The organism is Shewanella sp. SM74 (genome assembly GCF_025653725.1).
Taxonomy (GTDB): domain Bacteria; phylum Pseudomonadota; class Gammaproteobacteria; order Enterobacterales; family Shewanellaceae; genus Shewanella; species Shewanella oncorhynchi.
This window is the reverse complement of the sequence record NZ_JAKKRZ010000012.1, coordinates 1-57671: the sequence shown is the minus strand read 5'-3', so window position 1 is coordinate 57671 and position 57671 is coordinate 1. Positions and strand designations below refer to the sequence as shown.

Here is a 57671-nt window from a genome sequence, read left to right as displayed (position 1 = left end):
CCCAAAGCGCGTTAACCGCCGCCGAGGAAGGCTTTGCCGATCTTTATTATATTGCCAACACTGCCCGAGATTACTTAAAGCCTAACGGCTATATCCTGCTCGAACATGGTTTTGAGCAAGCTGTAAAACTCAGAGCTAAGCTTATCGAACTCGGCTACGAGAATGTCGCCACAGTGCGAGACTTTGGCAGTAATGACAGATGCACTATGGGTAAATGGGCAGAGTAAGTTACTAAAAATAAATTCGATGACCCAGAGAATAATGATGAGACTTTAGACTTATTAACTTGTCATCTTAAATATAACGCTATTGCCAATCTGCAATAGCGTTTTTTATGTGTAGGTATTTTCTTAAAATAGTGTCTTCAGTGAATATAAGATGACTATTCTTAGGAAATATAGTTATGGGATATAGTTTAATCAGCTGTGGAATGGGAAATTTTTCTTCAGCATTTGCTATAAATTTTATATAGCGTTAATAGAAATAACGTAATTAATTATGATAAAAATGGATTTTTTTCTAGAATTCTAAATTAAATTTTTATTGGGAACATAATGCCAGTATTTACTGGCATTAAGGTTTTAAATTTATAGCTTTAGAAACTGTAGCCTATTCCTACAGTGAAGCTCGTCATTTCAAATACTCCAGAATCCTGGTATGCTAATGTTGTCATAATTTCGAAGCCATTATAAAAACGACAACGCCAACCTAATGCGGCATATAAGCCATAGCCATCGTCTGAATACTCCTCTATAGTTATAACATCATCACTACTATTTCCGTAGTCATTCAATTGATAATTAGCTTTAGATTGAGATAATCCGGCCTTAAATATCGCATTATGTCTTGCTGATATTTGGTATGTATATGTGCCAGCAAGCCGAGAGGAATAAGAGTTCTCCAACACGTAATCGTCAAAAACACCATGTATTGCTGCGGTAAAAGGCTCACTTTGAAATGGTGTGTAACCTACTTCTACTCCCCAATCTGGGGTGAATTGATAGCGATAGGCAAAATCATAATGGGTAATGCCCCCATAGTCTTCTGTTGCGCCTAAACCCAAGCCTGCAGAGAAACCATGGGTTTCGTCTGCGCTAGATGCTGTAGTGGAAATGAGTAAAGCTAAAAGTATAAATAAGCGTTTCATTGTACTTCCTGTAATCACATTAATCCTTTGAATGTACAATGTAACAGGTTTGAGTTGATGTTGTAAATGTCTCGCTCTTACTTTAATTGGTATGCAAGCCTGATAATTTGCTGCTATATAGAACTGTATAGTCAAGTTAAATTATTTTATTACGATATTTCACCGTGATAATTTATTGTGATGTTGAATGAATAGATCGTAGATATTGTTCTTAATACTTTTTATGCGTAGTGTTTTAAGTTGACTGAATTAGATTTTGTTTATTATATAATCAGGTGCAAAGTGGCAACGTTAGAGATTGAAACTAATTTTTATCAAGAAGAGATAGGATTGTTTTATCTTAAGTGTAATTGTTAAATTAAACGCATTTCAAAATATAAGTTTACAATTAGTATTGCTATTATGCCATAGACAGGATCTTTAGCGCAGGCATAAGAAATAGATAGAAAAGCTTTGGGTGTGAGCTGATTAAGTCGCCAAACACAAACTAACCACTATCCACAAGTTATAACGATTGTTACCGCAAGTTAACAAATTAGGCAATTTTTCAATGAGATCTGGTTGGATAAAACTGCCAAGCAACAAGGGTTCTGCCAGCGACTTTGCGATAGATATTAGTACTCTGGCACTCACTCCTGTCTGGTCTCTGCCATAGGGGATGGCAAAGTAGATGCCATTGCTGATCTACATAGAAACTTCAATGGTATTCATATGAATACTGAGGCTGGCGTGGCTTATAAACCATTTTATAATCAGTTGCGTAAAAGATGGGGGGGCGATTTCATGCTGGGCCTTATTCAGGTAAGAGCTCTCCTCGGAATTACCCGTAAAACTGTAGCGTTTTGAGCAAGCTGTAAAACTCAGAGCTAAGCTTATCGAACTGGGCTATGAAAATGTTGCCATAGTGCGAGACTTTGGCAGTAATGACAGATGCACTATGGGTAAATGGGCTGAGTAATAACTCTGCTTTAAGTGAAGATATTTATCCAGTTATACCGATTTATCGAACGCCATTGGTTATTGCCAATGGCGTTTTTGTTTTCTAAAGAGTCACCTTAAGCAGCTGTTAAGGTGACGATCCCAAACCTTAAACATCACAACACTTTTACCATAAAGAATTTACTGCCGGTTTCTGGATAGGCTTGTTGTATCCATTGCACGCGATAGTCGTGGCGCTCATAAAAAGGCTTAGCTTGAAAATCTAAGGTATCGAGTAGGGCAAATTGGCAGCCGCGTTCTTTTGCTTGGCTTTCTGCGGCTAACAATAAGTGCGTGCCGATACTTTGGTGTCTTAAAGAATCATCGACCCACAGATAATCGATTAACAACCAATTGCCGAAGGTTTTACCGCTGATCCCTGCTAACAGTTTACCTTCGGAGTCCTGTAGTTTGAGTCCGAGATTTTTACGGCTAAGCCCCTGCCATTTGACTTGGTTGAACTCGACAATTTTTTGTTTTACAGCGTCGGCGAACTCGGTTGATTCATCGTTAATTAAGCTTAAATTCATCGTCACTTCTCGTTTGATTTTTTATGATGTTAGCTCTGAATATCTAGGCTGATAGGCATTGGTATGCCGTCAAGGATTAGGGTAAACTAGCGCCTTTGTCACTGGCCATAAGTATCGTAATGGAAACTTTTTACAGTCTATATCCTGCGGTTAAACATCTGCATTTTACCTTTATCGCGTTGAGCGTGTTACTGCTTACCGTTCGCTTTGTCCTGCATCTGCGCCAATCGGCTCTGATGGAGAAGAAGCTGCTCAAGATAGCGCCCCATGTTATCGACACTTTCCTACTGCTGTCGGGCTTAACTTTGTGTTTTATGATCCAGCAATTTCCTTTTGTTGATCCTTGGATGACCGAAAAAATCGGTGCTGTAGTTGCTTACATTGTCCTAGGCGCCATTGCCATAAAAGCGAACAGAAACAAATTGTTCAAAGTGTTTGCTTACTTAGGCGCGATAGGTTGGTTGGTTTATGCTGCTAAATTGGCTCATTTTAAACAAGCGGTATTATTGGGTTAATGGGTAACTACACTCTGCAAGATGGCATTTCATTGCCCGAGTCGGCATTGGATGTAGGTGCGCACCTTGGATTTTCTAAACTTGAAGCCGCTAAATGGGCTTGGTTTGAAATGGCGGGAGCTGTATTAAGTCATTACTTGGTTGATCAACAACAGCGTTTTAATGCGCTGTTGCATTGGTTTTACGAGGATTTAGGTTTTTGTGTTCGTGAGAACTACTTCAGTACAGAGGCGGCAGATTTAGGTACTTGCTTAATTAGTCGCCAAGGTAATAGTACAACGCTGGCGACGGTATTGATGTTGCTGGCGAAGCAGTTAGATCTTGAACTCGAACCCATATTGCTACCTGGCAATACGGTTCTGCGTTGTAAGATTGGCGGTGAAGTGAGTTATTTGGATCCTTTAACGGGCAAGGAACTCACCCGTCACCAGTTGCACGTGTTAGTGCGCGGCGAGTTAGGTAATGCTGCTGAACTTAAGGCAAGTTACTTAAAGCCTGCAACGGTGAAAAAACTGCTGACGCGTATGCTGCATGAGCTTAAGGCGGGTTGCATAGTGTCGCATCAATTTGAGGCCGCGATGGAGTGTTGCAGCCTGCTGTTGCAATGGCATGTTGACGATGTGCATTTGAATCGTGAGCGGGCGTTTATTGCACAGCAGTTGGGTTGTATTAATGTGGCCGCCGCCGATCTGCAGCATTTTGTTGATAATAGTCCTCACGATCCCGTGATCGAGATAGTGAAGATGCAGCTCAAAGAATTAAACGAACACGCCGAGGTTTATCACTAAAGCAGAGCCTTTCGGGGCTCTTCTTATTTATTCAACTTTTATTAACGAATTCAATCCGCAAAAATAATAACACTGGGCAGATGGAAGTTTGACCCAGGGACTTAAAAGTTAAGTCTCTAATAAAAATAATAACTGTATCAACAGGGAGAAATTAGCATGACAAGCACGGCTTTAGTGACGAACGATGCCACGGCGTTAGGAATACTCGCGACAATTCTAGGTTTTGTATTTTATACCAGTAGCAGTAGTCATCCTTTTTGGCAGAAGTTTTATCGTTTTATTCCCGCCCTTTTATTGTGCTATTTCTTGCCATCGTTATTGAATACCTTTGGGGTAATCGATGGTAATACCTCACAACTGTATTTTGTGGCATCCCGTTATTTGCTGCCAGCTTGTTTAGTCTTATTGATTTTAAGCGTTGATTTAAAAGCTATTTTAAGTTTAGGGCCGAAAGCTTTGATCATGTTTTTAACCGGCACTGTCGGTATCGTTATCGGCGGCCCTATCGCCTTGTTGCTGGTGTCGGTTATTGAACCTTCTTTAATTGGGGTCGATGGCCCCGATGCGGTATGGCGTGGTATGACGACCTTAGCGGGGAGCTGGATTGGTGGGGGCGCAAACCAAGCTGCAATGAAAGAGATTTATGACGTGGGCGGTAATATTTTCTCTGTGATGGTGACAGTCGATGTGATAGTCGCCAATATTTGGATGGCAGTGCTGCTGTTTCTGGCCTCAAAAGCGAAAGAGATCGATGCTAAAACCGGTGCGGATACTTCTGCTATTGAAGCGTTAAAAGATAAAGTTGAAAAGTATCACGCTGAAAATGCACGCATTCCTAATCTGCGTGATCTTATGCTGATTGTCGCTGTAGGTTTTGGTATCACAGGTATTGCTCATATCGCCGCTGATTTTCTGGGGCCATTTTTTGAAGTGAACTATCCTTGGACCGCAGATTACAGTTTAACCTCTAAATTCTTCTGGTTAGTGGTGATAGTCACAACGATTGGTTTGGCGATGTCATTCAGCCCAGTGCGTCATTTAGAGGCGGCGGGGGCATCAAAAGTGGCTTCAGCCTTCCTTTACATCTTAGTTGCGACCATTGGTCTACATATGGATGTGAGTAAGGTGCTCGATACGCCATTGTACTTTTTAATTGGTATTGTGTGGATGATAGTTCACGCAAGCTTTATGTTATTGGTGGCTAAGCTGATTAAAGCCCCGTTATTTTATATGGCCGTAGGCAGCCAAGCGAATGTGGGCGGTGCTGCGTCGGCCCCTGTAGTTGCGGCGGCATTTCACCCCGCTTTAGCACCCGTGGGCGTACTGTTAGCCGTATTAGGTTATGCGTTAGGAACCTATATGGCATGGATTTGTGGTCAAATTTTACAGTTAGTTGCGGTATAACCGCCTTAGCTCCTATTCACCGCTGGTAAAGGTTCCAGCATTTTAGAGAGAAGTTGCGATGAGTAATAAAATCATAAACCTAGGTTCAATCGAGATTGCCAACGATAAACCTTTCGTGTTGTTTGGTGGCATGAACGTGCTTGAGTCTCGCGATCTCGCTATGTCGATTGCTGAAACCTACGCCGAAGTGACTCAAAAGCTGGGGATCCCTTATATATTTAAGGCGTCTTTTGATAAGGCGAATCGTTCTTCGATCAACTCTTACCGCGGTCCAGGTATGGAGGAAGGCTTAAAGATTTTTGAAGAGATTAAAAAGACCTTTAATTTACCTTTGATCACCGACGTGCATGAAGTGCATCAGTGTGCGCCAGTGGCAGAAGTAGTTGATATTATTCAGTTACCTGCATTTCTAGCACGCCAGACAGATTTGGTTGTCGCGATGGCAAAAACTGGCGCTATCATCAATGTGAAAAAGCCACAGTTTTTAGCACCACATGAAATGCGCCATATCATCACTAAGTTCAACGAAGCGGGTAATGACGAGATCATCCTGTGTGAACGTGGTTCAAGCTTTGGATATAACAACTTAGTCGTTGATATGTTGGGTATGGACGAGATGAAGCAATCTGGCTATCCGGTGATTTTCGATGCGACCCATGCGCTGCAACGCCCTGGTGGTCGTGCCGATTCAGCTGGCGGACGTCGTGCACAGGCGACCGAGTTAGCGCGCAGTGGTATGGCGCTGGGTTTAGCGGGTCTATTCATTGAGGCGCACCCTGATCCTGATAACGCTAAGTGTGATGGCCCATGTGCGCTGCCTTTGCATCAGTTAGAAAATTATCTGAAGCAAATGAAAGCGATCGACGATTTGGTTAAATCCTTCGAGCCAATCGATACCAGTAAGTAATCGCAAGCTAAGACTTAATGAATTAGTGACTTAATCCCAAAGCCTCGACTCGTTCGGGGCTTTTGTTTTTTAGTCGAGGAATTTGATTGGTATAGCCCCGTAGCTATCTGAAACATTAATGTTTTATGATGGGCTTTGCCTAACGGTCTTGTTTTTATAGCCGACCAGATTCTTTACGGAATACCTTTATGTGGATCTTACTCACTTTGCTGGCGGCATTTATGCAGGCTTGGCGTAATGCGTTTCAAAGCCAGCTGAGTAAAGAAGTGAGTGTTGCGGGCGTGACCTTAGCGCGTTTTATTTGGGCTGGGCCGATTGCCGCCGTGTATCTGGCGAGCTTATATCTTTGGCAGGATGTCGGAATCCCCGATTTTAGCGACCGTTTTATCGGTTTTATTCTCGGAGCATCGGCGATGCAAATCCTCGCGACGGGCTTGATGGTGAAACTATTTAAGCAACAGAACTTTGCCGTTGGTGCTGGGCTAGCCAAGAGTGAAGCTGTGGTCGCGGCGATCTTAGGCACAGTGTTTTTTGGGACGCATTTATCCCTTTTAGGTTGGTCGGGAGTGTTGTTGGGTGGTGTGGCAATTTTTCTCATGAGTGCCAAACAAGGCCTGCGAAGCTTGTCGCTCAATACGGTATTGATTGGTTTGGCTTGCGGTACTTCTGGGTACGAGAAGCGAGTTTATGTTTGAATGTGGGTTTCCCCCATAGCGCTGCTTGGGTGCTGTTATTCGTGATTAGTCTACAGACCTTAGTGTTAGTCAGTTATCTGTTACTTAAGGATAAATCCACACTGGCCGCGTTATGGCAGCGACCTAAGCTAACCTTACTCACCAGTACCGCCAGTTGTTTAGGTTCTATCGGTTGGTTTAGTGCTATGTCGTTGCAGGCTGTGCCCTATGTTAAAACCTTAGGTCAAGTTGAAGTTTTCTTTATGATCTTGATTGCCACCTTTTGGCTGAAGGAAAAAGTAAAGATAAAAGATATGCTAGGGTTAGTCTTGATCGCTATCGCCGCTATTTTGGTGATGTGGGAATAGACTAAATTAATAGAAGGTATGCTGGTTTTTTAGACTAAAATAGAACTCGATTCAGTGTGTTTATATCAAGCAAACATTCGCTGAGATACAAATATACACACGTCTTGCTCCATAGATTTTGATACCATTTTTAACCGAGCGCTGTGTGAGTTAAGGATATATGCGAAAAAAGTTAGCAAAATTAAATCTGCCATTATGGCAATGGTTGGCAGTCATATTGTTTCCAATTGGAATTGCTGCTGTCGCAAGTTATCTCTCTGCACTGTATTTTGTTGAAGATAAAGTCAAAGGTGTGGGGGGGATGTATGTAGATCACATAGATACTTTGATCTCACATGCCGATGAAATCAGCCATTATGCATTGGCATTGAAGGATTCTGAGTGTCAAGAGTTATACAACTATATGTAGTTCCAACCTTACTTTCGTTCGGCTTTAATATTTGATTCACAACGCGTTTATTGCTCATCTAAAACCGGTGATATTGATATTCCCCTGAGCATTGTTAGTGTTACCGAAAATCTTGAAATATCTAATCAGTTTATTATTGCGGGCACGCCTTTTATGCCTGAGGTGCCCGCGATAGTGTCATCTAAATGGGACCCTAAATCTAAACACGGCGCCGCTGTGATCATTGAAGGGAAATATTTAGTAGATTCCTTTGTACAGCCCGATGTGTTTCCCAGCGCAGTTATCAATGTCGCTTTATCCATAAATGGTAAAACGATCCCTGAATCACTCGGATTTATAAAAAATGAGGTAATGACTTTAGATTCTGATGAGCACAATTTTTCAGTGTTACTAGAAATGTCACCTGCTTTTTTTAGGCATTTTTTTTGGATATTTTTTGCTATCTCATTACCCTTTAGCATTATTTTGATTACGGGTTCTATCTTGTTTGTGCTCTATTCACGGTTATCTCGTCACTCCCTTGCTGATGATATTCGTAGCGGGATAGAGAACGAAGAGTTCTTTTTGGTTTATCAACCTGTGATCTGTGCTGAGGACGGTAAGGCCAAAGGAGTCGAGGCATTAGTGCGTTGGCAGCACTCACAAATGGGCTTAGTACGGCCTGATTTGTTTATTCCTATCGCCGAAGAGAGCAAGTTGATTGTTCCATTGACCAATTATATCTTCGAAAAGGCATTAAAAGATTTTGCTAATATGAAGGTTGAATCGGGCTTTAGAGTCGCGTTCAACGTGGCGCCAGAGCATTTTACCCAAGATGATATCGAGTCGAAATTTATTCATCTGCGGGATTCTTTGGCTCGTATTGGTGTTAAGCCTTTAATCGAAATCACCGAACGGCAATTATTAACGCCGGATATTTGCCAGCGCATTGAAAGCTTACGCCAGTTGGGGATTTTAGTGGCTATCGATGACTTTGGTACTGGGCAAACAACCTTATCTTTGTTACAAACCATGCCATTGGATTACTTGAAAATCGATAAATGCTTCATCGATACCATAGGGCAGGATTCCGTGACTTCCCACGTACTCGATACCATTATTGAGCTTTCCCATAAGATGAATTATGTGGTGGTGGCTGAAGGGGTTGAAACGCAGGAGCAGGCAGACTATTTGACCAGTCGCCAAGTCCATTTTTTACAAGGTTACCTCTTTGCTAAGCCGATGAAGCTGGCGGATTTAAAGTTATGGTTAGTCGAACATTTCAAAAAGTAGCATCATGATGTAAGTCAGCCATAAGGGCGCCTTGGTACCCTTATGGCTATTCAACTGTCTTAACTAAAGGTTCAGGCTCGAGGTTCTGATTAAAGGCTATAACCCGTTTCTTCGTGTTCCGATAAATCTAAGCCGTTAACTTCTTGTTCTGTGCTGACGCGAAGGCCGCCAAGTAGCTTACGGATGATCACAAACAGCAACCAAGTGACCACCGCAGTATAAGTGAATGTCGCCGCAACCCCGATAATCTGTACCCCAAGTTGGTCTATCATAGTGTTGTTCATCGTCGCAAAACCGTAGCCGCTAAAAACGCCTAATTGGGTCGAGCTAAAGACTCCTGCCAAAAGAGTACCAAGAATACCGCCGACGCCGTGCACGGGGAAAACGTCTAAGGAGTCATCGATTTTAAGTTTCTGTTTGATATAAACCGTTGAGTAAAAACACACGATTCCACCGAGTAAACCTATGACTAAGGCGCCTGCTGGGCCAACATAACCTGAGGCGGGCGTGATAGTGCCTAAGCCCGCTACCATGCCTGTGACTATGCCAAGGGCGCTGGGTTTACCAAACTTAATCCACTCAATTGCCGCCCATGTCATCGCGCCCATAGAAGCGGCGAGATGAGTGGCTAGAATCGCCATGGCTGCGGTGCCGTTAGCGCCGAGCGCACTGCCACCGTTAAAACCGAACCAACCCACCCACAGCATGCCCGCACCTGTGACTGTCATCGTCAGGTTGTGCGGCATAATGGCCGAGTTTAAAAATCCTTTGCGTGGACCTAGCACTTTAGCGGCCACGAGCGCAGCAACCCCTGCGGTGATATGCACCACGGTTCCGCCCGCGAAATCATACAGTCCTAGCTGTGCTAACCAGCCACCGCCCCAAACCCAGTGGGTGATCGGCGCATAAACCAGTAATAACCAAGCACCTGAAAAGATAAGAACAGCTGAAAACTTCATTCGCTCGGCAAAACCACCGATGATTAAGGCTGGCGTTATGATGGCAAAGGTCATTTGAAATAGCATAAACAGCGGCTCGGGAATATCCCCGCTAAGACTATCGCGACCAATACCTGACAGTAGTGCTTTGTCTAAGCCACCGATGAAACTGTTACCTGTGTCGAATGCGAGTGAATAACCTAGCCCGAACCATAAAACTGACACTAGGGCGGCAATAGAGAAGCATTGCATCAATATTGAAAGCACGTTTTTACTGCGAACTAATCCGCCGTAAAATAAGGCTAATCCTGGCAGGGTCATCAACAACACTAATGCGGATGAGCTTAAGATCCACGCCGTATTTGCAGCGCTAAATTGACCATCATCGGCGACGGCGTTCGTCGTCAATATACTGAATAATATCAATAGGTATTTAATACTGAGTCTGAAGCTCACTAGCATCATAAGGCATCAACTCCTTCTTCCGAAGTGCGAATGCGCACCACTTGTTCTAACGAAGTCACAAAGATTTTGCCATCACCCACTTTGCCCGTATGGGCTGCAGCAATAATGGCATCAATAACGGCATCTTCTTGATCGGAATGAATGGCAACTTCGAGTTTAATCTTAGGTAAAAAGTCCACTGCATATTCAGCACCACGATACAATTCCGTATGGCCCTTTTGGCGGCCAAAACCGCGTACTTCAGTGACTGTCATGCCATGGACGCTGAGCTGAGTTAAGGCTTCACGTACATCGTCTAATTTGAACGGTTTAATGATTGCGGTGACCAGTTTCAATTTTCTCTCCAACAAGCTGTAGACTCAATTTATTGGAATAAAGCAGGAATTAGGCCATATAGATAAAGCATTTATTATCATTGCGTTAACATTAAAACGCACCGAAATAGCTTAAAATTTTGATGCAAAACGGTGCAAAGCAAAGTTAATCTGCCCTGATTTGGTGCGTATCATTGGTGCAAGTTAAATTTGCTTGACTAGCATGAGTGCGGCAAAAGCCGAGTGAGTATGGCACTAGGGGGATTCGCGTTTTAATGCGGTAAATAAAAAGTGAGGATTTAGCAAAAAATTAAAAATTATATAAATTAAACATAATGTTATATTTAGTTTTGTTATGTGAGTTTTCTTGCTTAAGCTTCTAGCTGTTTGACGCGCGCCCAGAGGTCAGCATTAACTGGCGCACTTAAACCGTGCGCTCGTGCACGCTCACAGATATAACCATTAATTTGGTCTATTTCAGTTCGTCTTTGGTGTGCAATATCTTGGTGCATCGATGAGAAATTCCCCGCAGTGAGGCGGATCACCTGATAGACCCTGTCGTGTAACAATTGTTTATCGAGAGGCACGCCCTCGAGTGTGGCAACCGTGACTAACTCGTCGAGAATGCCTTTAATCATGCCATTAAAATCTGGCTCAGCGAGTATGCCATTAGGGCATTGATATAGTGCTGTAAGCGGATTAATCGCGGCATTAACGGCGAGTTTCTGCCATAGACAAGGCACAATGGCATCCACCCATTCACTGTTGGGGATAGCCGTCAGTAAAGCATTGCGATAATGCTCAGTGAGCTCTGTACCTGCAAAATGCCCAAATTGAGTTAGCCCTTGTCCCGTTTGCCTAATTTGCCAACTGGCTTGACGTAACACCCCTTGAGAAGTTGTCCCTAGGCTTAACCCTCTGCTATCAGCTTGCGCATCAATTAGCGGCGCTAGGGCTAAATGGGGTCCCATTCCATTGTGTAACAACAAAATGTGGCATTGTCTGGGCAGTTGGTTAAGTAAGGGCAAAAGTGCATCGAGCACTTGATAGGCTTTGACGCAGACAATCACGAGGCGGATATTATCGAGCGCATTGGCCGCTAAGATAGGCACAGAATACTGGAGTGCGTGTGTTTTCTGTTGATTATCATTGGCTGGCGCTAATGGAGTGACGCTAAGTGTCTGCTGTATAGATGCAATTGAATCGCGGCCGATAAGACCAACACCCATGCCCGCTGTAGTCAGTTGGTGGCAAATAAGCTGCCCAACGGCACCAGCACCTAAAATCGCAATATCCACCACGCGATTTATGTTCACAGCATGAGTCATATGTGTAGCCTTAAGGTATCGGTCATCAGTACCAGCTTGAAGCGCCTGAGTTAATCTTCTCGTAATTGCGCTGCGCGGAAGTATTTGCCATAGGCCCAATTGCAAAAGTAAAACAGTGCAATACCCGAAAAGTCGGCAATAACATCACCCACAGAAGCGCTACGGTAGGGCAAACGTGATTGCACTAACTCAATTAAAATGGCGTAGCTTGCCAGTGTGAGAGATAACCAATACCACTTAGGTTTGAAAGCAAGATAGGTGAGATAGGAGAGGCAAAAAAAGCTCCCAAGATGGCCTACCTTGTCGATATTCGGAATACTTTGCGAATAGGTTGGTCTGGAAAATACCAGATAACTGATCACGACAAAGGCTACGGCTAAAGCCAGCTTAAATAGGGTATTTTTAGTTATCACAAATATGTTTGTATTAGCTTAGAGTGGGGCAATGATAGGAAAATGCGTAGCTAAAGTCACCCATGATTACGCTTTTATTCTAGGCTTTACCTTCAACTTAGGCTTGTGTGTGGGTAAACTAGCTGCATATTAATTTGATATGGGACATAAAAACTATGCCTTCAATGGATATTGTGTCAGAAGTGAATGAAGTTGAACTGCGTAATGCGGTTGATAATACTAAGCGTGAGCTGGCGACACGTTTCGATTTTCGCGGTAAAACGGCTGACGTGGAATATAAGGATCATGTGGTCACGTTAACCGCTGAAGATGACTTCCAATGCCAACAATTAGTGGACATTTTACGTATGCAACTGAGCAAACGTAATGTGGATCCGTCTTCGATGGAAGTCGATGAGAAAGCCATCCACAGCGGTAAAACCTTCTCCCTAAAAGTGAAGTTTAAAGAAGGTATAGAAACCTTAATTGCTAAAAAACTGGTCAAGCTAATTAAAGACAGCAAACTTAAAGTGCAAGCGTCTATTCAGGGCGAGAAAGTACGAGTTACAGGTAAAAAACGTGACGATTTACAAGCTGTCATGGCGTTGGCACGTGAGTCTGAGTTAGGCCAGCCTTTCCAATTTGATAACTTTAAAGATTAATCGAGCAGAATTGGTTTAACGTGATGCAGTATCGCGTTTGCCATTTCGTCTTTAAATGTAAAAGCCCTCACACTAAGGTGTGAGGGCTTTTTTATATTGATGACATAAGTGCTATGAGACCTTAATCCGATTTTGTTGGTGCACTTTTTGATGAATCATCCATTAATGATGTGCTTGGATGCGGCGCATACTTGTTGACTAAGACAACCAAAAACAACACCGGAAAGCCAATAACACTGGCGGCGACAAAGAAGTTCACATAACCAAATGCGTCGACATAAGCGCCCGAGAAGCCCGCGATAAATTTAGGGAAAAGCAACATAATCGAAGACAGTAAGGCATATTGCGTTGCACTGTAGCCGTTGCTAGTGAGACTCGAGAGATAGGCTATAAATGCCGCCGTGGCTATCCCAGCGCTGAAGTTATCCACGGAAATAGCAAAGGTTAAAAAGGGCACGTTGTAGCCAATCACTGCCTGCCATGCGAATAGCAGATTGGTTACGGCAACCAGTAAGGCACCGAGGAAAAGGATTTTCATAGTTCCGAAGCGAGCTAACAAAACACCGCCGAAGGCTGCGCCGACTAAGGTCATGATCAGGCCATAGATTTTACTCAAATAGGCAATTTCTTCCTTAGTGAATCCCATGTCCACATAAAAGACGTTCGCCATAATCCCCATTACAATATCCGAGATCCGGTAGCAAGAAATCAGTAATAAGATAAGGATAGCGCTGCGGCCATAGCGTTTGAAAAAGTCGATAAAGGGTAAAATACTGGCCGTATATACCCAAGATATGCCCGCTGCGATAATTCTAGGATAACGTGCACTTAAGCGTTGTTTTAGCGCTAATTCAGTGGCATCGGCGGCGCGGGTATCGACTTCGGGTTCGCGGCTAAAAAGCGTGGTCAAAATCCCAACAGACATCAATCCTGCCATAATCAGGTAAGAAGTTTGCCATGCCACTAAGTTGTATGCTGTGTTACCGGGTTCAACCCAAGCCGCTATGGTGAGTGCGCCTGCGGTGGCGATAATCATGGCGCTGCGATAACCCACTTGATAGGCCGCTGCTAGTGCGGCTTGCATCTTTTCTGGGGCTGATTCAATCCGAAAGGCATCAATAACAATATCTTGAGTGGCTGAGGCAAAGGCGACCATTAATGCGAACAGTGCCAAGCGCTCGAGATCTTTGAGAGGGTCACTAAAAGACATGCCTAAGATGGCACCAACCAATAACAACTGAGCGAACAGCATCCAGCTACGGCGGCGGCCTAGAAATCGAGTTAGCAGCGGCAATGAAAGCCGATCGACTAAGGGTGACCAAGCCCATTTAAACGCATAGGCTAAGGCTATCCAGCTGAAATAACCGATTGAAGTGCGATCAACACCAGCTTCACGCAACCAAAAGGATAACGTTGAAAATACCAGCATTAATGGTAGACCAGCAGAAAAACCCAGTAATAACAGGATCAAAACCCGCTTGTGATAATAGACACTGAGGGCATCGAGTGTACGTTGAATAAAACCTGTTGCGGACATAGGCATGAGTCTAAGTGTTTAATCCGCTTAGCTTACGGGTAAGGTGCCATAGGGTTCAAGGGCTAATGGTATTCCTTTTACTTTGGAGTCCCGTTTAGCACTATAAGATGGTTGAATATGGCTCGAGAGTTAACTGCTTGTAGCTAAAAGTTTACCGCTTATCTTTATCGCTAGCATAGATCTTGATAGTAAGGAGAGCGTAATAATGTACACACGAGGAATTGGTTTACGAAATAAAAAAGGCCCTATTACAGGGCCATTTTTTATCGATAGGAATGCTGAACTTAAGGTCTTATCCCGATGCATCCCTGCGGCACTCGGCCGCCTAAACTCAGGTAGTCACAGCAATCATTTACTTGCTTACGCAGATATTGATTACCGCGGATCACACAGTCAGGCCACCTGTTAAAGCTGTGGAGCAAGTGCCAAAACACTTTTTCAGTTTCCGTTTGCGCTTCGCCAGTCGAATTCAGTTGCTGCCATTCTTCTAACGTGTCCCATAAGTAAAGTTGCACTTCATGGAAGTCGAGTTCTTCACTCAAAAACGCTTTTCCATAGAAGGCGAGTTGGGGCGCTTTATTATCGATGAACTCAGTTGCCGTCATCGTTTGCCTCCTTTCTGTTTACTATCACAGTATAGATGCAAAATTAGCGCTTTTGCTCGAAATTATATTTTGATTACTGTTTTGGTAATAATTTGGTTTTTTTCAATATGATAGGGGTAACAGGAACATCGGGCCAATTGAGCTTAGTGTTAGTCCCTGTCTCAACGACAGCCATAGCTTCGAGGACGGTTTTACCTTCAATCACTTCACCAAATACGGCATAACCCCAACGACGTTTAGAGGGGTCGAGCTTAGTGTTGTCGGCTACGTTAAAGTAGAACTGACGAGTGGCTGAGTGCGGCTCGTTTTCACGTGCCATGGCGATAGTGCCCATGCTATTTGTTAGGCCATTTCCTGATTCGTTGACTATCGGCTTACCCTCGGGGAGCTCTTCATACTTGGGGGTGAGTCCGCCGCCTTGCACCACAAAGTCACTGATCACGCGGTGAAATATTGTGTTGTCGTATTCGCCTTTAACGACATGAGTTAAAAAGTTATCGACAGTGATTGGTGCACGAGTTCTATCTAGCTCGACCACTATTTTGCCTAAGCTAGTATCAAATTCGACTCTGGGATACAAGGTATCGGCCTGAATGTCGAGTGCGAGGCTATGATGACTCATAAAGATGAGTAAGAGGGCTGATATCCAACGGAGCATATTGATTTCCTTATAATAAACTGACGCTGTTATTTTTGTAGAAACTGATTAAGCTCAGGATCGTTTAGAATCTCGCCGGTAAGTTGGCCGAGCAATTTGTTCATATCCAGTTCTAAGGTTGCAAAATCGGGCGTTAAAGGACCTTTTAAAGTGCCTTTGGCTTTATAGCGTTTTACCAGCTCTTGGGTGGAATTTTTGGCTTGAACTGCGATTAACACACTGTGTTTTGCCTCATAGCCAAAGGTCTTTTTAGTGATATCCATTTGCAATTCTTCTAATTGAATTTGCACTGAATTAGTTGCGCTTGGGTCGATTTGGTAGCCCGCTTGAGCAAAACCTGCGCGGAATACTTCATCGAGTAACAGTTTAGGCGGTTCGCTCGGGCCAACTAAACGTGTTTTTGTCCCTTCTTCAATAAAACGAGCAACATAATCGACTGTGCGTGTATCTACCGTTTCAAGAGCGATAGGTACAAGTTGCGCCGTTTGTTGGCTGATATTGGGCACTTGAGGGCTGAAAGCCATATGAGTCGGATTTTGGCTGGCACAGCCCGCGAACAGCAGGGGGAAAGTCAAGGTCAGTAATAGCCGTTTCATGGGATCTCTCGTACAAGTAAAAGTGGCTACAGCATACCAGAAATCACTTTTGATGCCACAGAACACCGTGATTCAGTTGAGGTACAGCTTTTATTGCTAATATCTTGTGCTCATTATTCACATCCGTGTTTTCTGTGCATTCACATCATTTATTCGCATAGTTACAAGGCATGGAAGGCAGGTTAAATATGGAAAAAATATCATTCACTTCGTTATTTGTTGGCCTGATGCTGGCGTCAGGCATGATGAGCTCCAATGCGCTCGCGGGCGATTCTGCCCATATACTGGGTGGTAGTTTAGGTTACGGTACCCAAGAATTTGAAACTAAGAACGGTAAATATGATGCGGGTGACACCTTAACCAGCGACTTATATTACCGCTATATGCTCAACGAGCATTTTGGGTTTGAGGCGGGTTATTTAGCGGGTTCAGGTGGGGTGGCGAGTGCGCTTGTTAGCGTCATCAGTGAGATAAAAGATTTACGTTACTAAGGTGTTAGAACTGCCGCTTACGGTGAGTATGCTTTGTCTCGTGGTAACAGCCTGTATGCCAAATTAGGCGCTGCTTACACTCAAGTCAGCTATGAGATAGATAAACAAGATATGGACTCAGATGATGTCGGTTTTTATGGCGCTGCAGGCTGGCAATATCGATTTAAGTCAGGATTCGGTTTGAATTTGGAATACCAATATATCCCGATGAAAGAGCTTGAATTACAGGGGATCAACTTTGGTATTAGCTACCGATTCTAATCTTTCCTTATCCAACGATTAAAGCGCCTTTAGGCGCTTTAATCGTTTTACAAACAAGGAATTTAAAACATTAAACCGAATACTGGCTGGCAACAAAATGACAACATTTTATCCTTGCACTCTTTTAATGCAATGGGGGACAGGTTAGAGTAAAAATTCGATGTTTAGAATGAGAGAGCATAGATGCTCCCGCGTCCTTTTTGTAAGGCTTAGTCATGTTAACGATAGCAACGCAAATCGCCCCAGATAGCCTGATCAATCCGAAGGGGTTACCCCATTTCGGTCATTTCGATGGCATAGTCAAAACCTTAGGTTTAGCGGACTTTGCCTATTTCGATACTATGGATAAACCTGCTTCAGCGTGGGCTAAGCATTTCGATTATAAACAATTTCAGTTTGTCTCTTTGGTCACGCCGCGTTATGTCCTAGGCATCGCGCTTGCCGATATTGCCTACGTCGGCAGTGCTTTTTGTTATTTATACGACATAAAAACCAACACACTCATCCAGCTTGATTGGTTAAAACCTTTGAGGTTTGGCTATCAGATGACGCCATCGCCCGCCGAGGGCCGAAGTAGTATTGGCCGTAAAGGGGCGCAGTTAAGCTTTGAGATTGTAGAGGGCGGTTGGCGGTTAGTGATTGATACTAAAAATATTCAAGCCGATGTGACTTTACACTCAGCCCCCTTAAGTTTGCCTATGGCTATGTGTAGTCCTACTGGATACAACGGCTGGACTTACACACAAAAGCATAATGGTTTGACCGTTAAAGGTAGTTTGACTGTGGGTCATGAGCCGCAGCCGCTGAATCAAGCTTTAGCAGGCTATGACTTTTCAGCGGGTTACATGCGCCGTGATACCAGTTGGCGCTGGGCGTCGATCAACGCGCGGATCCATGAGGGCATAATGGGGCTTAATTTAGCGGCGGGTGTCAATGAAACTGGCGCTACTGAAAATGTCTTCTGGATTAATGGCGAGCGTCATTTACTCGGACCAGTGCAATTTGAGTTTGATCGCCATGCCACGCTCGGCGCCGAGGTTTGGCGAGTCCACAGTCAAAATGGCCAAGTGGATTTGCAGTTTGCGGCGCGCAATTGTCGCAGTGAAAAGCGTAATTTGCTCTTGCTTAAGAGTAATTTCCGCCAATTCATCGGTCATTTCAGTGGCACGATTACCGATAATCAAGGGCACAGTTACCAGTTAAATAATGTTCTAGGACTCGCCGAAGATCATTATGCCCGTTGGTAGCTAACGGCGACTAACGGACCGCAGCTGCCTACGTTGTGGCGTTGAATGCGGTTTATAGAATGTAGTCAGAATTTTTATAAAAGTAACAATAAAAATAACCATAAAATAAAAATAGAACAGGATGATCTTATATGGATATCGCCTCGCTGATCCAGCACCCAGAGCTGTTACTGCTAGTGCTCGCACCTTTGTTTTTCGTGTGTATTTTGCTGGAATGGTACTTTGGCGATAAAAGACAAAGGCTACCGTTAAGTGCACGTTATCGCGGCCAAGAAGTGCTGTGTAATTTCAGCCTCGCGGCCATGCATCAAGGTGCTGATTTACTCACTGGTTTGCTGATCGATAAGCTGTATTTGGCGATGTTTGGTTGGAAGTTATTCGATATTGAAATGGGCCCATTGAGCTTTATTGCCTTGATGGTTGCGCAGGACTTTTGTTATTACTGGTTCCACAGGGCGAGCCACAGAGTCCGCTGGATGTGGGCGGCTCACGTGGTGCACCATAGCTCTGAGAATATGAATTTTAGCACTGCGTTTCGTCAGAGTTTAATGTATCCCTTTGCAGGCATGTGGGTATTTTGGTTACCGCTGGTGGTCATAGGTTTCGATCCAAACTGGGTGGTGTTTGTGGTATTACTCAATCTGGGATTGCAATTTTTTGTGCATACCCAAGCGATTAAATCACTCGGACCGCTGGAATGGGTCTTCAATACACCGTCACATCACAGGGTGCACCACGGTCGTAATCCTCAATATATAGATAAAAACTATGCGGGCGTGCTGATTATTTGGGACAAGCTGTTTGGTACCTTTGAGCCCGAAGTGGAGACTGTGATTTACGGCATCACTAAGCCAGTGAATAGTTTTAATCCCTTTAAAGTGACTTTTAGTGAATGGCGAGACATGTTTGCAGAGGTCACAGCGACAGGATTGAGTGTTAAACAACGACTGCGTATCTTGTTTGCTCCACCTTCCAGCAGTTTAAAAAGCGAGGAATAACAATCCACTGCATTTTCCAAGTTAAATAGCGCAAATGGCTAATAGTGTCTTGAATTTAGCCTTGCTAGCCTATATTCCGTTTTTTGCCACTGTTTTGGTGTAAAAATGTACAATCCCATACTTTGGTGGTACTTTTTGGGGGAAGGAATTTAACTCGGGAGGACTTATCATGATGGATGAACCTCGATTATCCGCGGAGGAGCTTGCTTGTTTTAGCGAACTTTTTTCGCCGACTCGTGTGGGCACCGCCTTGACTAACGATCCCCTAGTCAATCACGTGCTCACAGTCACAACTGAAGTGCCGCAAGTTATCGCTTCGATTCTCGGTAAGGCAAAACTCACTCTATTGGCCGAAGTCGGGCCCTATAAACTCTGGTTTCCACTACTGATGAAAGTGGATGACTTTGGACAGTTTCAACCCACTTTAGGTGTGCCTGAAGTGCTAGATGCCTCGGGAGTGGAGCGCAGTTGGCGGTTAACCCAGGCCGATGATGTGTGGATATTCGACCACGATCAAGGTGAGCAATGGTCTGTTGCCTCGTTATCCAGTTCTGGCATGGCCATCCGTGCTAAATCACAGCAGCAATTTAAGCAATTGTTAGGCAGTAAAGATCTGCAATTACAACTGCCCAATGGCGAGACTATGCGCGTCGATATCGAGCCTATTCGTAGCGAGAAAGGTCTGGCCTTCGTTAAGTTTCAGGCTGAAACCGAAGAGCGCGAAGCGTTACGTCAATTCTTATTTAGTCGGCACCGTAGCCAGCACGCTCAGCTCTACCGTGACTTACGTTAGTACCTGCATTGCGACAGTTTTCGGCCTTGTGTTAGTTGACCTGTTATCTAAAAATCTCAGTTCTGCAGTTCAAATGTGAAATCTACTGATTTTGAAACTGTCATTTGTGATTGCTGTGCTTTTCCCTGATTGTTACCTGCCAATCTGTCGCCCGATGGATTAGAATGGCGGTGAATTCAACACATCAGAGCGAGCGGTATGCACGTACATATTTTAGGGATTTGTGGAACCTTCATGGGTGGTCTAGCGTTATTGGCTAGGGCAAAAGGGCACAGAGTGACGGGCTCGGATGCCAATGTCTATCCTCCAATGAGCACGCAACTAGAGGACCAAGGCATTGAGCTTATTCAAGGTTTTGATCCTAGCCAGCTGGGTGAAGCTGGGCACTATCCTGACTTAGTTGTCATTGGTAATGCCATGAGCCGGGGTAATCCTTGTGTGGAAGCTGTGTTGAACATTGGCATCCCTTATACCTCTGGCCCGCAGTTTTTAGCCGATCATATTTTGCCAGAGCGTTGGGTGCTGGCAGTGTCTGGCACTCACGGTAAAACCTCGACATCTAGCATGTTAGCCTGGATTTTAGATGATTGTGGTTATGAGCCTGGGTTCTTAATCGGTGGCGTACCGCAAAACTTTGGTGTGTCGGCACGTTTAGGTAAGACCGCTTTCTTTGTGGTTGAGGCCGACGAATACGACAGTGCCTTCTTCGATAAACGTTCGAAATTCGTGCATTATCATCCGCGTACCTTAGTGATCAACAATCTTGAGTTCGATCATGCCGATATTTTTGCCGATCTGGCTGCGATTCAAAAACAGTTTAACCACTTAGTTCGCACCGTTCCTGGTGAAGGCAAGATCATTTGGCCCGCCGATTCCCATGCCGTTAAGCAAACGATTGATATGGGTTGTTGGAGTGAGCAAGAAACCTATCATTTAACCGAATCGACCAGCGGTTGGTATGGCAAAGCGTTAAGTGATGATTGCCATCGCTTTGAAGTATTTTTTGATGGCGAATCTCAAGGCATTCTCGAATGGGATTTGATTGGTCAACACAATATTGAAAACGCCATGATGGCTATTGCTGCCGCACGCCACGTGGGCGTTAAGCCGAGTGCTGCAATTGAAGCTTTAGCTAAGTTTATGCCACCTAAGCGTCGACTCGAATTACTCGGAACCGTTAACGGTGTGAGCGTATATGACGATTTTGCCCACCATCCGACGGCCATTGCGACCACGTTAAAAGGCATGCGGGCTAAGGTTGGGCAGAGCAAGATTACTGTGGTACTCGAGCCGCGCTCAAATACCATGAAGAGCGGTGTCCATAAAGACACCTTAGCTTTTTCTATGATGCAAGCCGACGAAGCCTTTTTATATCAAGCCGATACCATCGACTGGAATATGAAAGAAGCTATGGAAGCGGCGGTGATCCCTGTGACTGTGTTACATCAAATTGATGATGTGGTCGCGAAAGTCGCAGCAACCGCCAAAGCAGGCGACACCATAGTGGTGATGAGTAACGGTGGTTTTGGTGGGTTACATAAGAAGCTGCTGGCCGCATTAGAACAGGCTTCAACTGTAGAGCAGGTTAGCTAAGATGGCCTACGCAAAGTCGACTAAGGCGATTAGCTTAGCTTGGACGGGCGCCTCGGGTGCTCCCTATGGGCTTAAGTTACTCGAGTGTCTGTTGGTATCGGGATATCAAGTGTTTTTGATGATCTCTAGTGCCGCTCGAGTGGTATTGGCGACGGAACACGGCTTACAGTTAAGCGCCAACAGTGACAAAGCCCATGCCCAGCTGTTGGCTTTGCTGCACGAAAAAGGCGTGATTATTGCTGGCGAGTTAGTGGTATTAGGCAAAGATGAGTGGTTTTCACCGCCTGCATCGGGTAGCGCTGCACCTAAACAAATGGTGATTTGTCCTTGCTCAACGGGGACGTTAGCGGCAGTTGCTACCGGAATGAGTAATAATTTACTCGAACGCGCCGCCGATGTGGTGATTAAAGAGCGCGGCCAACTTATCCTAGTACCGAGGGAAACTCCTTTTAGTGCCATACACTTAGAGCATATGTTAAGCCTTTCTCGCCTTGGCGCGACCATTATGCCCGCTGCACCCGGCTTTTATCACAATCCCAAATCGGTAGAAGATCTGGTAGACTTCATGGTCGCTCGAATTCTCGATCATTTGGGCGTTGACCATGCATTAACGAGTCGCTGGGGTTATGACAAACAGTCTAACCGCGACCTCGACAATTGAGACTTATATGAAACACACCACCGAAGTGATGATCTCTGCTGAAGAGATAAGCCAGAAATTGGATCAAATGGCCGAGCTAATCAATGCCCATTATGCCCACAGTGAACGTCTGCTGATGGTAGGCTTGTTAAAAGGCTCTGTGGTCTTTATGGCTGACCTGTGTCGCCGCATTAAAGGCCATGTTGAAATCGATTTTATGTCGGTTTCCAGTTATGGCAATACTATGACCAGCTCACGGGATGTGAAAGTGCTGAAAGATGTGCAATCAGATATCGCCGGTCGCGATGTGCTGATTGTGGAAGACTTGATTGACTCAGGTAATACGTTAAGTAAAGTGCGCGAAATGCTGTTGTTGCGCGAGCCTAAGAGTCTTGCGCTGTGCACCCTGTTGGATAAACCTGAGCGTCGTGAAGTGGATGTGAAGGTCGATTTTATCGGTTTTACTATCCCTGATGAGTTTATCGTAGGTTATGGTATTGATTATGCCGAGCAGTATCGCAATCTACCTTATATCGCCAAAGTCGTGCCACTCGATTAAGTGTCCGATATCGTTTAAAACTCCCGCAACAGGCGGGAGTTTTGCTTTTTACGGCTATATAAAAAATAGTATAAATAATTGAATCATTAAAGATTGGTTTTTCAATCAATTAGCTATTTTTTTTGCGTTAGTTCTGCAACCCATCATTGTAATTGTGTTTTTTAGCACCATCTTATTACTTTCTAATGTGTAAGGATCGGTACAAATATGGCGAATATTACCCATGCTCTGGTACTCGAAGGGCTTAAAAAAACCTATAAAGGCGGCGTCGAAGCGGTCAAAGGCATCAGCCTTACCGTCAATCAAGGGGATTTCTTTGCCTTGCTCGGCCCCAATGGTGCGGGTAAATCCACCACGATTGGTATTATTAGCTCCTTAGTGCAGAAGAGTTCTGGTACGGTCAAAGTCTTTGATTATGATATTGATAAGCAGCTAGAACACGCCAAGCTCTGCATTGGTTTAGTACCACAAGAGTTTAACTTCAACCAGTTTGAAACCGTGCTGCAAATTGTGGTGAATCAAGCGGGTTACTATGGTGTGCCAAAACCTATCGCCCTTGAGCGTGCCCAAAAATACTTAAGCCAACTGGATCTGTGGGAAAAGCGCAATAGCCCTTCGCGGGAATTATCCGGCGGCATGAAGCGACGGTTAATGATTGCGCGCGCTCTGATGCACGAACCTAAATTATTGATTTTAGATGAACCTACCGCAGGTGTGGATATTGAACTGCGCCGCTCTATGTGGGAGTTTCTCAAACAAATTAACCAGCAGGGCGTGACGATCATCCTGACCACTCATTACCTTGAAGAAGCGGAAATGCTTTGCCGTAATATTGGCATTATCGATAAAGGTATTTTAGTGGAATGCACTAGCATGAAGGCGTTGCTGAGTAAGCTGAATATGGAGACTTTTATTCTCGATCTTCGTCGCGATACTGAAACGGCTCCCGTGCTCGATGGCATGGCTTGTCGCTTAACCGACTCTCATACCTTAGAGGTGGATGTAGCGAAAGAGCATAATCTTAACGATGTCTTTAGCCAATTGAGCGCAGCTAATATTGAAGTGCTATCGATGCGTAACAAGTCTAATCGGTTAGAAGAACTCTTCGTCGAACTCGTGAAGAAAACTCAGGGAGCCTCAGCATGAATCAGCTCTACTTTATTGCCTTTAAAAGTATTTTAAGTAAAGAGATTAATCGTTTTACGCGAATTTGGATCCAGACCTTAGTCCCGCCAGCGATTACCATGACCTTGTATTTTTTGATTTTTGGTAACTTAGTCGGCAGCCGGATTGGAGAAATGGGCGGCGTATCTTATATGGAGTTTATCGCCCCTGGTTTGATCATGATGTCGGTGATCACTAACTCTTACTCGAATGTCGCTAGCTCATTTTACAGTGCCAAGTTTCAACGTAATTTAGAAGAGTTGATGGTGGCACCTGTGCCCCATTATGTGCTGATTGCTGGCTACGTAGGTGGCGGCGTGGCGCGCGGTTTGTGTGTTGGCCTGATAGTGACGTTAGTGGCCATGTTCTTTGTCGACATTAGCTTACATCATGCAGGTTTAGTGGTGATGACAGTGTTTTTAACTTCAGTGTTATTTTCATTGGGTGGCTTAATTAACGCTGTTTTTGCTAAAAGCTTCGACGACATTAGTATCATCCCCACCTTTGTGCTTACCCCATTAACTTACCTTGGCGGCGTATTTTACTCCCTGTCACTCTTGCCCCCATTTTGGCAAGGCGTGTCGGCACTTAACCCTGTGGTCTATATGATCAACGTGTTCCGCTACGGCTTTTTAGGCTTCGCCGATATCAGCGTGCCATTATCCATTGCCATTATGATCGGTTTCTGCGTCGCACTTTGGACCTTAGCGTATTACTTAGTCTCGCGCGGAATAGGCCTGCGTTCCTAGACATATTTCTTTAGAGCGTAATAGAAAAAGGGAGCCATTAAGGCTCCCTTTTTACTGTCAACAACTCGTTACTTCATACGACGACGCATTGCCGCCAGTGGTAACAATAAGGCGGTTAGCCAACCGAGTGAACCTCCTCCATTGTCTGTATTTTTATTTGGTGCAGCAACCGCAGTCACTTCACCAGTATTACTGTTTAATGTGCCATCATTCGCAATAACAGTAAATGTATAGGTTCCCTGCTCTTTTGGGGTAAAGCTAATATTTTTTGCTGCAGGATCAAAAGTCACTGTAGGACCTGATGTCTGTGTCCAAATATAGGTGAGTGCATCGCCATCGACATCTTTAGCATTTGACATGACGGTGATTTTTTGGCCTGTAGGCAAGGTTTCTCCTGTTGGGGCGACAGTTGGTGCATCATTGACATTAGCAACTGTCACAGTCACTTTAGTCGCTTTTGATACGTTGCCATCGGCATCTTCGACGCTGTAAGTGAAGCTATCGGTGCCAAAGAAGTCTTTCTTAGGCTGATAAGTCGCAATGCCAGCTTCACTGATAGTGACAGCACCATTGGCAGGTGCGTCTACTACAGTTGCTTTAGACAATGTACCTACAGGAGCAATATCCAAAACACGCTGTGCATTGGCGGTTATGCCATTGCCTGTGATTGATGCGCGAGCAACTTTTTGATCTGGATTGATATCATTTGCGAGCAAATCAATTTCTATTGAGGTTTCTTCTGTAGCTTCTGCCATATCGCCAGTGCCAAAGGAGAATTCTGTCGCTTTAGCCAGATAGTCGATAGTAACATTACCTGCCGTTGTGTTTTTCAGCGTCAATGTATTACCTGTTACAACCGAATCACCTTCACCATTAAAGTGGTAAGTTGTTCCAATTGTTCCGCCTATATTTTCAGCGCCGATAGTGACGTTTGAAGGCATATTTGGAATATTTATGTAATTGAATACAACCTCTTCAGTATCACCTGTTTTAATCCAAATGCTAAACGTATAAGGTGTATTTGATGTATCACCATAGAGTTGGCCTTTATTCCACTCTAAAGCTAACCATTTAACTCCATCATCATCTGTGAATACACCAACGGCTAAGTCACCACCGCCAGTATCGCCAGCAGATTTATCTGATAAATCAAAATCTGACCAGAAGGGCGCTAAAATGTTATTTGGGTTGCTGCCATCAGGTAGCTTTTTGTTCGCAAATGTACCACTTGCACTTCCACCTCCAACAATCGCTAGACCATTGTCAGACATAGTGATGCTGGAATAGCTAACCCCATTGTATTTAAAGCTAGGCACAGTAAAGGTGAACGCTTGTTCATCACAACCTTCTGGACAAGTAATTGGTTTGACCCCTAGACTCACTATGCTTGGGAAACCAGCAGAGCCCTTAGTTGTCGTCATTTTAGGAAGATTAAGTGATCCAACCCAAGTAATGTTGCCTATATCTTCGTTGATTTGTAAACCATTTTGCGTCGCGCCAGCTAAGCTAACTTTTACATCATCTTTCGATGTTAGTTTCGTGCCTTCTGGTGCTTGCGCTGTAATAGTCACTGTACTGTCAAATGAGTTATTGTTAATCACAACTGATATTGGAATCGCATCGGTTGCGTTAAGTTCGGTTTTCTTGCTCATAGTCGAAATCAGTGAGGCATCACTTGACTCTTTAGCTAACACAGCCAAAGGTAAGTGAGCATCTTGCAGTCCTTCGGTGCTGCTTATCATTACATTACCAAAAATCCACTCACCATATTCTGCGAAAGTTGAGTCAACGGTTACAGTAAACATGGCAGAGGCTCCTGCGGCAAGTTCTAAGCTAGAAGGTGATACTGTTATACCTGTACTATCGGATGAAGTTGATAAGTTCCAAGATGTTTTTGCATCACTCTTGTTATATACCGTTCGAGTGAAAGTACATGGACCAACACAAGAGTCTGATGCGATTGATGGTTTGTCGAACGTTAATATAGCTTTGGCTGCAGCATCTAAATCCATGCGTCCAGCACCCATACCAAATGGTGTGGCTGGTGTTGTTGCATCATCATCTAAAATATCATCAAATTTAGCTGTTGATGTTAAAGCAGTTTTAATATCGTTTGCAGACCAATCTGGATGTAATTGACGCATCATAGCTGCAGCACCTGCTACGTGCGGGCTTGCCATACTGGTGCCAGAGATCATATTAAAGTCTTCACCACCATCATCAGGAGAAAAAGCTGACAGAATGTTGGTACCAGGTGCTGCAATATCCGGTTTAAGAATATTTTGGTTGCCATCAGGACCGCGTGAACTGGTGCTATTTAGGTTATCAGCAAGTTCAGAAACCATGATGCGTTTAGTTTTTGCAACTATCGTACCTGTTGTTGCAGCATCTCCCATGGCTTCAATTACGGCTAAACCTGCATCTTTCGTAATCATGACAGCAGGGAATGGTTCACCAGGCATAGACATAGTCGTTGGTGCACCTGCCGCATTGTTATAAACTACAAGGGCTTTAGCGCCTGCAGCTTTTGCGTTTGTGGCTTTTAATGAGAAGTTACATGTTCCGCGAGAAATCAATGCAATGCCATCTTTGAACGAATCCGCAGCAAAGGCATCACAACCATTGGCATTTTCAGCATCTAAATTAACGGCCGCAATCACTGGAGCGGTAATATCTTCTGAAAGCACTGCATCAGAACTTGGGATAGCAAGTAAATCATCACCACCGGTATTAAAGCTATTAGCGAAAAAACGCCCTGTTGTAGTGTTAGCAACAGTTATTCCTGATTCAATACAAGCAGGGCAGCCGATAGTTTGAGGACCATTACCATCGTTACCGGCAGCGCTAACTACAACAACACCCGCAGCTTCTGCAGCTTCAAACATGGTTTTGTATGGGCTGCTAGCTGGATCACTACCAGCACTCCCCCCCCATGAGTTGTTGATTACATCTGCACCATCATTAACAGCATGCTCTAAGGCTTCCATTAACATGATGTTAGAGCCGGTTCCGCCTGTGCAATCAGGCTTACTGTAAAGAGCCTTGTAGACCATAAGGTAAGCTGCTGGTGCTACACCAGATAGTTGAACGGGAATATCTTTATAAGTAGTTGATATCTTGTTACCGACAGCGGTACCTGCAACGTGAGTTCCGTGACCACCATAGCTAAGTGGACTCATGTATTCATTAGGACACACAGGTGATGTTGGCTGTGACCAACGCGCAACGATCAGCTTGTTGTTACAGAATGAAGCATCGACAGTCGAGCAGTAGTCATCCGATGGTCGACTACCGCTGGGTGCTGTGAAGCCTGCATCGGTAAACATGGGGTTTTCCGGACGAATGCCGCCATCAATAATAGCAACTTTCATTCCTTTGCCCGCATTAGCCATGCCGGAAACGGCTTCCCACATAGCCGGGGTATTAATCACTTGGTGTGATGCATCCATGCTAGTTTCATATATAGCCTCTGGGTATACAGCTTTCACTCCAGGCATTTTGGCTATTTTTTCAACGCTTAGTCCTTGGCCAACAACTGTTATACCGTTAAAAAGTGTTTGGAAATGACGTTCCACTTTTGCATTTGGCGCAATTTTAGCTAAATTGCTAGCAAAAGCGTTTTGCTCTTTAGCTAGGTGACTTGAATAGCTTTTGACATTAGTAGATTGAATATCTAGTTTTTCTTTTTTCGAATTTAAAGCTGTTGCTGCGAAGTTGCCGATGCCACCTCTATACTTAGCTAGTGCAGGAGATTCCATCTCAACAATAAAACGTTGTGGAGCATCGAGGTTAGTGGCTGATGTTTGCGGTTTAGTATATTTATCATGCGCGCTTATTTCTGGAGAGTAAGGTTTAAATGTAAATTCACTGTTAGCAATAGCTGCGCTTGAGAGTAGTGCAGCGGAGATAGCGATCGATAGTTTTGTCTTCACAACTTCTTCCTTGTCAATTAATGCTTTCAGCACTTTATTAAACGTGCCAGTAGCTGAATTGTTATAGTTTTTGCTGCACTCTTTGGTGTCAGCAATGAAGTTGTAACACAAAAGTATCGTATGGTTAACACTTTTGCGGTAAAAAAGATGTTAATCACACTTTGGTATTTGTTATGTTGTTTGTAGGTGTTTGCTGTTTTTCCTGTTTAAGGTTTAACCGCTCTGACGATTGGGTTTTGTAGGCTGATCAAGGTTTCTGTCGACTGGATTTCATCGATAGATTGAATGCGATTGATGAGCACGTGTTGCAAGCCGTCGATGGATTGGCACATGACCTTTACGAAAATGCTGTAGTTGCCTGTGGTGTAATAGGCTTCGACGACTTCTTCGAGAGCGTTGAGTTTGGCGATAGCGGCGGGGTAATCGCCAGCGCTTTTAAGGTTGATACCGATAAAACAGCAAACGTCATAGCCTAGGGCTTTAGGGTTTACCGTGATTTGCGCACCTGTAATGATCCCCGCTTGTTTCATCTTTTCTACCCGAACATGGATAGTGCCGGCGCTAACGCTAAAGCGTTTAGCGAGTTCGGCAAAGGGTGTGCGGGCATCCTGCATTAGGGCTTCGAGGATATGATTATCGAGTTGATCGCGCTGAAATGCGGTATCCATAAATAAACTCTCTATAACGTAGTGAATTGTCATAAAGTTACGTTTTTTTATGGGGAATTGCTACCGATTTTGCCCGTATTATTTGATTTTAGTGATCATTGTTCACCCAAAGGCTCACAAAAAGGGACTTTTGCGCTAAAAGTCATACTGACACCCGAGTAGGGATGTTTGATGGTGAGCTCTGCTGCATGTAGTAATAGTCGAGGCGCTAAGGATTTTGCCAGTGAGTCGGCATAAAAACCATCACCTAAGATCGGATGTCCTAGCGCCATCATATGCACCCGTAATTGGTGTGAGCGGCCTGTGATTGGCGTCAGTTTAACCAGCGTTGAGCGTTTGGCGCGGCTCATTACTTGGTAGTGAGTCAAAGACGGTTTGCCAACAAGATGATCGACTTTCTGTTTAGGGCGATTTGGCCAGTCGCAGATCAGTGGATAATCAACGCTGCCAGTGTCATTTTTGACATGGCCTGCAACCCTTGCAAAGTAGGTCTTGCTGGTTTCTCTATCGTGGAACTGACGTTTTAATTCCCGCTCGGCGCTACGGATAAGGGCGAGAACTATCACACCAGAGGTCGCCATATCGAGGCGATGGACGATTTGGCAATGTGGATGCTCTGCTTTTACCCGGGCATAGACACTGTCGTAATGGGCTGGGTCGCGACCGGGCACAGACAACAATCCTGAAGGTTTGTTGATGACGATAATGTCTTTATCTTGATAAAGAATATCGAGCCAAGGAGTGGTCGGTGGTTGGTAAATAAAATCAGTCATAAATAGTGCCTATTCGTCAATGCGGGGCAAAGATACTCTGCTCGGCTTGAGGGTGCAAGTGTGAGGCCCAAAGATCGGCTGTGCCATTATCCTCGCTGACAAAAGTAAAGCGGATTAGTTGATGATTTGCTGATAGAGCTGTATTTGAGTTTTTGTTATACTCCCGTCCTTTTCGTTAACGATCATTTTGAGTCTGTGAAGCCATGAGCCAGCCAGAGATATACACTCCCGAGAATCTTTCTCACGTCCATAACCGTCTTGAGTTATTGGCGCCTGCAAAAAATGCTGACTACGGTATCGAAGCCATACGCCATGGTGCCGATGCGGTATACATAGGTGGTCCTGCATTTGGTGCGCGGGCAACGGCGGGTAACAGTGTTGAAGATATCGCGCGCCTGTGTACTTATGCTCATCAATACCATGCTCAGGTATTCGTCGCCCTCAATACCATTTTGATGGATAACGAACTGGCCGACGCCGAAAAACTCATTTGGCAATTGTACGAAGCGGGTGCTGACGCGCTGATTGTGCAGGACATGGGTGTATTGCAGCTCAATTTGCCGCCGATTGCCCTGCATGCCAGTACTCAAATGGATAACCGCAGCCCAGAAAAAGTGGCGTTTTTAGAGCAAGTTGGTTTTTCTCAGGTGGTGCTTGCCCGTGAATTGGGCTTAAGCCAAATCCGTGATGTCGCCGCGCATACTAATATGCAGCTCGAATTCTTTATCCACGGTGCTTTGTGTGTGGCTTACAGTGGCTTATGTAATTTGAGTCATTCCTTTAGTAACCGCAGTGCTAACCGCGGTGAATGCTCGCAAATGTGCCGCCTGCCGGGCAATCTTAAAACACGTCAAGGCGATGTGTTAGCGCAGAACGAACATTTATTGTCTTTAAAAGACAATAACCAAACCGAAAACCTCGAAGCGCTCATCGATGCGGGTATTCGCTCGTTTAAGATTGAAGGTCGCCTAAAAGATTTAAGTTACGTTAAAAACGTCACCGCGCATTATCGCCAAAAGCTGGATGCGATTATGGCGCGTCGCCCTGAGTTTAAGGCTTCGTCCCACGGCCGCTGTGAACATTCTTTTATCCCCGATCCAGAAAAGACCTTTAACCGTGGCAGCACAGATTACTTTGTTAACGAACGTAGCCAAGGAATTAAAGATTTCCGCTCGCCCAAATACATAGGCGAAGAAGTCGGTAAAGTGGTCAGCATAGGTAAAGACTTTATCCAAGTGAGCTCTAGCCATGAGTTTAATAACGGCGATGGCTTAGCGTTTTTCCCCGCGAATTTTGCCATGGCAAAGCAGTCCGATGACAAGCTGCAAGGCCTGCGGGTTAACCGTGCCGAAGGGTTAAAACTGCATATATTGCAGGTGCCAAAGGATTTAAAAGTCGGCATGACTTTGTACCGTAACCATAACCAAGCCTTCGAAGCCCTGTTATCTAAAGAATCTTCTAAACGGATTATCGGCGTCGATTTACGGTTGAGCGACACCCAAGAAGGACTCGCACTGACATTGACGGATATCTATGGCCTAAGCGCCACAGTCAATTTAACGGTCGAGAAGACGCCTGCGACTGATGTCGATAAGACCTTACAAAATACCCGTACTCAGCTGGGTAAGCTCGGCAGTACCGACTTTGTTGCTCGTAGCATTAGTATCGATACGGCCCAAGCTTGGTTCTTGCCTGCGTCTGTGCTCAATGGTCTGCGCCGTGATGGTGTGGCCGCTCTAGAGGCTGCTCGTGTGCAAGGTTATGTGCGTCCATTGCCGTGGAAGCATAATCAAGATGCAGTCTATCCCGTCAAGCATTTGAGTTACTTAGGTAATGTTGCCAACGAAAAGGCTAAGGATTTTTATCAACGCCACGGCGTGATTGAAATTCAAGATACCTATGAGAAAAATGGCGTCACCGAAGACGTGCCATTGATGATCACTAAGCATTGCCTACGTTTTAACTTCAATCTGTGTCCGAAAGAAGTGCCAGGGATCAAGGCCGATCCTATGGTGCTTGAAATCGGCAATGATGTGCTCAAGTTGGTATTCGACTGCCCTAAATGCGAAATGATGGTGGTCGGTGAAAACCGTCAAGTGCGAGGCCAGAAGCACCTTTAATATTTGTCATTAGGAGCATTGCCCGAGTGCAATGCTCCTAGCACCTATTCAGCTACATCCATGCACCTACACTAGCCTACCTCTCATTGATGTTGCTCTCACCAGCGTCACTCTCATATTTTCATCAAAGCCTTATATTGCACATGCGGTAATGAGCAGATATCTTATTGAAAATAATATCAATAATAAGGGATGTTAAAATGGGATTGTTAGACGGTTTACTCGGTAATGCTGCTGAGGTTGATTTACAGGAATTAGCCGAGGAATTAAGGCCTATCATGGGCATTCAAGAAGAATTAAAACTCGCCTACAAAGTGATCCGCGATTTGTTTATTTTCACCAATAAACGCCTGATCTTAATTGATAAGCAGGGACTTACAGGCAAGAAGGTTACTTATCATTCCATACCGTATAAATCCATTACCCATTTTGAAGTGGAAACGACAGGCCATTTTGATATGGATGCCGAGCTTAAAATTTGGATCTCAGGCCAGAGTGAGCCTTTAGTAAAAGAGCTCAAGCGTGGTACGGATGTCGTGGGTATTCAAAAGACTATTGCCACTTTTGCACTTTAGTTTTTTTGCACTTTAGTTTTAGTGCTGCGACTTAGATTCATTTAGTGCTATCAAGCTTGGAATTGTTATCGCAAGCTAACGGTTAATGGGAGTAAGGTAAGCCAAGTTTTATCTGGGCTTACCTATCCTCGCTATCGAGTGTGATTCAAATCTGCTTGATTAATTTAACACTATCCTACTTGTGCTAGTGGAGTGCTCTATCGGTTCGCCCGCCATAGTATAGGTTTCGGAAAGCTTGAGTTTGCCTTGCTCATCGTATTGATTGTGAATGCCGACCCAGAATTGCTCCTGTCCCTGAATTTGTAAATTACCTTCTTCGGCAATCTGGCGATTGGGATGATAGCGTTTCATTGCATAAAGCTTGCTTTCATCATCAAATTTTAAGTGATAAGCCAATATGGGTTCTTGGGTGTGAGCGGTGACATCTGCTATTGTTTTATCTTCTCGCTGTTTTGTCGTGGTATTGCCATTGGGTGCGTGATACTTCTGACGAGATAAATATGCGTTATTGCTACTATTGCTAGCATGATGTTCGCTGTTATCCGAACGGTTATTTGGTCCGTTACTTTGCCCATCAGCATCGTCTTCATCATAGTCATAACTAGGATTTTCTGGGCTATCCCATTCAGGTTCTTCATCTTCCTGAGTTGCTATATTTTCATGAAAATCAAAGTAGTGACGGCTTTCTATCAGTTGGCCTTGTTCATCTAGCCAGGCTTCGCGGTACACTTGTCCTTGGGGCGTAAAACGTTGCCAATGGCCGATATCGAGGTAACGACCATTAGTAATTTGGATTGTGCCAGTTTCTAAAATTAAACCTTGAGGGGACAAGGATTTAGAGCTAAATAAATCCCCTTGCGTACGGGTGAGTAACCAGCGAATGGCACCACCTTCATAATATTCGATGCGAGTATCGGCAATACCTTCTTGATAGTATTCCCTTTGATTATTATCAAGATTATAGCCGCAGCGGGTATTCGAGTGACTCTGATAGGATTCGAGGATCCCTTTGTTATTATAAAAGCTGGACTCTTTGAGGTAGCCTTGGCCATCACGAACTTCATATTCAGAAATTGTACGTATCGTGCCATCTTCATAAAACCAGCGAGCAGTGCCATCACGGTTGCCCTGTGTGTGCGGTAAGTACATCTGAATTTGCTGGTTTTCGTGGTATTCAATAAAAGGGGCTACCGAGAGATTATTTTTATATTGGCCTTCGGCCGAAAGCACGCCACTTTTATAATAGCTTCTAAATAGACCTTCCCTGAGTCCCTTTTCAAGATAGATCTCAAGGGCGAGTTGACCATTGTCATGATACCAAAGGGCCATGCCTTGTTCTTTGCCATCCTCAAAATAGATTTTTTCTTCAATTTGGCCATTGGGATACCATTTTACATGTTCGCCATGTAATTGGCCTTCGGTATTGAAGGGTTCACGCCATGCAGGCTTACCTGAGTCGTAAAACTCTTCAATGACTTTACCCGTCACATCGTTACACACTTTTTGTTTAATTGCTCCATTGGGATGATACCAAACGGCTTCATATTCATAGCCTTGGTTGTAATATCTTTCAGCTTCTAGTGAACCATCAGGGTAATATTGTTTTTCAATTCCGTGGATAACATCTTGCACTAAGGGCCGGATCAGCTGTATTTGTCCAGATTCATAGTAGCGAGTTAACGTATTGATATAATAGCCATTGCTATCTTGTTCGGCGGTTTCTTTAAGCTGACCATTGCCATAAAAGTATTGAATAAATTGACCTTGGGGATGGCGATCTTCTATTTGATTGATCTTGCCCTCATGGTCGTACCACGTTTGTGTTCCAAGTTGCTGATCATTAATAAAGTTGCCTTCAAATAACAGGGTACCTAGGGCATTGAATTGGCGGGTCACACCATTACGTTCGCCAAAATAGTTTGAATCGACGGCTTGGGTAAGCCCTGGGCTTTGGGTGATGATTCTAAGTATACCCGCACCATCTTCAGTATTGAGTTGGTGAAAAGTGCGGTGCAGTTGGCCTGTTAGGCTGGCGTAATCTTGAATATCGCCTTGCACTATATTGTCAGCATCGAGGGTAAAGTGGCTTATCAATAATGTATCGAGATTGTTAAGCTCAACTTGCCACAACGCCTTTATTTGGCTGTTCTTTTTTGGGGTGATACTGCACACTTTTACCTTGTCGAGCCAAAAGTGCTGCTCGGGGAAAGGGAATTGATTGCTGATTTCGAGGCGGTCGAATTCGGTATGGTGGAAGTCGCAGCATTCATTGGCGTTTTCCCAGCCCAAGAGTTCTATGACTTGAGGCGTATCATACTGATAGAGAGTTAAGCCGTGGTCGGCATTTTCTTCGCAAGAAGTTGCGTCTGCCTTTGTCGCATGGATTTTTAAGCTGAAGTAGCGCTGGAATAGCGGTGCAGCGACTGACGGCTCCTGCGTTAAATCTTGTTCTTGGCTGAGTGTTTGTGATTCAGTTTGAAGATGAATGTCTTTTGGATCGCGGCTAGTTTGGTTTGAGGGAAATAACTTGGCTTTGAGTGCGCGAAACAACGACATTGGGGGAAATCTCCATATCCATATGTAAAACATTAAGCTTATCTGAGTGATACTCATGGCAACTGAGTATTTCTGTGCGCATATCATAGCGGTTTATGGATTCGTTTCTCAATGCTTGATTGCTCAAAATACCGTTTAATCAGAGTGGCACATTAATAAAAGCAGAGGAATAAAGACAAAATGCTTGATAACTTTTTTGCAAAATTACCCACAGATTTATCGGCGGAAACTTTTGAAAAACTGGCGGGTAATAATACTGTGACCATAGAACGCATCGTTTCCAATGGGCAATCTACGTCCGAAGGTCAATGGTACGATCAAACTCAGCATGAATGGGTGATGCTGCTCAAAGGTGAGGCGACGCTTGAATTTGAACAAGGTGAACCCGTTACGCTAACTCCTGGTGATTACTTAACGATTCCGCCCCATCAAAAACATCGAGTCGCTTCGACTTCTATAAGTTCAGAAACCCTATGGCTTGCGGTATTTTACGATTGATTAAGGCTAAGGCTAAGGCTACAGGTTAACGATTCTGCCATAGCCAACTGGGTGTATTGAGTAAGTCTTGGCCTTGGATCTGCGTTTGGCCTAAGGTTTTGTCTAAGGCCAAGGTATTGCAGTGTTCAAATTGGCTTAAGGCATTAATAAGCCGATTAGCATGGGAAACCACCCACAACTGGCACTCTTCCGATACCTTAGCGATTAAGCGTGCAAGCGCAGGTAATAAGTCGGGATGTAGGCTAGTTTCTGGCTCATTTAACACCATAAGCTCTGGCGGTCTTGGGGTCAGCAGGGCGGCGATTAACAGCAAATAGCGCAGGGTGCCATCCGACAATTCACTGGCATTGAGTGGCCTTAATAAACCATGCTGATGAAATGCGAGCACTAAAATGCCGCCCTCTTGAGGTTCAATGCGAACCTCAGCACCGGGAAACGCATCGCTGACCGCATGGTCAAAAGCCGTTTTATCACCTATCTCAAAAATGGTTTGAATTGCTGATGCAAGGTCGCGCCCATCGTGGTGCAATACTGGCGTGGCTGTACCTAATTGTGGACGACGGGCTGGCGCTTCTGCATCGGTTCTGAAGTGATCGTAAAAGCGCCATGCGCGGATACTATCGCGAAGTTTTAGCACTTCAGGGCTGCGCTCTGGATCGGCAAGTTCGGTAAAAATACTGTCGCCGCTTTGCAGGTGTGCGCCTAAGGTTATCCAGCCTTGTCCGTCAGCACTGCGACTCTTTACCATAGGACCACGGCGCTCAACCAATACCGTTGAGGGTCGATACTTAGGTCCGTTCCAAATGGCTTCGCGCTTGATTTGTGGATCTAAGCCAAACAGCGTGGTGGCGTCGGGTTTAGGTAAACCGAGTTCAATAAGATAGCTAAAGTCCTCGCCAGCAAAGCCGAGCTTTAAGCGTTTTGGCGCTTGCCTGACGGTGGCTTCAATGGCGGTGTCGCCCGCTAGCATACTTTTGGTGGGGTTTTCTGGTCCCGCCCAAAAGCTGGAGTCGAGTCCGCCTTCTTGGGCTAAAGCATTGACAACGCCGCCTTGCGCCGTTTGTGCGAGTAAACGTAGTGCCTTGTATAGATTCGATTTACCACTGCCATTCGCCCCAGTGATCAAATTGAGTTGCCCTAGGGGCAAGACGATTTCACGCAGAGAGCGATAATTGAAAATAGCGAGTGTGGTCAGCATAGAATATCCAAGACTGAAATGAGCTGATAAGTCAGTAAATTTATCGACAAAGTAAATTAAACATGACGATAAAACAATGGCATTTACAGTAGCACTTTGTTGAGCACTCTTTGCCAGTTACCACCCATAAAACGGTCGCGGTCGGTAGATTTAAAGCGCGCCTTGGCTAAGGCATCGTCGATACGGCTCATGCGATCGATATGATTCAGCTCGGGGATCACTACATGTCTGGGCTCTGCATCAAAACCTAGCACGCCTTTCGCCCTCAGGCTGTACCACCATTCTTGATATTCTTTAATGCCTTTGGCGTTGTCATTGCCGAGTGCCAGTAGGTTTTCTTGGCCTCGGAGCGGGAAGTCATTAGCGATTGCCACGCAGTCCACTCCACCAACACGCATAACGTATTCCAGTTGTCGAATATAATCATCAATCGTGGGCACGGCATTATTGGTAAGCCAGAAACTCATCATAAATACGCCGAATACGCCGCCGCTATCGCCGATGGCGCGGATCACTTCATCGGGGGAACAACGGGCATGGTTGACTATACCGCGCGCTGCGCCGTGGCTTTGCACTATGGGTGATTTAGTGATTTTTGCGACATCTAAAGCGGTTTGAGCGCTGGAGTGACTCACATCAATCAAGATATTGGAATGATTGAGTTTGGCGATAAGCTCGTGCCCGTGGGCCGTGAGTGGTTTATTGAGTCCGCCACTGGCATCATTATCTAAGGCGCCACCGGCAAAGGTATTGCCGTAATGGTGGGTGAGTTGCAATACGCGTAGCCCTTGTTGATGAAACTCATCTACCCGCGCCCACTGGTTAGCTTCACTGTCTTCTTCGACACAATCTGCGCTTTGGATTTGAAAGTATACCGCAGTGCGCTGGCTGTCGCGGGCACGTTGAATATCTCTCCCCCTCAGACCTTGCAGTAAAATATCGGGATGATCGCTCACCCGTTTAGCGGCCTGCTTAATGCTTTCCATGCAAGCTTTATAAGTGCGTTTGTAGTTTTGAGTGCCATCGGCTTGTTCTATGGTCTCAATAGCCGAAATATCGCAAAGATAGGCATCGAGTTTAGCGGCGGTTACATCACTTAAGTCATCGGGAAGGAAAGATAAACCATCGACATATATCCGCCTCTGTGCGGCGGCAAAGCTAGGTAAACTGGCGAGTGGGCTTAACAGAGTTGCTGCGCCAAGACCTTTAAGGAGTGTACGACGGTAGTGATTGACTGCCTTGATGGGCATGCTCGGTTCCTATCAATAACGCAAATGTAACTTCTTTATACCTTTTTAGGGCGTAGAAGTCTTTGATTAAATCCCTTTTTTGGCCTTTGCCCCTGAGCTAGAGTTGTGATTATTTGTTGTTGCCGAGTGGTTTCAATTATCGCTTGTCGCAGTAAATGAAAACCCTCGGGTTATGATTATCGAGTGGCTTCAACCATTGCTTTTGCCAGTGAGTTAAGGCCGTTGGTGCGTGATGGGCTGAGCTGACCTTCTAGGCCCAATTGTTTGAAGTAAGCTGTAGGATCAAATGCTTGGATTTCAGCGCGGCTTTTGCCATGGCAGGCACCAAGCAATAATCCGATCAATCCCTTAACGATGCGGGCATCGCTGTCGGCTAAATAATAGTGCCTGCCAGCCTGTTCTAGATGATAAATCCACGCATCACTCTCGCAGCCTTTGACCTGAGCGGCCTCGATGCGAAGCTCAGGGCTTAAACTTGGTAAGTCTTTCCCTAGCAACATAATTTGGCGATATCTTTCCTGCCAGTTAGGTGCATTGGTAAAACGCGCCAGTAAGGTTTCGGCATCTTGCACTAAATAGTGAAAATCGGCCTCATTTGGCATAGGCATGATTGAATCTGTCATAGGGCTAAATCCTGTCTCACTTATTTGAGCGTATGAATGGCGTGGTTCAGTCGTTAAATGCTGGATTACAGCAGCAAGTCTTTTACCGAGGTTAACGCGGCAATAAAGCGGTCGATATCGTCTTTATTGGTGTAGATACCGATAGAGGCGCGGCAACAGCCCTTAAGATTCAGGCTCTGCATTAATGGCATGGCACAATGATGGCCACAACGAACGGCAACCCCTTGTTGGTCCAGTAAAATGCCTACATCTTGGTGATGTTCACCGGCAAGATTAAACGCGACTACACCGATATTGTCATCAAAGGCGCCGTATAAATGCACTTCACCGAGCGCGCGCAATTGGCTTTGTAAATAGTTAATTAGTTCTGCTTCATAAGCTTGAACCTGCGGCATGAGCTCGGTTTGTAAAAATGTAATGGCCGCGCCCAAACCTATGACTTCAGCAATCGGCGGTGTGCCCGCTTCTAAGCGATTCGGCAGGTTGCCAAATTCTGTCGCCTCAAAACTCACGCGTTTAATCATCTCGCCTCCAGTTAATAGTGGCGCGAGATTATCTAACGCGTCGAAACGGCCGTAAAGCACGCCAACACCAGTGGGACCATACATTTTATGCCCCGAGAAGACGTAAAAATCACAATCGATTTCAGTCACATCCAGCGTTAAATGCGCCACTGCCTGCGCACCATCAACTAAGGTGATGGCACCTTGTTTTTTCGCTAACTGCACTAGCTGAGTCACGGGATTGACTGTACCTAGGGCGTTGGAAACATGGCATAGGGCGACGATTTTAGGCTTTAACTCGAGCAAGGTTTTATAGGCGTTGATATCTAAGCGGCAATCCTGACAGAGCGGGATTGGTTTAATGATTGCCCCTGTGCATTTCGCCAGTTCCTGCCAAGGCACGATATTGGCGTGGTGAGCGGCGGCGTCGATTAATATCACATCGCCAGCGTTTAATTGGGCAGTCAGCCCAAAGGCGACTAAGTTGATTGATTCTGTGGTGCCGTGGGTAAAAATGATTTCTTCGCGGCGTTTTGCCTTCAAAAATTGCTGCAACTGATCGCGCACTTTCTCATAGCTTAAGGTCGAACGCGCTGATAACTGATGTGCAGCACGGTGTACATTCGCATTGTCATTAGCGTAAAACTTTGCCATGGCATCTAACACCATTTGCGGCTTTTGGCTGGTGGCTGCTGTGTCGAGATAACATAGGGGATAACCATCAAGCATTTGATTTAACGCTGGGAATTGCGACCGAATCTGAGCATTTTGCTGATATGCTTCAGATGAGCCAAGTGTCACTGTGGTATCAGGCATAGCATTCGCCGAGGCATGGGATGTTTCAATGTCAGCCATTGTATTCGTCGCTGTGTTAGTCACAGTATTTGGCGTAGGCGATGCAGGTTGAGTCATGGGCGAGGCTAAGGGCAATGAAAAAGGCCATGGGATCTTCTGTGATCTGCCATGTGAATGCAAGTTTTAGCGGTTTGTTGAGGCGTTGGTATCGGACAGTGGTATTGAACGCCTAATTTCACTAAGGTCTGTTCAAACTGTTGCCTAATAGATATTTCGCACGCCTTAAACGGTTTTAGACTCTAACGCATCATTGAGCTTAGCTATGATGCGATTTTTCTAATGTTTAAGTTTTTCTTTTAAATTCAGCTAATACTTTACGCTTAATTCATCCACCTAAAGTTAAAACTCCGACTATCCTAAATTGGACGTCCTTCGTTGTCAGTGTTTTGCTGGAGAGTAGTTTTATGGTGAAGCTTTTAAAAGACTTACGGATTAAACATAAGATGATCGCCCTCGTTGGGGTGATGTTAGTGCTGATCTTGATTTTGTCTGGATTTAGTCTGTTGAAGATGCAGCGTGTATCGGAGGAAATTCATGGCATTGCAGAAGAGAATATTCCATTAGTCAGGCTATCGACTGACATCACCATTAAGCAGCTTGAAAGCTCTGTCATTCTAGAAAAAGCGTTTCGTGCCGCGGATGTTGACGCCGTATCCAGCCCACTCATTCTAGCGGCTTTTATTGCGGATGTTGTTCAGCACAATGAAGACATTAGCAAGGAGTTGCTCTCGACTCAAACCATGCTTGGAGAGGCATTAAAAAACGCTAAAACTCCTCAAGTACGTGAGAAAACACAGCAGCTAAATCAAGATATTGACACGATCATTCAACATTTTGCAGATTATAAAGTCCTGCTTGGCACCGTTATTTCGGGAATTCAGCAAAAAGAAGACCATACCGCTTTAGCTAAGCGGGTTGAATCTTTAGAGGAAGCGCAAAATGTGTTTAATGCTGAGCTAAGTCAATTCGTAGAACGTTTAGCGCTGATGACTCAAGCTGCAGTTTCTGTAACAGAGGAAGAAGAGCTTAGGGCGATTTATGGCTTAACGATTATTTCGATAGTGTCTTTAGTCATAGGATTATTGATTGGCATCGTTTGCAGTCAATACATGGTCAAATCTATCAATCGGTTACGTAATTCTGCCGCCATGATGGAAAAGGGCAACTTTAATCAAGAGTTACACGTCGATTCCAAGGATGAATTAGGTGAACTTACCGTCAGTATGAATCAAATGGCGTGGACCTTAAGTAAAACTGTTGGCCAAGTGATTGCTCGAAGTGAAGAAATTGCCTCTATGGTGACTGAGCTTAATGCGGTGGCCGAGAATAATCGTGAGGCTATGTTGAGGCAGCAGGATAACACAGACCAAGTCGCCGCCTCTATGACCCAAATGGCAGCAACGATCACTGAAGTGGCGAGTAGTGCAGAAACCGCTTCGTATTCAGCGGGACAAGCTGAGCATAAAGTGAAAGAAAGTTGTGAGGTTGTCGATGCGAGCGAAAAAATATCGAAGCAGTTGGTTGCCAGCGCCCAGTATTCGAATCAACTTATTCAACAGGTTCAGGCGAGTACGGGAAAAATCCTCAACTTTGTTTCTGTGGTCGATGCGATAGCTGGGCAGACGAACTTATTAGCTTTGAATGCATCGATTGAAGCGGCGCGGGCGGGAGATCAAGGTCGTGGTTTTGCTGTCGTTGCCGAAGAAGTGCGGGCATTGGCAACGCGCAGTCAAACGGCCACGCAGGAGATCAGCGATCTTATCCAAACACTTGTGAAAGACGCCAAATCCTCAGTCGAATCCTTCGCCGATAACGATAAGCAAATCAGTGAGTCATCACTGCTCGTTAATCAAGCCAAGCAGCACCTATTTGAGATTTTAGATGCGTTGACTGAACTGACTCAGGCTAATACTCAAGTCGCGACCGCCAGTGAGGAGCAAGCCGTGACCGCCGAAGATATTAGTGAGCGCATTAATGCGATTCGTGATTCGGGTGAGTTGGTACTCAGCAGCGCTAACGAAACCGCGAAAGCCAGTGAGTCACTGTCTAAGCAGGCTAATTCATTGAGGGAAACGATGCAGCAGTTTAAGGTGCGAGTTGTTTAAATGTATTAGCCCATAATTCAGTGTGCTAACGACGACAGCGGTTAACTTAACTGCGCCACTTCATCTTAGCTTGAGCCTCATTTGTGCCTTAACTCAATGTGAGGTGAGTATATCCTCAAACAATTTGAAGATGCAGGATTCAAGTTGTTTGGGATATAGGTCTATCTTGTTATCCGACACACAATTGCCGTAAAAATGATACTGGTTGTGCAGTGACTTGCAACAAACTGTTGTAATATGTAGCGCTAAATAACGTCTAAAAATGTGAATTAAATGGGCATGCGTATTCTTTGGCTTCTTGTGTTAACGCTGAGCATTCTTCCTAGAACCGCTGCAGCATCAGATATTGCGAGCAGTGTTACTGGAGGAACTAATCGCCTTGCTGACGGCGGTGATTTTGAGCTGGGCATGAGTGTTTACGGGATTAATCAAGTCGATGTTCGGCAAACGGATTCTGGTTCTGCACAGTTGTCGCTGTTAGTCAGTGGCATGTACCAGTACAAAGGGCTGTTTGTTGAGATGATCCATCAATCTCAAGATGGTATTAATCTGGGGTTTAATCTTTGGAGTTCAGAGGATTGGTCATTAGAACTGCTATTGGCTAACTTACAAGGTTCTTGGTCCCGTCCTGATGTGGATCCCAGTACGCTGGATGAAGCTGGCCGCAATGCTTATCTACTATCGGAAGATTCTCTCTATGTTGGTGCCGGTTTTCGTGCCACACGTTATTGGGGCGATAACTATGTTTTTCAGTATAGGTTAGTATCTGATTATTATGATGATCAAGGTATTCAAAGTTCTGCTAGATTGGGTAAGTCCTGGCAGGTTCGTAATTGGAATTTTCACGTATTGGGGAGCGTAGGTTACTCATCTGCCACCTTGAATCGCTATCTTTTTGGGATCAGTAAAGAAGAAGCCACTGAACGCTTTCCTGAGTATCGGCCGGATAGCTCTTTCAGTTACGGCATGGAGTTAGGGGTTGCCTATCCGCTGAGTGAAAATTTTGTCTTTCGGGCCATGTATCGCTTCAATGTGTTATCCCAAGAAGTGACCGACAGTCCCTTCAATCAAGCGAGTTATACATCGTATTTTAATGCTTCTCTTAGCTATGTGTTTTAGGAGGAGGGCATGAACCTATTTAATCAATTGTTAGCGGTTGTGATGCTGAGCACGCCTTTTTTGGCTTGGAGTCAGGATGATGCCGTTATTTTTACCGCGACCCCAGAACGCTGCATTGCACTGCATAAAGGGCAAACTTGCTACCAAGATGTATTGTTCCGATGGCAGACACCCGCGAGCGGCGAGTACTGCCTCATACTGACAGATCGTCAGCACCAGTTAACCTGCTGGACTGGCAAAGCTTTGCAAGAATATCAATATAGTTTTGAAGGGGATAAAACGGCGACTTTTAGTCTTATCCGTAATGATGATGTACAACCGCTCGCACAAGTTAAAGTGGTCGTGACATGGGTTTATAAGGCCCCTAAACAGAGTCAGTCCGGTTGGAGGTTATTCTAATATGTCAGTTGCAAAGCATATCTTAGTCGTAGAGGACGATACCTCACTGGCAGAGTGGATCAGTGATTATTTACTGGATCACTGTTACGGAGTCACAGTGGCCAGCCAAGGTGATTTTGCCTTAGAGATGATAGCCGATGAGATGCCTGACTTAGTGCTACTCGACGTGATGATGCCCGTTAAGAATGGCTTCGATGTGTGTAAGGAGGCCAGGGCATTTTATACTGGGCCCATTTTATTTATGACGGCTTGCGTTGAGGACGGCGATGAAATCCGCGGGTTAGATGCCGGTGCTGATGATTACCTCACTAAGCCGATTCGACCACAGGTGCTGTTAGCGCGGATAAAGGCCTTGTTACGCCGAGTGAGTGATGAGGAGCAAAAGCAGCAATTAGTGTTTGATTCTTTAGTGTTAAATGCGACGGCAAAATCAGTCACTATTGATAAACAGCCGCTGGATTTGAATGCCAATGAGTTTGATGTCTTGTGGCTGCTGGCATTGAAGGCGGGCACGATAGTGAGTCGCAATGAATTGGTGGCCCAACTGCGGGGCATTGAATACGATGGCCTAGACCGCTCGGTGGATATTCGCATATCGCGCTTACGCAAGAAGTTGCAGGAAGCGTTGAGTCAGCCCTATAAAGTCAAAACCATTCGTGGCAAGGGATATTTGTTTTGCCGCGATGAGGCCGAGCAAGCTTTATGAAGAAGTTAATGACTTCTCTGGTGCTGGTCGTGCTGGTGGCCATTGCCAGCCTAGGCTGGTCGATAAGTGAGTTTGCAACACTTATTGATCCTGATAATGAAACGCCTAGCCCAGCAACTCACCTCGCGGCATTAAAACTGCTGGGCGGTTCACTGGCGCAAACCTTAGATAACGATCCCGCCCCAAATAATGCGTTTATAGACAACTGGAATCAGCGAAATGCAGATCAATTGTCTTTGGTGAATGAAGCGGATTTTGTCTTACCCTCAGCCCTAAAGACAGAGTTTTATTCAGGGGAATCATTACTGCTGGAGTCCGATGATGGCATCTCTTTGCACTATTTATTGCCTAAAACGGGTCAGGTGCTGAATATCAATACCCAGATAGTGACGCCAGCCGATGTGAGTTTTAACGCGAATAAGCTGTATACCATGCTTTTTTATGGCGGTGTGGTGGTGATTTTATTGGTGTGGGTGTCTCCTTTAATCCGCCAACTGGTTAATCTCAGTAAGGTGACTCAAGCATTTGGTATGGGAGAATTACAGCAGCGAATTGTGGTCAGTAAAGCGTCCTATATAGGCACAATAGAAAGCGAATTCAATCGCATGGCAGATCGCATCCAGCAATTGATCGATGACAATAAATTGCTTAGTCGGGCAGTTTCCCATGATTTAAAAACTCCGATTGCGCGGCTGCGATTTGGTATTGCGGCGTTAGAAGAAACCCAAAGCGAACAACTTAGGGTGAAGTATTTTCAGCGATTGAACCGCGATCTGGACACTATGGAAGAGTTGGTCATGACACTGCTCAGCTATGCCCGCCTCGATGAGGCGAATATCCAGCCTGATTGGCAACCTATTGAGCTTAATACTTGGTTGCTGGAAAAGTATCAAGGCCAAGTATACTCAGGGTTTTCAGTGGAACTCATCACCTGCCCAATACCGTTGAACATCAAAACAGATCCTAAGTACTTGTCAATGCAGGTGAATAACTTGCTCAGTAATGCGCTGCGTTTTGGCCGTGCCAATATCCGGCTGATGTTGGCATCGGAAGATGGGATTGCGTGGTTACACGTTGACGATGATGGCCCTGGCATAGATGAACAGGAATCTGCTCAAGTGATTAAACCTTTTGTGCGTGGTCAGCACAGCCGCGGAAATTCCGGTCATGGCATGGGTCTGGCGATTGTCGATAGAATTGGTTGTTGGATGGGGTCCCCATTACGTATTGGCCGTGCTCCTGACTTAGGTGGGGCTCGCATGTCACTAAAATTCAAGGCTGAAGTTTAAAGTTGGGGTTTAATACGATTGGTATAATGCGAGGTTTTAGCCGTTTTTGTCTGTTTCTTTAACATGAGCTGAAGCGAGCAATGCGGCTAAACCTGCGTCATCTAATCTGCTGAGTTGATTTAGAGATAGAGGCAGAATGACTCAACTCACTATACGAATGAGTGCCTAACGAATTGGTGCAGAACAGGGGGATTTATAAATAAAACGCACCAGCCTTGATACCTAACGAGAATCTAGACTGGTGCATTTTTGATGAGCAATTAACTTTTCACATTGACATTGTTAAGTATGTAATCTGTTTCATAGATGCGGGAACTCGCATTTTCTGGCTTGCTATGTAAACCTGTGACTTCGACCATGACAGAGGTTTCTTGATTCATCGTCGAACTCCCCCACAAGATATCCTTACTCGCGCTCGCTCCTACTCCAAACTGGCCAATTGCATCACGATCGGTTTGTTCGTGAGTAAAAGTGAAGTAGTTATAACCCGCTTGTTTGCATAACTCTGCTGACTTACGCATGACGTACTTTCGGGCCAATGCGCGGTCAGTGTTGGTATTGCCAACAAAGCTTATCTGCCAGCTATCGGGTGCAATCTGTGCGGTTTCAAATCCTTTACCGAAAGACCAAAATTGCTTTTCGGTATCGTAGGAAGTGGCACAAGCTGAAAGCATCAGAGCTAATCCAGCACATAAAAACGTTTTTCTGATAAGTGTCATGGTCTTGTCTCGTCAGGTTGTTTAGAAGCTATAGTTCACGCCAAGGGTAGTAACCCACTGGTTGTTACTGTCTATTAGCGGAGAGTCTGCCATGTTGGCACCTATGTGCGAGTAACCTGTGGCTTGAGTAATATCTAAATGCTTAGTGACTGGAATAACCAAAGCGTAGCCTAGCTTATAGGCAAAGGTGCCGTCGGCTTGATAGGCAGGGCGCTGCGCCGTAGCTTCAGATGATGTCACACCTGTGTAGTAGTTTGCGAAGTCTTTACTGAAGTAGTGCACACCCGCATAAGGCACCAGATCACCGAAGCCTACATTTATTGGATGGTAATAGGTGATATCGGCCTGAAAACCATCATAAATATTGGTGACATCGTGTTGGAATTTAGTTGATAGCGTGCCATTTCCTAAATGAATGTCGGCGTTTAAACCCAGATCGCCACTGAATTTACGATCCTTCATGCCCGTTAAAATATCCGCATCATCGGCATCAAAGCCAGGATTGGCAACGGCAAAGATACTGAAATTAACGGCACTATCGTTCGTGCCTAAAAAGCGGTAGTTGATGCCGGACAGATCGGCGTTGAAGTCTTCACCGTGGTAGCCGCCATTGAGGTAGGCACCTGTCTGGTGATCTTGACCCTTATAAAACTGACTACCAGTAGCAACACCTGCGCCAGCAAAGAACTGATCTTGATGACTATAGATATTACCGTTACGAATGTAGGTATTGCTTTCAGCAAGAGCGTGGCTTGACATCAAAACACTTGTGATTACAAAGCAAAGTTTTTTCATTTTTTGATCCTTAAGACATCTGTCTAGTGACTGTGATGCCACTATATTTCACTTCTTAAAAGGACTCTGTATCCGAATGTAACCTAGACCATGTATTGCAGCCTTCTCGCATAGCCTGGCGCTGGTGAGCTCGTGGAGCTGAAGACGATGACCTTTTGCTAAGCCGGAGGGATAAGATAAAGAAGACTAAGTAATAGGTAGCTTTTGATTGAATGGAGGAGAGAGCGCATTGATGAGGTGATATAAAGGTAAAAAGTTATGCCTCTAAAGCTATTTGAAATCAATAGCATCAGGGGGATTTGACCCGATGCTATTGGTCAGTCATTCAAACAACTCGCCGACTAAGCCTAGGGGCTAAGGGCAAGGTAATCTAAATTGATCGGACAGTTGGTTTAATCGTACTAATAGCTCTGGCGATAAGGTGACTTTTAAACTGTCGATGTTTTCTTTCAGTTGATATAAGTCGGTGGCACCTATGATATTGGAGCCGACAAACTTACGTGAGTTAACAAAAGCTAACGCCATTTGTGAGGGCGTGAGTTTGAACTCGCGGGCCAAATCGACATAGGCTTTTGTAGCCTCCAGAGCCATTTGCGAACCTGTATAGCGGGCGAAACGCTTAAACAAGGTCAGGCGCGCGCCTTCAGGCCATTGGTCGTTGCAATATTTTCCCGTCAAGGCGCCAAAGGCCAGTGGCGAATAGGCCAGTAATGGCAAGTTTTCGCGGTGACTGATTTCGCTCATGCCGACTTCGAAACTGCGATTAAGCAAGTTATAGGGGTTTTGCACACTCACAATACGCGGCAAACCATGTTTTTCGGCGAGTTGCAGGTATTTCATCAAGCCCCAAGGCGTTTCGTTCGACACACCGATATAGCGCACTTTACCTTGGCGGATCACTTCGGCGAGCGCTTCTAGGGTTTCAAGTATCGGTGTTTGATGTTCATGCTCTTGTTGATCGTAAAACAGTTCACCAAAGAAATTGGTATTACGGTCAGGCCAATGGATTTGATAAAGGTCGATAGTGTCTATTTGGAGGCGTGCTAAAGATGCATCGACCGCTTGGTGGATGTTGTTCCAGTCCAGCGCCATATTTTTGCGAATGTAATCACTTTTACCCCCCGGTGCGGCAATTTTAGTGGCGATCACTAAGTCGTCTCGGTTACCGCGGGCCTTAATATATTGCCCTAGGATACGCTCGGTTTCCCCTTGGGTTTCCGGCTTAGGTGGTACGGGATACATTTCCGCCGTATCGATAAAGTTGATGCCATTGCCTATGGCGTAGTCCAGCTGTGCAAACGCTTCGGCTTGGGTATTTTGTTCGCCCCAAGTCATAGTGCCCAAACAAATTTTACTGACCTCAAGATTAGAATGCGGTATGCGTCTGTATTCCATCTATTTCTCCTACGGAAACTCTCTTAGTTTGAGGCTACCAAGCTTTTGCTGTAAAGCAAAGGTTAAACCATAGGTTGAAATGTTAGTGCGCTAAAAATAGCCAGCAAGTTTAGCCATCCTGCCCCATTTTGAGGCATGCCATTGGCTGAAGTTTGTTCGCTGAGTTGCTCTTTTAACGGTTTTAGCGCTTTACTGCACTGAAATGGAGATTTTTGCTTATTTTTGTAAACCTTAGGTACTACTAAATCAGTAATGACGTATTTATGAATAAATTGTTATAAAACTACATTTGCAGATTACAGCAAGTAAGGATGTGAATCTGTGTCACAAAATTGCGTAAATTTACGTATCTAACTTACGAATTTGCAGCGGAATGTGACGCCAATATCGGAATCTGCGTTAACAAATCTCTACCCTAAATTTATCTAAAAATTTTTCATGGTTGATATTTGTGATGGCAGATTTTTCAAACCAAATTGTAACGATCAAAAAAGGCCTCGACTTGCCGATTGTTGGTGAGCCGCGACAGGTCATTGAACTCGGTGCTAAGCCATCCCAAGTGGCTGTTCTGGGAGAAGAGTTCGTTGGGCTTAAGCCGACGATGTTGGTCGAAGAGGGTGATTTTGTTCAAAAGGGCCAAGCCCTATTTGAAGATAAAAAAACGCCTGGTGTGTTGTTCACTGCACCCGCTAGTGGCCAAGTCGTAGCGATTAACCGCGGTGAGCGTCGAATTCTACAATCAGTCGTCATTCGTTGTGATGACGGTGAAAACCGCGATGGGCAGATTTCTTTCGATATCCATCAAGACATCGCCGCTCTCCCTCGACCAACCGTTCAAGACCAGTTGGTGAAGAGTGGTCTATGGACTGCCCTGCGTACTCGGCCTTTCTCGCGCGTGCCTGCGCTCGATAGCACGCCAGCAGGTATTTTCGTCACCGCTATCGATACTAATCCACTGGCCGCTGATCCGCGTTTGATCATCGCCGAGCAAACCGAAGCTTTTAAAGCTGGCTTGCTGGTGTTGAGCCGTTTAACCGAAGGCAAGGTTTACCTGTGCCAGGATAAGGGCGAAGCGATTGTTAAAGAAGCATTACCACAACTTGAGGTGCGCCGTTTTGATGGTGTTCATCCTGCGGGTTTAGTGGGCACTCATATTCACTTTACTTTGCCAGTGAGTTTAGAGCGTCAGGTATGGCATATCGGTTATCAAGATGTGATTGCCTACGGCAAGTTATTCCAAACCGGTGAGTTGTATACCGACCGCATCGTCGCCTTAGGTGGCCCGAGCGTGCTGAACCCGCGTTTACTGCGCACTCAATTGGGCGCTGAGCTAAGTGCCTTAGTGAGTGATGAAATCAAACCTGGCCATAACCGCGTGGTATCGGGATCTGTGTTATCTGGCCATACCGCGGCGGGCGTACATGACTTTTTAGGCCGATTCCACAACCAAGTGTCAGTGTTGAGCGAAGATTCGCAGCACCATGTTCTCCCTTGGGTGCGCGGTGGTTCTGACAAATTCTCCATCACTCGTGCCGTAACATCACGTCTGTTTGGTGCGACTAAATTGTTCGAGTTTACGACTCATCAGGGCGGTTCAGCTCGCGCCATGATGGCTTTTGGTCAGTTAGATCGCGTGATGCCACTGGATATTTTACCCACCTTACTCGTTCGAGACTTAGTGGTGCGTGATACCGACGAGGCACAAGCCTTAGGTGCATTGGAGTTAGATGAAGAAGATCTGGCGCTGTGTACCTTCGTATGTCCCGGCAAATATGACTTTGGTAAAGAATTACGTGCCTGTCTAGATGTTATTGAGAGGGAAGGTTAATGACCAAACAAGTGAAAAAACCTGATTTACAGGACGCCTCTGATTTACAACAAGAGTACTACGCAACGGGTAAGTCGATGAAGGGCTTTTTGCGCTCACTCGTCATTGCCAATGGTCGTAGCACTAAGGGCCAAGTACATGTGCGTGACGCGATTGACGTGAAACGTACCATGACGCTAGTCGGTTTGTGTTTACTGCCCGCCATTTTATTCGGTCTATATAACATTGGCCTACAGGCACAGCTTGCGCTCGCAGGAGGATTATCGACGCCAGATATTTGGAAGTTAGAAATCTTTAATACCCTGTTTGGCAGCCTTAGCCAAGACACTGGGATATTAGGTTTATTCCTCTATGGTCTTAGTTTTTATCTGCCGATTTACCTGACAGCACTGCTCACCAGTTTGTTTTGGGAAGTGGTGTTTGCGCGGGTTCGTGGTCAAGAGTTGCACGAAGGCTTCTTCGTGACGGCCCTGCTGTTTACCTTAATCTTGCCAGTATCAACACCGTTGTGGTTGGTGGCCATGGGGATTTCCTTTGGTGTGGTCGTGGCTAAAGAGCTGTTTGGTGGCATGGGATATAACTTCCTTAACCCTGCGCTGGCGGGCTTGGCTTTTATCTACTTCGCCTATCCATCTGAAGTTTCAACCATTAAACAGCTCGTTGCCGTTGATGGTTTCTCTGGTGCAACAGCGCTGGCACAAACCGCAGCGGGCAAGTTGAGTTTTGCCGATTACTCTTGGTTTAGCGCCTTTAGCGATCCTAACTGGTGGAACAACTTTTTTGGCTTTACCGTGGGCGCGATTGGCGAAACCAGCACCTTAGCGATTTTGATCGGCGGTTCATTATTGCTGATCAGCCGCTTAGCGGATTGGCGCATTGTGCTCGGTGTGTTGCTGGGCATGATAGCGACAGCAACGCTGTGTAATTACATCGGTTCTAGCAGCAATCAAATGATGGCAATGCCGTGGACTTGGCATCTTGTCACTGGCGGTTTTGCGCTAGCAATGATGTTTATGGCCACCGATCCTGTAACCACTTCGTACACTCGCCAAGGCAAGTTTGCCTACGGTGCTTTGATTGGTTTTATGACTGTGCTTATCCGTGTCGCTAACCCCAAAATGCCTGAGGGCGTGATGTTAGCCATTCTGTTCGCCAACCTTTGGGCGCCGCTGTTCGATTATCTGGTAGCCCGCGCCAACATCAAACGGAGATTAAAACGTCATGGTATTTAAGAAAGATACTGTGGTGGGGACCATGATCTTCACCATCACGCTCTGCCTCCTGTGCTCTTTTATGATCACAGGCACAGCAGGCATATTGAAAGAACGTAAAGTCGCCAAAAAACGTGACGAAGTGCAGCGCTATGTGTTGATGGCCGCCGATGTGAACTTAGGTCAGGGCAATGAGTTTAGAGAGATTTTTGCTAAATCTGTTAAGCCATTATTGATCAACCTAGACACAGGCAAGGTGGACTCAGACGCTAACGTCCTCGATTTCGATGAGCGTATGGCGGCAATTAATCCTGAGACTTCAAGTGCGCCGAAAAAAGATATTGCCAAGATTAAAACCCGTGCGAACGATGCCCGCGTGTTTAAAGTGCTCGATGCCAACGGCAAGTTAGACAGCGTGGTTGTGCCTTTCTACGGTAAAGGTCTGTGGTCGATGATCTACGGTTATGTGGCGGTTGAACCCGATTTCAACACCATTAAAGGGCTAGTTGTGTACGAACACGGTGAAACCCCTGGTATCGGCGACTTTGTGACCGATCCCCATTGGTTATCGTTGTGGAAGGGGAAGCAATTATTTGATGAAAAAGGCAAATTTGCGATACGTCTTGTAAAGGGTGGCGTTAAAGAAGGCGATCTTCACGGTGTGGATGCGGTGAGTGGCGCGACCATGACGGGCCGCGGCGTGCAGCGCGCAATGGAGTTTTGGTTTGGCGTTGAAGGTTTTCAAACCTTCTTCAACCAGCTGAAAGCGTCGGCAGCGCAGGGTGAATTGCAAGGTGAGTTGGGAGAGGCAAAATGAGCAACACTTTATCCATGCGTGACATGTTAACGGGGCCAGTGTTTGCCAATAACCCCGTCGCAATGCAAGTGCTGGGCGTATGTTCGGCACTGGCGGTCAGTAACTCAATGCAAACCGCTGTGGTGATGACACTGGCAGTGACCTTTGTGTTGGTGTTTTCTAACCTGATTATCTCTGCCATCCGTAACTTTATCCCGACCAGTGTGCGGATTATCGCGCAGATGACGGTTATCGCCTCCTTGGTGATTATCGTCGACATGGTTCTGCAGGATGTAGCCTATGAGTTATCTAAGCAACTTTCTGTATTCGTTGGGTTAATTATCACTAACTGTATCATCATGGGCCGCGCAGAAGCCTTCGCCATGAAGTATCCACCGCATTTAGCGGTCGTCGATGCGCTTGGTAATGCGACAGGTTATGGCTTGATTTTGATCAGCGTCGCCTTTGTACGCGAGCTGTTAGGGACGGGTAATTTATTCGGTCACCCTGTGTTCACCACCATCGAAAATGGCGGCTGGTACTTACCAAACGAGATGTTCAAGTTACCACCGAGCGCCTTCTTCCTGATTGGTGTGTTGATCTGGACTATCAATGTGATCCAGCGGAAACGGGGTTAAGGAGCAGATATGGAACACTATATAAATCTATTTTTGCAGGCCACTTTTATCGACAACATGGCGCTGTCGTTCTTCTTGGGCATGTGTACTTTCTTGGCCGTGTCTAAAAAGGTGTCAACCGCCTTTGGTCTAGGTGTCGCTGTGATTGTGGTGATGACCTTAGCCGTGCCGTTAAACCAGCTGATTTACGTCAAAGTGCTCGCACCTGGCGCACTGTCTTGGGCGGGATTACCCGGTATCGATTTAAGTTACCTGCAACTGATCACTTTCATTGGTGTGATTGCGGCGTTAGTGCAAATCCTTGAAATGTTTTTGGATAAGTACATTCCTAGCCTGTATGACTCCCTTGGGATCTTCTTACCTTTGCTCACAGTGAACTGCGCGATTTTTGCCGGGGTGATCTTTATGGCGAACCGTGATTACAACTTCGGTGAGTCAGTGGTGTTTGCGATGGGCTCGGGTCTTGGTTGGGCGGTGGCGATTGTACTGCTGGCGGGACTGCGCGAAAGAATGAAATTCAACGCGATTCCCGAAGGCTTACAAGGTATTGGTATCACCTTTATTACTACAGGCTTGATGGCGCTGGGCTTTATGTCTTTCTCAGGGATCTCGCTGTAAAGCTACAGTAGGCGAGCCAAGAATTGAGAAAGTGAAACCAGATTCTTTTTAGAAAAGAGCTAGAAAAGGGTAATACGATGGAAATGGCAATTGGCATAGGCATGTTCACGCTAGTGGTCTGTCTATTGGTGATAGTGATTCTAATCGCCAAAAAGAAATTAGTGGCTACGGGTGAAGTGACGATCAGCATCAACGAAGATGCCGAAAAAAGCATTCAAGTTGCCGCGGGTGATAAGTTACTCGGCGCTTTGGCGAGTCAGAGTATTTTTATTCCGTCTGCCTGTGGTGGCGGCGGAACCTGTGGTCAGTGCCGAGTGAAAATCAAATCGGGCGGCGGTGACATTCTGCCGACTGAAATGGGCCATATCACCAAGAAAGAGGCTAAAGAAGGTTGTCGTCTCGCCTGCCAAGTCTCAGTGAAAACCGATATGGAACTTGAGCTCGACGAAGAAATCTTTGGGGTGAAGAAGTGGCAATGTCAGGTGATCTCTAATGATAACAAGGCAACTTTTATCAAGGAGTTATTGCTTGAGTTACCCGAAGGTGAAGATGTTCGCTTTAAAGCGGGGGGGTATATTCAAATTGAAGCGCCAGCCCATGTGGTGAAATACGCTGACTTTGATATTCCTGAAAAATACCGTGGCGATTGGGACAAATATGGCCTGTTTGATATAGTCTCGACCGTCAACGAAGAAGTGTTGCGCGCTTACTCTATGGCCAACTATCCCGATGAAAAGGGCCGCATTATGCTGAACGTGCGGATTGCGACGCCGCCATCGGCCAATGTGCCAGCGGGTAAGATGTCATCTTACATCTTCAACCTAAAAGCGGGCGATACAGTGACGATTTCTGGTCCATTCGGTGAGTTCTTTGTGAAGGAAACCGATGCGGAAATGGTGTTTATCGGCGGCGGTGCGGGCATGGCACCTATGCGTTCACACATTTTCGATCAGCTTAAGAGTAAGAAAACCACACGTAAAATGAGCTTCTGGTACGGCGCCCGTTCAACCCGTGAAGTGTTTTACCAAGCGGATTTCGATGCCCTAGCGGCCGAGAATGACAACTTCGTCTGGCATGTGGCGTTATCTGAGCCATTGCCTGAGGATAATTGGACTGGCTACACTGGCTTTATCCATAATGTCATTTATGAGAATTATCTTAAAAATCATAAGGCACCAGAAGACTGCGAGTACTACATGTGTGGTCCTCCAATCATGAACTCTTCAGTGATTAAGATGCTTGAAAGCTTAGGCGTTGAGCCAGAAAACATCCTACTCGATGACTTTGGTGATTAGGTTGTAAGTGAGTAATAAAAAATCGCGTTAGGCCCAGCTTAACGCGATTTTTGTTTATAGGGCTTTTTATCATTTCGCAGTTTTTAGCTTTCGCATTTTGATGCTATTTAGCTCCTCACCTAGCTAAAGGATTTGCCGCCGTGGCGGGTTAAATAGCTCACCATGCGCTCACTCTTAGCGGTATAGCATCCCATGCGAAACTCACCCTGCCAGTAAGCAATATCGAGCGGATGATACCCCTGCGAGTTTGGATGATTCACATCGGCCCCCGCATCCACCAATAATTTGAGCAGTTCAAAAGACTGCAACTCACAGGCATGCAAGAGTGCCGTCATCCCGCCATAGTCCACGCCTTCAAGATTAGCGCCATTGGCAATAATGCGCTTAACAGCAAGCGTATCTTTGACTTTAACCGCATCGATGAGTTCAGTGCTCATTTGATCGCTATTTAACCTCATCCAAAGGATTTAATTTAAGTGGATTTAGCCTAGGTTTCTTTAACTTGTGGGCGAAACTCCGTAAGCTGAGTAGCTTATACCTAAATGCTTATGTCTAGAGGTATAACTTATCATGGATGTAATAGTTGTGGGATTAGGAGGCTTGTTTGAAAAAGTTAGCAGTAGTATCACTTATCTGTTTCTCCCTCAGCGCATGCTCTTCACTCAATGAAGTTAAATTGGATTCTCAATCGGTATCCAGCTACATAGGTGAAAAGGTCAAAGTCACCACAATCTCTGGCGAACAAATGGAATTTCAAGTCGAAAGTGCAACGGAACAGCATATCGAGGGAGAAGGGCAACTAGTCAAAATTGAAGATATACAGACGTTGGAAGTTGAGGAGTTTAGCCCACTAAAATCGATATCACTTTCTGCAGGCTTATATATGTTAGGTGCGATAATTATTACTATTGTCGTTTTATAGCCATTTTGAATGTGTATTCGCTGCAACTTGAGATATTCAGTCTACAAACTGGGGCAGACTGCCACTTGGTTTATACTGCTCGGATTAGCTTCGTCGCCCTAGGTATCACTTTGTTGTGTCATTTTTATATGGAATATTTCCTTTATAATTCAATTGTAAAGATTAAATTGTATTATCCATAAAAAGCGCTTGTGATAAGCTTGCTTTTTTCTAGCAGGCAGCATTATTTGTTAATTACGTTAAGGATAACCCATGCGTTTGAGTGTTATCAGTACCCTGTTGACTGGTTTTTTATTATTCCCAAGTGCCAATAGTTTTGGTCTGTTATTAGAAACAGGTGCTGAACAAGAGCAAATCGGGCAAGGCAGTAACTCGATTGCCGTTGAAAGCCAAACCGCATCTTCAGTATCGAAGGTGGCGGAGATCAAGACCTTAATCCAAACCGCGATAAAGGATTCGCCGCAGCCATTTAGTGGTAGTGTTATCCTGCTTGAGCAGGGCAAGCCGCAGCTTGAACTGCAAAAGGGTGAAGGTATTAGTCAAGATTCGCGCTTTGTGATGGCATCGCTCTCTAAGCAGATTACTGCAACCTTGATATTGCAGGCACTCGATGCGGGGAAACTTGATTTAACTCAAACGCTTAATCATTATCTTTTTGGTGATGCTGAAGGGAAGAATAAGGCGCTAAAAGGCATGGATGCAGGTGTAAATCCAAGTGCGGATGCACTTAATTCCAGTCGATATGACGAGCGGATTACGCTGCACCAACTGCTAACGCATACATCGGGTGTCGATAAACTGGGTAAGGCCAATCGATTCGAGCCGGGAAGCCAATTTGAATACTCCAACTTCGGTTATTCACTTTTAGGGCAAGTGCTTGAGAAGGTCAATCACCAATCCTTTGCCGAGCAAGTGGCGCAGTTTGCAACGCGATACCAGCTTAATGGCTTGAGTGCTGAGCTTGGCAGTATTGAGACTATTCGCGCCAAAGTGCCTTCACTCGCCGTAGGTTTACAGGAAAGCGAGGTGATTGCCCCTGCTGACTTAGTGCCTGACTCTTATACACAAGTAGCGCCCTGAACGGAACCTTTCCCGTTTTCCAGGATCTGATCTTCCATGTGACTCCCAACATGGTAACGATCATGCTAACTTCTGCTCTTCATCATGCGGCCGACTGGGCTAAATCTGTGTTCTCTTCGGCGGCACTGGGTGATCCTCGCCGTACCACCCGTCTGGTTAACGTCGCCGCTCAATTGGCAAAATGTTCTCGAAAATCAATAACCATCTCATCAGAGGGCTGGCT

The 57671-nt window shown here is 45.2% G+C and carries 52 protein-coding genes and 5 pseudogenes (1 of these 57 running past the window's edge); 35 read left to right on the top strand and 22 right to left on the bottom strand.

Features of this window, described 5'->3' with window-relative positions; translation table 11 throughout:
* Positions 1 to 227, top strand: partial view of a peptide chain release factor N(5)-glutamine methyltransferase gene (prmC, locus tag L5M49_RS13620; RefSeq protein ID WP_263266264.1) — the 3' end only. Its footprint begins 622 nt before the window's first position; the window shows 227 of its 849 coding nt (coding positions 623-849); its start codon lies beyond the left edge, outside the window; its stop codon occupies positions 225 to 227.
* Positions 228 to 595: 368 nt separating this feature from the next.
* Here prmC and L5M49_RS13615 read toward each other — a convergent pair whose 3' ends face one another.
* Positions 596 to 1147 carry a porin family protein gene (locus L5M49_RS13615; protein WP_263266263.1) on the bottom strand — a complete coding sequence of 184 codons (552 nt, stop codon included), beginning with the start codon at positions 1145 to 1147 and terminating at the stop codon, positions 596 to 598.
* Positions 1148 to 1988: 841 nt separating this feature from the next.
* Between L5M49_RS13615 and L5M49_RS13610 the strand changes: the two are divergent.
* Positions 1989 to 2105 (top strand): annotated as a pseudogene (locus L5M49_RS13610) (protein-(glutamine-N5) methyltransferase, release factor-specific); the annotation flags it as partial.
* Between the two features lie 136 nt (positions 2106 to 2241).
* Here the strand turns inward: L5M49_RS13610 and L5M49_RS13605 are convergent.
* A complete protein-coding gene (locus tag L5M49_RS13605; RefSeq protein WP_263266262.1) occupies positions 2242 to 2655 on the bottom strand; it encodes a GNAT family N-acetyltransferase in 414 nt (137 codons plus the stop codon).
* Positions 2656 to 2774: 119 nt separating this feature from the next.
* Here L5M49_RS13605 and L5M49_RS13600 point away from each other — a divergent pair, with 119 nt between their 5' ends.
* From L5M49_RS13600 to L5M49_RS13575, 6 genes and pseudogenes are all read left to right on the top strand, one after another.
* Entirely contained in the window at positions 2775 to 3170 is a 396-nt protein-coding gene (locus L5M49_RS13600) for a SirB2 family protein (RefSeq protein WP_006080263.1), read from the top strand.
* Positions 3170 to 3958, top strand: a complete 789-nt coding sequence (locus L5M49_RS13595) for a SirB1 family protein (RefSeq protein WP_105250146.1) — start codon at positions 3170 to 3172, stop codon at positions 3956 to 3958. Before L5M49_RS13600 ends, L5M49_RS13595 begins: the two co-directional genes overlap by 1 nt.
* A 156-nt stretch (positions 3959 to 4114) precedes the next feature.
* Positions 4115 to 5362: a DUF819 domain-containing protein gene (locus L5M49_RS13590; RefSeq protein ID WP_105250145.1), complete on the top strand. Its 1248-nt coding sequence runs from the start codon at positions 4115 to 4117 to the stop codon at positions 5360 to 5362.
* Between the two features lie 58 nt (positions 5363 to 5420).
* Complete coding sequence (gene kdsA, locus L5M49_RS13585; RefSeq protein ID WP_105250144.1) at positions 5421 to 6269, top strand: 3-deoxy-8-phosphooctulonate synthase; 849 nt, start codon at positions 5421 to 5423, stop codon at positions 6267 to 6269.
* Between the two features lie 188 nt (positions 6270 to 6457).
* Positions 6458 to 7311, top strand: a pseudogene (locus L5M49_RS13580) (EamA family transporter).
* A gap of 160 nt (positions 7312 to 7471) precedes the next feature.
* A pseudogene (locus tag L5M49_RS13575) lies at positions 7472 to 8992 on the top strand (EAL domain-containing protein).
* Between the two features lie 89 nt (positions 8993 to 9081).
* Here the strand turns inward: L5M49_RS13575 and L5M49_RS13570 are convergent.
* The 4 genes from L5M49_RS13570 to L5M49_RS13555 all read right to left on the bottom strand — a co-directional run bounded on the left by L5M49_RS13570 (position 9082) and on the right by L5M49_RS13555 (position 12450).
* On the bottom strand, positions 9082 to 10395 hold the full coding sequence (locus tag L5M49_RS13570) for an ammonium transporter (protein ID WP_263266261.1): 1314 nt from the start codon (positions 10393 to 10395) through the stop codon (positions 9082 to 9084).
* Positions 10392 to 10730 (bottom strand): P-II family nitrogen regulator, encoded by a 339-nt coding sequence (locus L5M49_RS13565; RefSeq protein WP_105250140.1) that lies wholly within the window; start codon positions 10728 to 10730, stop codon positions 10392 to 10394. Before L5M49_RS13565 ends, L5M49_RS13570 begins: the two co-directional genes overlap by 4 nt.
* Before the next feature lie 350 nt (positions 10731 to 11080).
* On the bottom strand, positions 11081 to 12037 hold the full coding sequence (locus L5M49_RS13560) for a ketopantoate reductase family protein (protein ID WP_263266260.1): 957 nt from the start codon (positions 12035 to 12037) through the stop codon (positions 11081 to 11083).
* Between the two features lie 50 nt (positions 12038 to 12087).
* Positions 12088 to 12450 carry a VanZ family protein gene (locus tag L5M49_RS13555; protein ID WP_105250138.1) on the bottom strand — a complete coding sequence of 121 codons (363 nt, stop codon included), beginning with the start codon at positions 12448 to 12450 and terminating at the stop codon, positions 12088 to 12090.
* A gap of 155 nt (positions 12451 to 12605) precedes the next feature.
* On the opposite strand from L5M49_RS13555, the gene L5M49_RS13550 reads away from it, so the two are divergent.
* A complete protein-coding gene (locus L5M49_RS13550; protein ID WP_006080274.1) occupies positions 12606 to 13091 on the top strand; it encodes a YajQ family cyclic di-GMP-binding protein in 486 nt (161 codons plus the stop codon).
* A 121-nt stretch (positions 13092 to 13212) separates the two neighbouring features.
* On the opposite strand, the gene L5M49_RS13545 is transcribed toward L5M49_RS13550, so the two are convergent.
* The 4 genes from L5M49_RS13545 to L5M49_RS13530 form a co-directional block, all read right to left on the bottom strand.
* A complete protein-coding gene (locus L5M49_RS13545; RefSeq protein ID WP_105250137.1) occupies positions 13213 to 14628 on the bottom strand; it encodes an AmpG family muropeptide MFS transporter in 1416 nt (471 codons plus the stop codon).
* A gap of 284 nt (positions 14629 to 14912) precedes the next feature.
* Positions 14913 to 15233, bottom strand: coding sequence for a hypothetical protein (locus L5M49_RS13540; protein WP_028761869.1), 321 nt, complete (start codon positions 15231 to 15233; stop codon positions 14913 to 14915).
* A gap of 73 nt (positions 15234 to 15306) precedes the next feature.
* A complete protein-coding gene (locus L5M49_RS13535; protein WP_263266259.1) occupies positions 15307 to 15891 on the bottom strand; it encodes a peptidylprolyl isomerase in 585 nt (194 codons plus the stop codon).
* A 29-nt stretch (positions 15892 to 15920) separates the two neighbouring features.
* A complete protein-coding gene (locus L5M49_RS13530; protein ID WP_105250136.1) occupies positions 15921 to 16487 on the bottom strand; it encodes a YajG family lipoprotein in 567 nt (188 codons plus the stop codon).
* A gap of 227 nt (positions 16488 to 16714) precedes the next feature.
* On the opposite strand from L5M49_RS13530, the pseudogene L5M49_RS25275 reads away from it, so the two are divergent.
* From L5M49_RS25275 to L5M49_RS13480, 9 genes and pseudogenes are all read left to right on the top strand, one after another.
* Positions 16715 to 17239: pseudogene (locus L5M49_RS25275) on the top strand (porin family protein).
* Positions 17240 to 17454: 215 nt separating this feature from the next.
* Positions 17455 to 18486: a DUF2804 domain-containing protein gene (locus tag L5M49_RS13515; protein WP_263266257.1), complete on the top strand. Its 1032-nt coding sequence runs from the start codon at positions 17455 to 17457 to the stop codon at positions 18484 to 18486.
* 131 nt (positions 18487 to 18617) lie between these two features.
* Positions 18618 to 19484: a sterol desaturase family protein gene (locus L5M49_RS13510; protein WP_263266256.1), complete on the top strand. Its 867-nt coding sequence runs from the start codon at positions 18618 to 18620 to the stop codon at positions 19482 to 19484.
* Between the two features lie 169 nt (positions 19485 to 19653).
* Positions 19654 to 20277, top strand: coding sequence for a hypothetical protein (locus L5M49_RS13505; RefSeq protein ID WP_006080282.1), 624 nt, complete (start codon positions 19654 to 19656; stop codon positions 20275 to 20277).
* A gap of 198 nt (positions 20278 to 20475) precedes the next feature.
* Positions 20476 to 21870 (top strand): UDP-N-acetylmuramate:L-alanyl-gamma-D-glutamyl-meso-diaminopimelate ligase, encoded by a 1395-nt coding sequence (gene mpl / locus L5M49_RS13500; protein ID WP_263266255.1) that lies wholly within the window; start codon positions 20476 to 20478, stop codon positions 21868 to 21870.
* A gap of 1 nt (position 21871) precedes the next feature.
* Complete coding sequence (locus L5M49_RS13495) at positions 21872 to 22531, top strand: flavin prenyltransferase UbiX (RefSeq protein WP_028761725.1); 660 nt, start codon at positions 21872 to 21874, stop codon at positions 22529 to 22531.
* A 7-nt stretch (positions 22532 to 22538) separates the two neighbouring features.
* Complete coding sequence (hpt, locus tag L5M49_RS13490) at positions 22539 to 23069, top strand: hypoxanthine phosphoribosyltransferase (RefSeq protein WP_028761726.1); 531 nt, start codon at positions 22539 to 22541, stop codon at positions 23067 to 23069.
* 207 nt (positions 23070 to 23276) lie between these two features.
* On the top strand, positions 23277 to 24215 hold the full coding sequence (locus L5M49_RS13485; protein ID WP_219254477.1) for an ABC transporter ATP-binding protein: 939 nt from the start codon (positions 23277 to 23279) through the stop codon (positions 24213 to 24215).
* On the top strand, positions 24212 to 24982 hold the full coding sequence (locus L5M49_RS13480; RefSeq protein WP_006080287.1) for an ABC transporter permease: 771 nt from the start codon (positions 24212 to 24214) through the stop codon (positions 24980 to 24982). The genes L5M49_RS13485 and L5M49_RS13480 overlap by 4 nt, the downstream gene beginning before the upstream one ends.
* 68 nt (positions 24983 to 25050) lie before the next feature.
* Here the strand turns inward: L5M49_RS13480 and L5M49_RS13475 are convergent, their stop codons facing one another.
* The 3 genes from L5M49_RS13475 to rluA form a co-directional block, all read right to left on the bottom strand.
* Positions 25051 to 28914 (bottom strand): S8 family serine peptidase, encoded by a 3864-nt coding sequence (locus L5M49_RS13475; RefSeq protein ID WP_263266254.1) that lies wholly within the window; start codon positions 28912 to 28914, stop codon positions 25051 to 25053.
* 206 nt (positions 28915 to 29120) lie between these two features.
* On the bottom strand, positions 29121 to 29582 hold the full coding sequence (gene asnC, locus L5M49_RS13470) for a transcriptional regulator AsnC (protein ID WP_006080290.1): 462 nt from the start codon (positions 29580 to 29582) through the stop codon (positions 29121 to 29123).
* Between the two features lie 95 nt (positions 29583 to 29677).
* Positions 29678 to 30355, bottom strand: a complete 678-nt coding sequence (gene rluA / locus L5M49_RS13465; protein WP_263266253.1) for a bifunctional tRNA pseudouridine(32) synthase/23S rRNA pseudouridine(746) synthase RluA — start codon at positions 30353 to 30355, stop codon at positions 29678 to 29680.
* Positions 30356 to 30558: 203 nt separating this feature from the next.
* Between rluA and L5M49_RS13460 the strand changes: the two genes are divergently transcribed.
* Positions 30559 to 32475 carry a peptidase U32 family protein gene (locus L5M49_RS13460; protein ID WP_173497295.1) on the top strand — a complete coding sequence of 639 codons (1917 nt, stop codon included), beginning with the start codon at positions 30559 to 30561 and terminating at the stop codon, positions 32473 to 32475.
* A 200-nt stretch (positions 32476 to 32675) separates the two neighbouring features.
* Positions 32676 to 33050: a PH domain-containing protein gene (locus tag L5M49_RS13455; protein WP_105250128.1), complete on the top strand. Its 375-nt coding sequence runs from the start codon at positions 32676 to 32678 to the stop codon at positions 33048 to 33050.
* Positions 33051 to 33209: 159 nt separating this feature from the next.
* On the opposite strand, the gene L5M49_RS13450 is transcribed toward L5M49_RS13455, so the two are convergent.
* Positions 33210 to 35606 carry a toxin-antitoxin system YwqK family antitoxin gene (locus tag L5M49_RS13450; protein ID WP_263266252.1) on the bottom strand — a complete coding sequence of 799 codons (2397 nt, stop codon included), beginning with the start codon at positions 35604 to 35606 and terminating at the stop codon, positions 33210 to 33212.
* 180 nt (positions 35607 to 35786) lie between these two features.
* Here L5M49_RS13450 and L5M49_RS13445 point away from each other — a divergent pair, with 180 nt between their 5' ends.
* Positions 35787 to 36104, top strand: coding sequence for a cupin domain-containing protein (locus tag L5M49_RS13445; RefSeq protein WP_263266251.1), 318 nt, complete (start codon positions 35787 to 35789; stop codon positions 36102 to 36104).
* 25 nt (positions 36105 to 36129) lie between these two features.
* Here L5M49_RS13445 and L5M49_RS13440 read toward each other — a convergent pair whose 3' ends face one another.
* The 4 genes from L5M49_RS13440 to L5M49_RS13425 form a co-directional block, all read right to left on the bottom strand.
* Positions 36130 to 37302 carry an AAA family ATPase gene (locus L5M49_RS13440; protein ID WP_173497297.1) on the bottom strand — a complete coding sequence of 391 codons (1173 nt, stop codon included), beginning with the start codon at positions 37300 to 37302 and terminating at the stop codon, positions 36130 to 36132.
* 83 nt (positions 37303 to 37385) lie between these two features.
* Positions 37386 to 38552 (bottom strand): dipeptidase, encoded by a 1167-nt coding sequence (locus L5M49_RS13435; RefSeq protein ID WP_263266250.1) that lies wholly within the window; start codon positions 38550 to 38552, stop codon positions 37386 to 37388.
* A 176-nt stretch (positions 38553 to 38728) separates the two neighbouring features.
* Positions 38729 to 39175: a SufE family protein gene (locus L5M49_RS13430; protein WP_173246655.1), complete on the bottom strand. Its 447-nt coding sequence runs from the start codon at positions 39173 to 39175 to the stop codon at positions 38729 to 38731.
* 65 nt (positions 39176 to 39240) lie between these two features.
* A complete protein-coding gene (locus tag L5M49_RS13425; RefSeq protein ID WP_263186643.1) occupies positions 39241 to 40590 on the bottom strand; it encodes an aminotransferase class V-fold PLP-dependent enzyme in 1350 nt (449 codons plus the stop codon).
* A 347-nt stretch (positions 40591 to 40937) separates the two neighbouring features.
* Here L5M49_RS13425 and L5M49_RS13420 point away from each other — a divergent pair, with 347 nt between their 5' ends.
* The 5 genes from L5M49_RS13420 (at position 40938) to L5M49_RS13400 (ending at position 46151) form a co-directional block, all read left to right on the top strand.
* Positions 40938 to 42638 carry a methyl-accepting chemotaxis protein gene (locus L5M49_RS13420; RefSeq protein ID WP_263266249.1) on the top strand — a complete coding sequence of 567 codons (1701 nt, stop codon included), beginning with the start codon at positions 40938 to 40940 and terminating at the stop codon, positions 42636 to 42638.
* 279 nt (positions 42639 to 42917) lie between these two features.
* Positions 42918 to 43757, top strand: a complete 840-nt coding sequence (locus L5M49_RS13415; protein WP_028761859.1) for a MipA/OmpV family protein — start codon at positions 42918 to 42920, stop codon at positions 43755 to 43757.
* Between the two features lie 9 nt (positions 43758 to 43766).
* On the top strand, positions 43767 to 44156 hold the full coding sequence (locus tag L5M49_RS13410; protein ID WP_131523708.1) for a DUF3019 domain-containing protein: 390 nt from the start codon (positions 43767 to 43769) through the stop codon (positions 44154 to 44156).
* Position 44157: 1 nt separating this feature from the next.
* Complete coding sequence (locus L5M49_RS13405) at positions 44158 to 44862, top strand: response regulator transcription factor (RefSeq protein WP_263266248.1); 705 nt, start codon at positions 44158 to 44160, stop codon at positions 44860 to 44862.
* Positions 44859 to 46151: an ATP-binding protein gene (locus L5M49_RS13400; RefSeq protein WP_263163808.1), complete on the top strand. Its 1293-nt coding sequence runs from the start codon at positions 44859 to 44861 to the stop codon at positions 46149 to 46151. Before L5M49_RS13405 ends, L5M49_RS13400 begins: the two co-directional genes overlap by 4 nt.
* 260 nt (positions 46152 to 46411) lie before the next feature.
* On the opposite strand, the gene L5M49_RS13395 is transcribed toward L5M49_RS13400, so the two are convergent.
* The 3 genes from L5M49_RS13395 to L5M49_RS13385 form a co-directional block, all read right to left on the bottom strand.
* Positions 46412 to 46870, bottom strand: coding sequence for a CC0125/CC1285 family lipoprotein (locus L5M49_RS13395; protein ID WP_028761861.1), 459 nt, complete (start codon positions 46868 to 46870; stop codon positions 46412 to 46414).
* Between the two features lie 21 nt (positions 46871 to 46891).
* A complete protein-coding gene (gene ompV, locus L5M49_RS13390) occupies positions 46892 to 47665 on the bottom strand; it encodes an outer membrane protein OmpV (RefSeq protein ID WP_168824821.1) in 774 nt (257 codons plus the stop codon).
* Between the two features lie 354 nt (positions 47666 to 48019).
* The gene (locus tag L5M49_RS13385; protein ID WP_168824823.1) at positions 48020 to 49060 is read right to left on the bottom strand and encodes an NADP(H)-dependent aldo-keto reductase; all 1041 of its coding nucleotides are present in this window, start codon (positions 49058 to 49060) and stop codon (positions 48020 to 48022) included.
* Between the two features lie 454 nt (positions 49061 to 49514).
* Between L5M49_RS13385 and L5M49_RS13380 the strand changes: the two genes are divergently transcribed.
* The 6 genes from L5M49_RS13380 (at position 49515) to nqrF (ending at position 55446) form a co-directional block, all read left to right on the top strand.
* Positions 49515 to 50888, top strand: a complete 1374-nt coding sequence (locus L5M49_RS13380) for a Na(+)-translocating NADH-quinone reductase subunit A (RefSeq protein WP_105250119.1) — start codon at positions 49515 to 49517, stop codon at positions 50886 to 50888.
* Entirely contained in the window at positions 50888 to 52120 is a 1233-nt protein-coding gene (locus tag L5M49_RS13375) for an NADH:ubiquinone reductase (Na(+)-transporting) subunit B (RefSeq protein WP_028759366.1), read from the top strand. The genes L5M49_RS13380 and L5M49_RS13375 overlap by 1 nt, the downstream gene beginning before the upstream one ends.
* A complete protein-coding gene (locus tag L5M49_RS13370) occupies positions 52110 to 52916 on the top strand; it encodes a Na(+)-translocating NADH-quinone reductase subunit C (RefSeq protein ID WP_131523704.1) in 807 nt (268 codons plus the stop codon). The genes L5M49_RS13375 and L5M49_RS13370 overlap by 11 nt, the downstream gene beginning before the upstream one ends.
* Entirely contained in the window at positions 52913 to 53533 is a 621-nt protein-coding gene (locus L5M49_RS13365; RefSeq protein ID WP_028761892.1) for an NADH:ubiquinone reductase (Na(+)-transporting) subunit D, read from the top strand. The genes L5M49_RS13370 and L5M49_RS13365 overlap by 4 nt, the downstream gene beginning before the upstream one ends.
* Positions 53534 to 53542: 9 nt before the next feature.
* A complete protein-coding gene (gene nqrE / locus L5M49_RS13360) occupies positions 53543 to 54151 on the top strand; it encodes an NADH:ubiquinone reductase (Na(+)-transporting) subunit E (RefSeq protein WP_105250116.1) in 609 nt (202 codons plus the stop codon).
* A 77-nt stretch (positions 54152 to 54228) separates the two neighbouring features.
* On the top strand, positions 54229 to 55446 hold the full coding sequence (gene nqrF / locus L5M49_RS13355; protein WP_105250115.1) for an NADH:ubiquinone reductase (Na(+)-transporting) subunit F: 1218 nt from the start codon (positions 54229 to 54231) through the stop codon (positions 55444 to 55446).
* 119 nt (positions 55447 to 55565) lie between these two features.
* Here the strand turns inward: nqrF and L5M49_RS13350 are convergent, their stop codons facing one another.
* Complete coding sequence (locus L5M49_RS13350; RefSeq protein WP_263266247.1) at positions 55566 to 55883, bottom strand: ankyrin repeat domain-containing protein; 318 nt, start codon at positions 55881 to 55883, stop codon at positions 55566 to 55568.
* A gap of 167 nt (positions 55884 to 56050) precedes the next feature.
* Between L5M49_RS13350 and L5M49_RS13345 the strand changes: the two genes are divergently transcribed.
* The 3 genes and pseudogenes from L5M49_RS13345 to L5M49_RS13335 all read left to right on the top strand — a co-directional run.
* Positions 56051 to 56368 carry a hypothetical protein gene (locus L5M49_RS13345; RefSeq protein WP_263266246.1) on the top strand — a complete coding sequence of 106 codons (318 nt, stop codon included), beginning with the start codon at positions 56051 to 56053 and terminating at the stop codon, positions 56366 to 56368.
* Between the two features lie 252 nt (positions 56369 to 56620).
* A pseudogene (locus L5M49_RS13340) lies at positions 56621 to 57424 on the top strand (serine hydrolase domain-containing protein); the annotation flags it as partial.
* 86 nt (positions 57425 to 57510) lie between these two features.
* Positions 57511 to 57671 (top strand): transposase (locus L5M49_RS13335; protein ID WP_263266308.1); only part of this gene is annotated, 161 nt, incomplete at its 3' end.

Bases quoted from the DNA above. Each gene is read 5' to 3' on its own strand.
- L5M49_RS13495 (WP_028761725.1), top strand. From the start codon at position 21,872: ATGGCCTACGCAAAGTCGACTAAGGCGATTAGCTTAGCTTGGACGGGC.
- L5M49_RS13595 (WP_105250146.1), top strand. From the start codon at position 3,170: ATGGGTAACTACACTCTGCAAGATGGCATTTCATTGCCCGAGTCGGCA.
- nqrE (WP_105250116.1), top strand. From the start codon at position 53,543: ATGGAACACTATATAAATCTATTTTTGCAGGCCACTTTTATCGACAAC.
- L5M49_RS13380 (WP_105250119.1), top strand. From the start codon at position 49,515: ATGGCAGATTTTTCAAACCAAATTGTAACGATCAAAAAAGGCCTCGAC.
- rluA (WP_263266253.1), bottom strand. From the start codon at position 30,355: ATGACTGATTTTATTTACCAACCACCGACCACTCCTTGGCTCGATATT.
- L5M49_RS13350 (WP_263266247.1), bottom strand. From the start codon at position 55,883: ATGAGCACTGAACTCATCGATGCGGTTAAAGTCAAAGATACGCTTGCT.
- L5M49_RS13600 (WP_006080263.1), top strand. From the start codon at position 2,775: ATGGAAACTTTTTACAGTCTATATCCTGCGGTTAAACATCTGCATTTT.
- L5M49_RS13480 (WP_006080287.1), top strand. From the start codon at position 24,212: ATGAATCAGCTCTACTTTATTGCCTTTAAAAGTATTTTAAGTAAAGAG.
- ompV (WP_168824821.1), bottom strand. From the start codon at position 47,665: ATGAAAAAACTTTGCTTTGTAATCACAAGTGTTTTGATGTCAAGCCAC.
- L5M49_RS13405 (WP_263266248.1), top strand. From the start codon at position 44,158: ATGTCAGTTGCAAAGCATATCTTAGTCGTAGAGGACGATACCTCACTG.
- L5M49_RS13415 (WP_028761859.1), top strand. From the start codon at position 42,918: ATGCGTATTCTTTGGCTTCTTGTGTTAACGCTGAGCATTCTTCCTAGA.
- L5M49_RS13460 (WP_173497295.1), top strand. From the start codon at position 30,559: ATGAGCCAGCCAGAGATATACACTCCCGAGAATCTTTCTCACGTCCAT.
- L5M49_RS13375 (WP_028759366.1), top strand. From the start codon at position 50,888: ATGACCAAACAAGTGAAAAAACCTGATTTACAGGACGCCTCTGATTTA.
- L5M49_RS13570 (WP_263266261.1), bottom strand. From the start codon at position 10,395: ATGATGCTAGTGAGCTTCAGACTCAGTATTAAATACCTATTGATATTA.
- L5M49_RS13450 (WP_263266252.1), bottom strand. From the start codon at position 35,606: ATGTCGTTGTTTCGCGCACTCAAAGCCAAGTTATTTCCCTCAAACCAA.
- L5M49_RS13385 (WP_168824823.1), bottom strand. From the start codon at position 49,060: ATGGAATACAGACGCATACCGCATTCTAATCTTGAGGTCAGTAAAATT.
- L5M49_RS13530 (WP_105250136.1), bottom strand. From the start codon at position 16,487: ATGAAACGGCTATTACTGACCTTGACTTTCCCCCTGCTGTTCGCGGGC.
- L5M49_RS13430 (WP_173246655.1), bottom strand. From the start codon at position 39,175: ATGACAGATTCAATCATGCCTATGCCAAATGAGGCCGATTTTCACTAT.
- L5M49_RS13510 (WP_263266256.1), top strand. From the start codon at position 18,618: ATGGATATCGCCTCGCTGATCCAGCACCCAGAGCTGTTACTGCTAGTG.
- L5M49_RS13455 (WP_105250128.1), top strand. From the start codon at position 32,676: ATGGGATTGTTAGACGGTTTACTCGGTAATGCTGCTGAGGTTGATTTA.
- L5M49_RS13370 (WP_131523704.1), top strand. From the start codon at position 52,110: ATGGTATTTAAGAAAGATACTGTGGTGGGGACCATGATCTTCACCATC.
- L5M49_RS13515 (WP_263266257.1), top strand. From the start codon at position 17,455: ATGTTAACGATAGCAACGCAAATCGCCCCAGATAGCCTGATCAATCCG.
- L5M49_RS13605 (WP_263266262.1), bottom strand. From the start codon at position 2,655: ATGAATTTAAGCTTAATTAACGATGAATCAACCGAGTTCGCCGACGCT.
- L5M49_RS13560 (WP_263266260.1), bottom strand. From the start codon at position 12,037: ATGACTCATGCTGTGAACATAAATCGCGTGGTGGATATTGCGATTTTA.
- L5M49_RS13590 (WP_105250145.1), top strand. From the start codon at position 4,115: ATGACAAGCACGGCTTTAGTGACGAACGATGCCACGGCGTTAGGAATA.
- L5M49_RS13445 (WP_263266251.1), top strand. From the start codon at position 35,787: ATGCTTGATAACTTTTTTGCAAAATTACCCACAGATTTATCGGCGGAA.
- hpt (WP_028761726.1), top strand. From the start codon at position 22,539: ATGAAACACACCACCGAAGTGATGATCTCTGCTGAAGAGATAAGCCAG.
- L5M49_RS13435 (WP_263266250.1), bottom strand. From the start codon at position 38,552: ATGCCCATCAAGGCAGTCAATCACTACCGTCGTACACTCCTTAAAGGT.
- L5M49_RS13410 (WP_131523708.1), top strand. From the start codon at position 43,767: ATGAACCTATTTAATCAATTGTTAGCGGTTGTGATGCTGAGCACGCCT.
- L5M49_RS13440 (WP_173497297.1), bottom strand. From the start codon at position 37,302: ATGCTGACCACACTCGCTATTTTCAATTATCGCTCTCTGCGTGAAATC.
- mpl (WP_263266255.1), top strand. From the start codon at position 20,476: ATGCACGTACATATTTTAGGGATTTGTGGAACCTTCATGGGTGGTCTA.
- L5M49_RS13485 (WP_219254477.1), top strand. From the start codon at position 23,277: ATGGCGAATATTACCCATGCTCTGGTACTCGAAGGGCTTAAAAAAACC.
- nqrF (WP_105250115.1), top strand. From the start codon at position 54,229: ATGGAAATGGCAATTGGCATAGGCATGTTCACGCTAGTGGTCTGTCTA.
- L5M49_RS13420 (WP_263266249.1), top strand. From the start codon at position 40,938: ATGGTGAAGCTTTTAAAAGACTTACGGATTAAACATAAGATGATCGCC.
- L5M49_RS13365 (WP_028761892.1), top strand. From the start codon at position 52,913: ATGAGCAACACTTTATCCATGCGTGACATGTTAACGGGGCCAGTGTTT.
- L5M49_RS13395 (WP_028761861.1), bottom strand. From the start codon at position 46,870: ATGACACTTATCAGAAAAACGTTTTTATGTGCTGGATTAGCTCTGATG.
- kdsA (WP_105250144.1), top strand. From the start codon at position 5,421: ATGAGTAATAAAATCATAAACCTAGGTTCAATCGAGATTGCCAACGAT.
- L5M49_RS13505 (WP_006080282.1), top strand. From the start codon at position 19,654: ATGATGGATGAACCTCGATTATCCGCGGAGGAGCTTGCTTGTTTTAGC.
- L5M49_RS13615 (WP_263266263.1), bottom strand. From the start codon at position 1,147: ATGAAACGCTTATTTATACTTTTAGCTTTACTCATTTCCACTACAGCA.
- L5M49_RS13550 (WP_006080274.1), top strand. From the start codon at position 12,606: ATGCCTTCAATGGATATTGTGTCAGAAGTGAATGAAGTTGAACTGCGT.
- L5M49_RS13540 (WP_028761869.1), bottom strand. From the start codon at position 15,233: ATGACGGCAACTGAGTTCATCGATAATAAAGCGCCCCAACTCGCCTTC.
- L5M49_RS13545 (WP_105250137.1), bottom strand. From the start codon at position 14,628: ATGTCCGCAACAGGTTTTATTCAACGTACACTCGATGCCCTCAGTGTC.
- L5M49_RS13535 (WP_263266259.1), bottom strand. From the start codon at position 15,891: ATGCTCCGTTGGATATCAGCCCTCTTACTCATCTTTATGAGTCATCAT.
- L5M49_RS13400 (WP_263163808.1), top strand. From the start codon at position 44,859: ATGAAGAAGTTAATGACTTCTCTGGTGCTGGTCGTGCTGGTGGCCATT.
- L5M49_RS13425 (WP_263186643.1), bottom strand. From the start codon at position 40,590: ATGACTCAACCTGCATCGCCTACGCCAAATACTGTGACTAACACAGCG.
- asnC (WP_006080290.1), bottom strand. From the start codon at position 29,582: ATGGATACCGCATTTCAGCGCGATCAACTCGATAATCATATCCTCGAA.